The following is a 57,671-nucleotide window of genomic DNA, read 5'->3' as shown; positions in this document are numbered from 1 at the left end:
TCTCAATCCCGAAGAGGAAGTCTTCAAGGGCGTACCAAACCTGGTTGAGCGCTCTTTCCAGACCACACGCCGCAGCGATGCCCTGAAGGTGCTGATGACGACGCGGTCACTCGGAAGGAGCGGGCTTTCCACACTGCTTGAGCAGACGCTCGCCAACACTCAGGCGATCGCAGAAGAGATCTCCCGGCACGACGACTGGATCCTCAGCAGGATGTCCAGTCTTTCGACGGTTCTCTTCCGGCCGAAACTCGACTGCGACGGCGAACGACAGGATCGCCTGGTCATGCTGGCCCGTGCCGAGCTTATGCATCGGGGCATTGCCGCTGTGGCAACAACTGTTCTCGATGGCCGGGTCCACTTCAAGCTGACCCTGCTCAATCCCGCATCCACCCTTGATGCCGTCCGGCCTGTGCTGGATGCGCTGTCTGTCATCCTGAAGGAACTGGAGGCTCAATATGCACAAGCATGATGCTGCAATCCTCGCCCTGCGGTCGCTGATCAATTGCATTGCTCGCGAATACGCCGATTTGACTGATTGGTCGTTCAACGAAACGACGACATTCTCCGTCCGCTTTCCCGACAGGGGTGGGCGCATCACTTTGCCGGTCCTGCATCATTCCGCCACGGGCCATCACGTGTTCGGGGAGCCGCTCCTGCTGGAGGACCTGACGGGCTCTCGTCTCATCACGGTCGTCGAAGCCTTGCCAATCATCATCACCCGGCTTGCACCGGAAGACAGCCAGCGCGAGGGGCGGGAAGAAATTCTGGAGCGCGCCCTCTCGAGCCGCGCGTTGATTGCAGAGGCACTCGATGCGCGTGCTGATGATCTCGACGGCTTGAGAGCGGAAATGCTGAGCTTTATCGAGGCGGAGCAAGGGCTGCTTGCAGGGCACGGCATCCACCCGTGCCCGAAGAGCCGCTCCGGCATGACGGCTGACCAACTTGCGCGCTTTTCTCCGGAATTCGGGGCGGGCTTCCCGCTGCACTGGTTTGCCATTGCGCCTGAGCTTTACCGGACAGGACATTCCGAAGGTATTCCCGCGGCACAGGCCTGGATTGGGGAAGCACTCGGGCCGGAGCTTGCGGATCTGAAGGCTCGACTGCCGTCGGATGACTTCGCGCTTGTCCCCGTCCATCCCTGGCAGGCAGCGCATCTTCTCGAATCCGGTCGCATTGATCCCCTCCTGTCATATGGAGGCGTCATTGATCTCGGCGAGGCCGGGAAAGAATGGTTTGCAACGTCTTCTGTGCGCACGCTCTACCGGCCCGACATGCCATTCATGCTCAAATTGTCGCTCGGCATTGGAATTACCAATTCGGTCCGCATCAATCTGCCTAAGGAACTTTTGCGCGGAGACGACATGGCGCGGTTCCGCACACATCCAGCGTGGTCGAGATTTTCCGAAAACTTCCCTGGTCTGACCTTCATCCCTGATCCTGCCTGGATGGCGGTCGCGGACACAAACGGAGAGCTAGTCGACGACCTCTCAGTGTCGGTACGCGAGAATCCCTTCGTCGGGCCGGGTGCAGAGCGGAACGTATCGGCACTCGCCAGCCTGTGTGAATATCTTCCGGGTCGTGGAAGCCGCGTTGGTGCGCTGATCCGCAATCGTGCGGCAGCAGAACACCGCAGTGTGGACCTCGTCGCACTAGACTGGTTCCATGCGTTCCTTGGCGTCTTCACCCGTCCGGTGGTGGCGCTCTATCTGACCCATGGCATAGCGCTTGAAGCCCATCAGCAAAATGTTCTTCTGGAAATCCGCAACGGATATCCGGTGGGCAGTTTCTATCGCGATAATCAGGGCTTCTTCCACCATAGCCGAAGCCATGATGCGTTGACTGCGATCCTGCCGGGCCTCGGTGAAGCCAGCCAATCGGTCTATGACGAGCTGCCGGTCGACGAGCGTGTTATCTATTACAGCTACATCAACTCTATGCTCGGTATGGTCGGAGCAATTGGTCGCGAAGGGCTGATTTCCGAGGAGCGATTGCTGGCGGCGTTGCGTGACGAGCTGCTCTCTCTGGAGCGTAAAATCGGCGGCCAGTCCCGTTTCGTGCGCAAGGCCCTTCATCCCATCCTCAGTTGCAAGGCCAATCTGCGAACCCGGCTGGCAAGAATGGACGAGCTTGTCGGTCCGGTCGAGACCCAGTCCGTCTACCTCGACATCGTCAATCCGATCACTCTCGCCGATGTGGAGCGCGCCCATGCTTGACCGGATCGGAGACAAAGCGGATTTCGCCTACTGCCGTTTCGATCCGGAAATCGGGGCGACTGTGGCATTTAGGCTGCTGGACAAGGAGAGCGATACGGAACTGCTCTGGCGGTGGATGAACCAGCCGCACGTCGTGCCGCAGTGGAAGATGGCCAAGCCGATCGAGCTGATTGCGGACTATATCGAGCGCAATCTCGAAGATCCGCATCAGGATCCGTATATCGGTTTCATCGATGGCGTTCCAATGAGCTATTGGGAGGCTTACTGGGCGAAAGAGGATATTCTCGGCCAGCATTATCCGGCCCTCGAAAAGGATCGTGGCTGGCACATGCTTGTCGGTGACCCCTCCTTTTTCGGTCGCGGCTTTGCTCCGGCGGTCATCCGAGCCTTCACGCGGTTCCTGTTTCTGGATGATCCGCAAACCGCAAAGGTTGTCGGTGAGCCGGCCGTCTCGGCCCGACGTCTCCTGCGCTACGCGCCAGAGTGCGCATTCGAGGAACAGGGTGAGATCGAACTCCCCGACAAACGGGCAAAACTGATGTTCTGCCACCGCGAAACCTTTCTTCAACGATTTGGGATCTGATCCATGCAAACCCTTGATCTCGCCGGTATAGGCATCGGCCCCTTCAATCTGGGGCTGGCTGCACTTGCCTCTTCCCACGCCACAATCGATTGCCGCTTCTTCGAAAAAAAGAGCAGTTTTCGCTGGCATGAGGGCATGATTCTGCCTGGCACGACCCTGCAGGTGCCCTTCCTTGCCGACCTTGTCACCATGGTCGATCCCGCGCATCCACTTGGCTTCCTAAGTTATCTTCGGGACCAGAAGCGGCTCTACAAATTCTACTTCTACGAAAACTTTTTTATTCCGCGCGAGGAGTACGACCACTATTGCCGGTGGGCCTCGGAACGGCTCGCAAGTTGCGTCTTCGATGAAGAGGTGACCGGTCTTAGCTTTGATCGGGATGCTCATCACTTCGTCATCGCCAGCCACCGGGGGGCGCAGGCCCATCAGGCTACGGCCCGCAATATCGCCGTGGGTGTCGGCACAGTCCCAGTGCTCCCGCAATGGGCACGTGCTCGGCCGGGGTCTCGGCTGATACATTCGAGTTCGTTTGGCTTACGGCGCGATGAACTCGGCAAATGCCGCACGATCACCGTTGTCGGCTCGGGGCAGAGTGCGGCCGAATGCGTTCTTTCGCTCTATGCCGATCTCACGCCGGAGAAGATTGCAGCGGGGTATTCCCTGCGCTGGATCACCCGATCGGCTGGCTTCTTCCCGATGGAATATTCCAAACTTGGACTGGAATACTTTACGCCGGATTACATGCGCCAGTTCCACCGCTTGGCTGTCGATAAACGCCGTGAGGTCGTCGCAGGGCAGGGGCTTCTCTACAAGGGCATCAGCTTTGCTACGATCGCTGAGATCTTTGATCTTCTCTACGAACGCAGCGTCGGAGGGCAGGATCCAGGGCTTTCGCTCTATTCCAACTGCGAGGTTACCTCCCTTGAGGCAGCGGCGCCAGGAACTGCGGGCGGCTTCGTTCTCGATATCCGCCATCTGCATCTCGACGAGCAAACGACAGTCGAGGCCGACGCGGTGATTGCTGCAACCGGTTATCGTCATGTCTGGCCGAGTTGGCTTGAAAGCCTGAAGGGAGAAGTACTCGCGGTGGATGACAACGGCGATTTCATCGTTGACGAAACTTTCCGGGCGACCACGGTTGCTACGCATCCTGCCGCCAACAGGGTCTTCGTGCAGAATGCCGAAACGCATCAGCATGGTGTCGGCTCCCCGGATCTCGGGCTCGGCGCATATCGCAACGCCATCATTCTCAACCAGCTTCTCGGGCATACCCATTACCAGGTGGACCATCCGTCCGCATTCCAGAGCTTCGGCCTCCCGGGTAACCCCAAACGCTCCACTCACGAAGGAGAACGCTATGCAGGTGTTTAACGAAACCAATGTGCCGCAGGCCTTCAACAAGGCCATCTGGCACGAAGCGTCACGCCGCCTTCTGGCCAAGGTGATCGAAGAGTTCGCTTATGAACGGGTGTTCGAGGTGATCAGCGAACAGCCGGGGTCCTATGCCGTAGAGGTCGGCCCCTTCCGATATCGCTTTCGTGCAAAGCGGTACGTCTTTGACAACCTCGTGGTGGAGCCTGATAGTGTTGTGAGGACTGCCAATGGTGTCGACGGGCCAATCCACGATGCGATGGCATTCGTGGCGGAGGTACTTCCCCATCTCGGCGTCAAGCCAATGACCACGGCCCATTTCCTTCGTGAACTCGGCAATACCCTGACCGCCGATGCCCATAGTCTTGCGACCGCGACCAAGACTGGCGCTGAGCTGGCCCTTCTCGATGATGTCCGGATGGACGGTGAGCTTACTGGCCATCCCTGGGTTACTGTCAGCAAGGGCCGTATCGGCCTTGGTTACCGCGACTACGCGCATTACACACCGGAAAACCGGACCCCCTTCCGGGTGGCATGGCTTGCCGTCAGCCGGGTCCGCGCGCGGTTCGTTGGCGAGGAGGGGCTGTCCAATGAAGGACTGGTGCGGGAGGCCGTGGGTGAGGAGAGGTTCGCAGCTTTTCTCGCAACACTGCACAATCGGGGCGGTTCTCTCGAAAGCCATCTTCTGATGCCGGTTCATCCCTGGCAGTGGGATCAGGCGATCATCCCGAACTTTGCCGGTGATATTGCAGAGGGCCATATCGTCTATCTCGGCGAAGGTGAGGATCTCTACCTAGCCCAGCAATCGGTGCGCACCGTTTCAAATGTCAGCGATCCAGCGAAATCCACGCTGAAGCTTTGCATGAATATCCTCAACACCGCTGTTTATCGTGGCATCCCGGGCAAGCGTGCCCTGACGGCTGCGCCTCTGACGACATTCCTCGACCAGCTTGTGCAGCGGGATGCCTTCCTGTCGGCAACGTGCAAGTTGGCACTGCTTGGGGAGCGTGCTGGCATGCATTATGTCCATCCTCTCTATTCGACAGTGCCTGGCGCGCCTTACCAGTTCAACGAGATGCTCGGCTGCTTGTGGCGCGATAGCCTGTCGGATCACCTCGCAGCAGGTGAGACCGGGATGCCGCTCGCAGCCTTTGCGCATGCCGGATCCGACGGCCAGCCTGTTGCGGTCGCACTTGCGAAGACGGCGGGCGTGCCGCTCTCGGTCTGGATGGAACGGTTCTTTGATGTTGTCCTAGTCCCTGTCTATCATCTGCTCGTTAAGCACGGTCTCTATTTCTCCGCGCACGGGCAGAACGCCACGGTGATTCTGAAAAATGGCATGCCGGAGCGGCTGGCGCTGCGGGATTTCATCGACGATGTCATGGTCTGCGACCGCGCGTTTCCCGAGAGCGCGGGCATCCCGGAGGGGCCTGCCGAAGTCCTGCTTCATCTACCACCCGAAGTTCTGATCCACGGGATCCAGACCACGCTTTTCGTCTGCGTTTTCCGCTACATGTCGGTGTTGCTCGACCAGCGTGCAGGATTTGGAGAGGCGGCGTTCTGGGCGGCCGCCAACAACAGCGTCCTGCGTTATCAAAGAGCCTTTCCGGATCTTGCCGAGCGCTTTGCGATCTTCGACCTCTTCGTAGACGAATATCCGCGCCTGTGCCTGAACCGTGTGCGGCTGTTCACCCATGGCTATGCCGACGACGATGAACGTCCCGTTCCGGATTTTCAGGGCATGGTCGCCAATCCGCTCACTGCGCTGAACCTGCGGGACCATGCGGCCTGATGGTTTCTGGCCTTCGCAGCCCGCCGGGCCAGGCGGGGGCAATTTGAACACATGACTTCACGCGGCCGGCGAGGTGCCGAATTGGCGCACCTCTGTCGGCCGCGTACCGTAGCGCCGTCGGAAAGTCCGGTTGAAATAGGACAGGTCATTAAAGCCGACGCCGTAGGCGATGTCGCTGATGCGTGCGTCAGGCGGAGACGAGAGCAGTTGTGCCATGGCAAGCGCCAGCCTCTGCTCGAGGAGATATTTCGAAAAGGTCGTTCCCTCGCGGTGGAACAGCTTTTGCACAGCGCGTGGCGTCACACCCTCATAGGCCGCGATGCTGCCAACCGTGAGCATGCTGTCCGAAAGGCGACGGTCGATTTCCGCTTTCACGCCATCGATGCGAAGATGCGGTCGATTGGTCGGGGCGGCCTTGCCAAGGTTCTGGGCCAGAACGGGGATCAGCGCATAGAAATGGCCAATCATCATCTGGGCTTCCATATCCGTTTGATATTCGTGACGGAGCAGATAACCAGCATAGCTGCACAGGAGCTGCAATGGCAGGCATTCGGCAGATACAGTCCTGCCGATCAGCACGGCGAGATGATCACGCTGACGCGCCAGAGCGTGCGCCGGCAAATGGGCGAAGTCCAGACGACCGCCAGCTTCCAGCTGGAATTGTACGTCTTGGCCGGCGCTGATAAAGGCGACATCTCCGGGCCGCACCGTGAAGTTGCCGGTGCCACAGGCGACCTCCAGCGGGCTTTCCACCGGTCGCACGATGACGACATCATCCAGTGCACCATTGGTCGCCTCCAAGATCAATGGTACCGCCGGAAAATACAGGGTCGCAAGGGAAAGGTGCTGATAATTCCAGTAGAGGCCAGTTAGGCCGGACAAGTCGCTCATGCCAAGCGAGATTTCAAGGTCGCCGAGCATATCCTTTAGGATGCCCTGGCACATCAGGCGCGCTTGCTGGTCCGGTTGGGTCGCACTTCCCAACTTCATCACTCTAACGATTTCCAAGGCAATGGTCCCTTTCGGACTGAAGTTCGCTTTCGGACTAATGACGTTCGCTGGAATCCAAGATGTCGGACTGGCGCCGCTTTAAACATGATAAAATTAGTTATGTTTAAGCCGACTTGCATGGAAATGCAACTATACGTCGGTGTGGCGTGGGGACATGATGCAGAAGAGTTTGAAGGAAACCAAAGCGTTGGCGTTTGCCAGCACGGCTATTGTGATGGCGTTTTCCGGCCAGGTTTGGGGACAGGACGGGCAATCGCCGCCAACTGCGGCGAGCGGTGAAGGCACGGTGCTGCAGGAGATTGTTGTAACTGGCAGCCGTAAGCCGCAGCAGGTGTCACAGACCGCACACACAATACGGGTCGTTGAGGGCGACGTGATTGCCCGCCAGGCCCGCATGGGGCTATCCCTGCAAGAAATTCTCGGTGAGGAGATCCCGAGCTTTGATCCCGGGAGCCAAGGCGCGCGGACCAGCTATAGTCAGAACCTTCGCGGGCGGACCGCGCTCGTCCTGATTGACGGGGTCTCCATGAATTCCGCGCGGGGTCTCAGCCGGCAATTCGACTCGATCGATCCATTCAACATCGCACGCGTGGAGGTTTTGTCCGGCGCGACCTCGATTCACGGCGGCAATGCGACCGGTGGTGTGATCAACATCATCACCAAGAAGGGCAGCGATGCGGAGGATGGCCTGCATGGCGAAGTGCAGGGCGGAGTCGCAAGCGGATTTGCCGGAAGCTCCGATTTTGATCGCAACGCTGCCGGGGCCGTGACCTACAAGGCGGAAAACTTCGACGCTCGCCTGTCCGTATCCGGTACGCGCAATGGTGCCTTCTACGACGGTTCCGGTACGATGGTGATCCCGGACATCACCCAGACGTCGATGGCGTTCAATGAGCGAATCGACATCATGGGGTCTGTCGGCATCCAGATCGACGATACCCGCCGACTGGAGATCGGCACGCAGTATTTCGACAGTCAGCAGCAGTCGGATTATGGGCTGTTTTACGGTGTCAACTTCGCGGCGCTTTTCGACCCGAGCCAGTTCGAGACCCGTGACGGTTATTCTTCCGATGTTGATCCTAGAACAACGCGGCGAATGATCAATTTGACCTATACCGATGATGACTTTCTGGAGCAAGAATTGCTGCTACAGGCTGCCTATCGGAGTGAGGCCATCACATTCAATCCCTTCCCGGGGACCAGCCCCAGTCTGTATTTTGGTGCCAGTCAGCAGGACACCGATTACTTCGCCGTCAAGGCAGCCATGATCGCGGAGCCGCTGGATGGGCTGACGGTGACCTATGGGGTCGATGCAGACCACGATTCCTTCTCGGCAACGCAGTCGATTTTCGATCTTGCCACCGCTGCTGCGACCGGAGGCATGACGTTCGACGTGATCGGCGAAACGGGTCTCTATCCGGACATCGATGTAAGCACTGTCGCTGGCTTCGCCCAAGTAAGCTATGAGGCAACCGATCGGCTAACCCTGAGTGGCGGTACACGTTACCAGTTCGTCCAAACTGAGGTCTCCGATTTCATTGGAGCGGCGCAGCAGATTGCAATTCTTAACGGGACAGCGACGGGTGCCGATACAATTCCCGGCGGTGAAGTTGATTATGCGGCGTTTCTGTTCAATGCCGGAGCGTCCTATGAGTTAAATGAGACAAGCCAGATTTACGGCAATTTCAGCCAAGGTTTCGATCTCCCTGACCCCGGAAAATATTATGGCGTTGGCAATTATAGCCTCGCCAGTGGATACTATTCCCTTCTTTCGAGCGTAAATGTCGAAGACTCTCCGCTGCAGGAGATCAAGACGGACTCATTCGAGTTGGGCTATCGCCTGGATGACGGCACCTACAATTTTGACATCGCCGGCTTCTATTCACGGTCTGACAAATCGATCACCCTGAACCGTACCGCCATGACAATCAGCCTGACCGACGCGCCACGTCAGGTGTATGGGGTTGAAGCTTCAGCAGGAGTGAAATTCGACAACGGTTTCGATGTCGGCGCCAATGGCCAATGGATTCGTTCCGAGGTCAAGGATGGCAATGACTGGGTCAACGAAACCGTTGGAACGGCGAGTGTCTCGTCGCTTGGAGGCCATGTCGGCTGGACGAATGATGTCTGGCGCTTGAAGTTTGCCGGACAGCACGTCTTCAGCCTCGAAGACAACGATGGCCACGAAATTGAAGGCTACACACTTTTCAACTTCGGCGGCAGCTACACATTTGCCGATCAGGCGACGACCGTTAATTTCGGTATCCAGAACGTCTTCGACACCCAATATACGACGATCTGGGGTTCCCGCGCCAAGGCTCTCTACGGCGCGCTCGCGGATGAAGCGGTCTTTGATTATCAGGGTCGCGGTCGCACGCTGGCACTGTCCATCACAAAGACATTCTGAACAGGCGACGTCCGGGCAGGTTTGCCCGGACGTCCGCACGTCTTGGAGGATTACCGGCGAACACCGGTTAGCCGCCGATGCACCAACTTCCTGTTTTAACGCATTTTCCGGACGTGAAATCGGATCTGGAATTCAGTGGAAATGCTTAAGATCTGACCGGACAGCCTGGAGGACTACCAAAATGGGGAGATTGGCCGAGGCCTCGGCATCCATTGCTTTCATCAACAAACATTTTCGGTGTTTTGCTGTGTCGTCTTCCGGCCCGGTGACGGTTCGGCGGATATCGGAGCAGCTTCTCGTCGTCGCGGCCGATAGTCATGCGGCTACGATGGACGTTGGCGAAGGGCCGATACACTCGCTAACTGCACGTCGGCCATTGCCGGATGGCAGACCCGGCTTGCAAATGGCGCTTGCGGTTTTCGAGACCTTATTGTCTACCCTGCCACCGACAAGCCGCCTTGTCCTTCATGGCGATGGCTGGACCTCGCAGATGGCGGCGCTGGTTGACCTTGGCGTCGTCGCTCACGCGTCTGAACCGGTGATCTCTTCCGAGGGGCTGTTCCAGCGCTCCGAGCTTTGGATGGGGCCGCAGTCTGTTTACCCCATACGCATGACGTCGACCGACGGGGTCAGCCATCCGGTCCGCCCGCCGAAACCTCAGGCGCGGATCTATTCCCGGTTCATCCCATGGCTCGGCGGCTGTCTTACGTTCGACGTGGCAACCACGCGCGATACCCAGACCTTGCATCGTTGGATGAATGATCCTAGAGTCGCTGAGTTTTGGAAGGAAGACGGTAGGTTCGAGCACCAGTTCGCCTATCTTCGGCGCGTGATTGCCGATCCGCACATGATCCCGCTAATTTGCCGCTTCGAAGGGGTGGCTTTCGGCTATTTCGAGATCTATTGGGCCAAAGAAGATCTGATCGGGCGCTACTATGCCGCGGATGATTACGACCGTGGATTCCATGTGTTGATTGGTGAGGACGCCTATCGCGGCAAAGCGTGGCTCACGGCATGGATGACATCCATCCTGCATCTGATGTTTCTTTCCGACCCGCGCACCAATCGTCTTGTTGGCGAACCTCAGGCGGACCATCACCAGCAACTCCGCAATCTCCTTCGTTCAGGATTCACTCATGCCTCGACCGTGAATTTTCCAGGCAAGCAAGCGGCGATCGTCCATTTGGACCGCCAACACTATTTCGCCAACCGCCTCTGGCAGCCTCGGGAAGAGGACGGCAAACGTGGAAACCTCTGAGCATTTTCCATGGCGTGCCTCCGCCTCGGTGCCGCTACAGGAAGCCGTGTTCGTATTCGAAGCGCTTGCAGAGCATCTCGACGAGCACCTGGAGTTGACGAGAAAGGATGGGACCATCCGTGCGCTGACACCTGAGGGAGAACTCGTCCTAAACCTCCGCCCATCCACAATCGATGTATCGATCAGGGCGATCGACACGCTGACCGTGGGCCGTGCCATGGAATTGGTCGCCACGCATATGCAGGAATTTTCGCAGGAGCAATTGGCGGAAATTTCCTGGCGGGGGAATGCCGTGGCTGCAAAGCACGCGCGTTGCTTTCGCATGGTCACGGTGACTGGAGTAGTCGATCTTTCGTCGAACATTCGCCGCCTTACCTTTCGGGGGGAGGAACTGCAGCCCTTTGCGCAGGGATTGCATGTACAGCTGTTCCTTCCGAGAGTGTCGAACGCACTCCTCCCGGACCCGGACACGGTTGTGCAGGGGAAGCCCATCTGGAGAGATTTGCAGGAAGCGCCCTTTGTTCGAACTTACACAATTCGTCGTCTGGATGTCGCAGCAGGCACCCTTGATATCGATTTCGTGCTTCACCACTGTCGAAGCCCGTATACCGATGCCCCCGGTGCGGGGTTTGCAGCGATCGCGGAGGTCGGAATGCGGGTTGGAATGTTCGGGCCGGGCGGGCGTTCGCTTCCGCCAGCTCGCCACTATGTTCTGGCTGGAGACGAAACGGCACTACCGATGATCGCACGTCTGCTGGAAACCATGCCGGCGGAATCACGTGCCGACTGTATCATCGAAATCCAAGGCATGGCGGACAGGCAATGGCTGCCAAGTCGAGCGGACTGTCGAATTCGCTGGCTAGAACGAGACGAGACTGGTGATGATCCATCGGATCTTTTGCTCAGCCAAGTCCTCGCGCTCAACATCGGTCCAGACGATCCTGAGCGCTTTATCCTGTTCGCCGCGAAAGCTGAGGCAAGCCGACAATTTCGCCAATACTTGCGCGACGTTTTGCACCACTCTTCGCGACGTTATCTCTGCGCAGGTTTCTGGTGAAAATCTGACCTGATGGGGTTGTCTAGTCGCGGCATTGTAAAGTTAACGCAACGGCGTGCAAGATATGCGATGTAGGGGCATGAAACCACAGAGTGGGGTCGTCGGCGTGTATTGCTCATGCCCGAGCGATCGTCGCCCACAGGTTCATCGCCGTTGCGCGCAGTTCGCGATGATGGTCGGAGGGGATGTCGTGGCGGAGGATGTGGAACAGGTTGACAATCGGATCATGGATCGAAACGAAGCGTTGGCCTGCTGCCGGTTTGGCATTAGGGACGGCGGCATTGGAAACGGTTACCAGAAGCGCGGCCGTCGGACAGATTTCATGGACGATCCGGAAGTCATCGCCAAAAGGAAGGAAGCTTTGGCGCGCAAGGAGGCCGCAGAATGACGTTTGCCAGTTTAAAAGCCAAAGCCGAAGCGGTGCGTCCCTCCCGCCCCGATCTGATCTTGAAAGAGGGCCTGTCGCATGGATCGGGGCTGACCGGCAGCCCCGGTGTCGCGTTTCTAACTGGTTAGCAAGTGCGCGCCTCTATCCAGCTTTGACAAAGGGCTAGATTTTAGCGCCCTCGACGCGGGCTTTATGCAAGTCTCCGCGTAATCAGGCCGCCGCAACCAAATCAAACCATAAATACGCAAAACCGCCTCCATCCAATGGGGGCGGTTTTTGCGTTCTGGGGGGCTGATTAGAGCGTCTCCTCCTCTTGATGGATCGTAGCCGCTTGGTATTGGGAAGTTTTTGGCCTCTTGAGGTTCTATGCGGTCGCCAAATTCTCCGACCCTGTCCCAAAGGCCGGTCACGGTGCGTTCTGCCGCCTTTTGCAGAAGCGTTTTCAGTTCTGAAAATGCCTTCTTGGCGCTGAATGCGAAAAATTAGTGCTCGGACCTAATACATGCATCGAATTGTCAAGTTTATATTGCGCGTCCTTGTCGATCGTAATATTGGGCGATCATTGGATGACAAAACCAGTTTGGTTCAGAAGTCCCGTCCAGATCATTGGCCACGAGCCAGAGGCGGGCATTCGTTCCGGGCGGAGATCTTGGCCAGGCAGGCGAAACAGGGCAGTTGGGGCGTGGTAGAGCGGTCGGGGAGTGGCGCAAAGTTTCCAGTTGATGCTCTGTCGACCTGCGGGAGGCATTCGACTTGCCTGCCATTCTGAACGCAATTTTTGCAACTCACCGACGTTCCCTGTTGTGGACCGTCATGCGCATCGTCCGCGATCCCCAGACGGCGGAAGACCTTGCGCAAGAGACCTATCTGCGGGCTCGTAAGGCCGTCGAGAGCGGACGGGTCGAGCATCTCGAGGGCTTTCTGCATCAGACGGCGCGCAATCTCGCGCTCGACCATCTGCGGCGCCGCAAGACGCGGGCAGGGGCGGAGGTCGAGGGACTGGATGACGGTTTGCTTGCGGGCATCTCGGCTGACATTCCCTCGATCGAGCAGGCCTTGATTGAAAAACAAAGCTTTGGCGCGTTTCAGAACGCGCTTTCCACCCTGCCGAAACGCGCACAGGATGTGCTGGTCCTTAGCCGTATCGAGGAATGGTCGAATGTGCGCATTGCCGAACATCTGGGCATTTCGGAGCGTACCGTGTTCAACGATCTGAAGCTCGCCATGGCCCATTGCCGGGATACCCTGGCGCGTCTGGACGGAAAGTGAGAAACACAATGGCGCTTTCATCGACCATCCGGGCGGGTACCGTCGCCGTCGCGGCGACCGCCGCCTTGTGTCCCACGGCCGATTTTGCCGGGTTTGACATCGCCAAACGTCAAGCTATCAGGACCCCGCAAACACGTTTCGATCGGATCGGCTGAGTGGGACATCAGGACGCGCATGAAACCGGGCAGACCGACAGCGAATTGACCCATGCCGATCCGGTGGGGGATCAGGCGCTGGACTGGTTTGTCCGTCTTCGAGGGGCTGAACCGGACGGCGTGACGGAGGCCGCTTTCAAGGCATGGCTGGGTGAAGACCCGCGCCATGAGGCGGCATTCCGTGCGCTGGAAACCCTGTGGAATTCGAAGCCTTTTCTTGATGCGGTCAAGGCATTGCCCGTCGATAAGTCTGCCCTGATCAGGCCGAAGCGCCGGTTTCCGATGCGAGCGGCCGCGATGGCCGCCTCAGTTCTGCTTGCTGCCGGCGTCTGGCAGTATCCGGCACTCATCATTGCCTTCCAGGCGGATTACCTGACCGCGACCGGCAGCCAGACGACCGTTTCCTTGCCGGATGGTTCGACCATGATGCTCAACACCGGCACGGCGGTGGCGCTGGATTTTGATGCCGGCAAGCGTCACATCCGGCTGCTGCGCGGCGAAGCCTTCTTCGATGTGGTTCATGATGCCGCCCATCCCTTCACTGTCAGCGGCCAATACGGTGCGGTGGAAGTTCTAGGCACGGCCTTTTCCGTGAAAACCGGCGATGACGAGGATGAGGTCGTTCTGGAGCGGGGCCGTGTTCAGGTTCTCTGTCTGTGCGAGAACCAAGGGAAGGCGGAGCTTGCGCCTGGCGAGGCCGTCAGCGTCACTGCATCCGCCGTTTCGCCTGTGCATGCGGCAGACCCGTCCACGGCACTTGCCTGGCGGGATGGGCGCATCATCTTCGAAAACGCCCGGCTCGGCACAGTTCTGCAAGAACTGCGGCGATATCACCGGGGGCCGATCATGGTCGCGGATGAGCGGGTGAACCTAATGGTGGTCACCGGCAATTATCGTCTCGATGATGTCGAGGGCGCGCTGAAGACCCTGGCCGATGCCGCGGGCGTTGGATTCTACCGCATTCCCGGCGGACTGATAATCCTTCGATAGAACCTCAACTTTTTTTTGCCGGTTTGAAAACCCTGCTGCGTCCTTGCTGACAGAAGGGCTGGATGTGCATGACGCGCAACCGGCCGGGCGTCTGTAAAGAGGGTTTGGACGAGCATGGTTTCGGGGAAACATTCACGCGTAGACATGACGGCTGGAGAGCGCCGCCGCTGGAGAACGAACCTTCTTCTGGCGTCCAGCATGCTGGCCTGCATGGCGGGCTTTGCGCCAAATGCCGCGCATGCGCAGGCGCGCGCTGTTGCCGGCGCCACGGAAACCGTCAGCTTCCAGATCCCCGCCCAGCCGCTGTCTGCCGCCATCAACGCCTTCATCCGCCAGAGCGGCTGGCAGATCAGCTATTCCTCGGCTCTTGCGGCGGGCAAAACGTCGACCGCCGTCTCCGGCAGCCTGACGCCATCTGCTGCTTTGCAGCTTATGGTGCAGGGCACGGGCGTCACGGTGCGGATCAGCGGGCCGGGCTCGGCCGCTCTCGTCAATCCGCATGCGGCGGATGCAGGTGGAGCTGCGGCGGACGGTTCGACCGTGCTCGAGACGATTACGGTTCAGGGGCAGGGTGGTGGCACCACGGAAGGATCCGGGTCGTACACCACGGGTCAGATGAACACGGCGACGGGGCTTCCGCTTTCCATCCGGGAGACGCCGCAGTCCGTCACGGTGGTCACCCGCCAGCGCATGGAGGATCAGGCGAGCAGCTCGCTGCAGGATGTTCTGGAAACTTCAAGTGGCATATCCATCCAGAAGTACGACAGCGATCGGACCGAATATCTCGCACGCGGTTTTACCGTGGGCGAGTTCCAGTATGACGGTGTCGTGATCCAGAATGAGGGCGTCTACGACTACGGTCTGACCAATCCTGATACGGCGATCTATGACCGGGTCGAAATCGTGAAGGGGGCAAATGGCCTTTTGCAGGGATCAGGCAGTCCCGGTGCTGCCGTCAATCTTGTCCGCAAGCGGCCGACCGACACGTTCCAGGCTTCCATCACCGGAACTGCCGGTTCCGGGAATGCCTACCGGACGGAGGCAGATGTCTCGGGGCCTCTCAATCCCGATGGCTCGTTGCGCGGTCGCCTTGTGGGCTCGTTCGAGGATGCGGAATCCTACCTCGATCATTACGAGAAGAAGTCCTTCAATCTCTATGGCATTCTGGAGGCTGATATCACCGACAACACAACCTTGTCGCTGGGTGCAGACTATCAGCAGAACAGGCCGCGCGGCTCGAGTTGGACGGGGCTTCCCATGTTCTACAGCGACGGGACCCGCACCGACTTCGATGTGTCGACCAATCCGGCGACGGACTGGAGCCGCCGCGACACGTTCACAAACAACTTCTTCGTTACGCTCGATCATGAATTCGACAATGGCTGGAAGACCGACCTTACCTACAATCATCGCCGCAACGGGCATGACAGTGTGCTGGGATCCGCAGGGAGCGGCTATCCTGATCCGGTGACTGGCGCAGGGGTCTACCAGTATGTCGGCAAATACACCGGTCGGCTGGTCCAGGACACTCTTGATGCCAAGCTTTCCGGTCCCATCGAGCTATTCGGCCGTGAGCACGACCTGATGTTCGGCGCAACAGCGTCGCACAAGACAACCAAAGGCCCGCTCTATGGCTATGGCGGCGTCAACTACGATCCAGCGGTGCCGGACTTTTTTTCCTGGGACGGCAATACCGACGAGTCCGATTTCGACCTGACAGGCCGATATGAGAACAGCCTTACTCAGTATGGTGCCTATGCCGCGACCCGACTTCGGCCGACGGATGATTTGTCTTTCATCCTGGGCAGCCGTTTCAGCTGGTATGACTACGATGACCAAGGCAGTTACGACAATGCGACAGCCACCTGGAGCGGTGCCAGCCAAATTTCGGCGAATGGCAAAGTGACCCCTTATCTCGGTGTGGTTTACGACGTGAACCAGGACTGGTCAGTCTATGCGAGCTATACCGGCATTTTCAAACCGCAAGGAATTCAGGACGTAAACGGCGCCTATCTCGATCCTGAAGAAGGCCATAGCTATGAAGCTGGCGTGAAGGCCGAACTGTTTGGCGGCAGGTTAAATACAAGTGCTGCTGTCTTCATGATCAAGCAGGATAACGTTGCGGAGCGTGCCGGAACTGATCCCAATACGGGGGAAGACTACTATACGGCGGCCGATGGCGTCACGACGAAGGGTTTCGAACTTGAAGCATCCGGCGAGATCAGGTCGGACTGGAATGTCTATGCGAGCTACACCTATTCTCACGCTCGGAAGGCTGACGGAGAAAGGGTCTATTCCTTTATCCAGACAACGGCTCCAGAGAATGTTGTCAAGCTCTACACGACCTACACGCTTCCCGGTGAATGGGACAAGCTGACCATCGGTGGCGGTGTACGTTGGCAGGACAAGATCTACGGCTATGTCTACAGCCCGGCCAATGTCTATGAAGACATCACGCAAAAGAACGTGTTCCTCGTTGACCTGATGGCGAAGTACAAACTGAACGACAAGGTGGACATCACGTTCAACGTCAAGAACCTGTTGAACGAGAAGTACTATGCCGGGCTCGGCAACTTCGACACCGGCTATTACGGCGAGCCGCGCAGTTTCAGCGTTTCAACAAAATTCAAGTTCTGATCGTGGGCCTCCTGACCCGACGTGCCCTGACCAGAAGTATGGCGGCAATGCTTTTGCCGCCTCCTTTGGCGTGGGCGCACGTCGGAGCCTATCCACGAGTGGTCGATCATGCCTTCGGGCGGACCGAGTTGCGCTCGCAACCGCAGCGGCTCGTCACGATCGGGTACGGCGACGAGGCGCCGTTTCTCGCACTCGGGTGTAAACCCATTGCCATCGCCTATTCCGGCATGTTTGCGAGCGGCATGACGCCTTGGTGCGAGCCACAATACGGAGCGCAAAAGCCTGAGCTTCTCGATGGCAGCATGATCGATTTCGAGCAGATAGCGCGCCTGAAACCGGACCTCATTGTCGGCGTCTTTTCGCAAATCGATGCCGTCTCCTACAACAGGCTGAGCCGGATCGCGCCGACGATTGCTTATCGCAGCGGGCCATGGCGGGCTGGGTGGCGTGAGCAGACCGAAATCGCCGGCGCTGTCCTCGGGCTCGATGAGCGAGCAAAACAGCTCATCGCCGAGACCGAACGGCTTTTGGGCAGTTACGGCGACGTCTATTCTGATCTCAAGGGAAAGAGCTTCACCTTCGGCTCATATTTTGCAGGCAGCAGCCGGATCGTCGTTTACCTGCCGGGTGAGACCCGGGTCGATTGGATGATCGAGATCGGTATGCGACCATCCCCGGGCGTTCAGCTGCTTGCCAAGGCCGCCGATGGACATGTTGCCGCCGATGCCAGCCTCGAAGACCTGGAAAGTGTTGCCGCCGATCTCCTGGTCATGTGGTACGAGCCCGGTGCCCGCGCAGCGCTGGAAAGTCAGCGCCTGTTTCAGAGGTTCTCGTCCGTTCGCGAAGGTCGATATGTTGCGCTGGAGGATCCGACAGAGATCTGGGCGGCCTCCTGGCCGAGCGTTCTGGCCATTCCCTATGCATTTCCCGAATTCCTTCCACGGATGGAAACGGCCGTCACACAGAAGGTACGTTGACATGCATGCAAACGCACACGCTCTTTCAGGCGCCGAGGATCACGATCACGAAGCCTATGTGGAGGACAACTTCCTGGCCTCGGTGGTGGAGATCGGGCATCTGACGCCGTCGATGATCCGGGTGGTGCTAAAGCTGGATGGCGGAGAGCGGTTGTTGCCGAGCGGGCATCCGGATGAGTGGGTGCGCCTTGCGGTGCCCGCAGATGACGCAACACCGGTGGTGCTGCCGGTGCTCCGCGAGAACGGGCGGTGGGAGATGCCGGAGGGGACGGATTATGCGCCGAACCGGCCGTACACGGTGCGCCGCTGGAAGGCAAAGACCTGCGAGATGGTGCTCGACATGGCTGTGCATGAGGGCGGTGTTGCGGCCAGCTGGGCGATGAATGCGAGGGTGGGCGACATTGTCGGCATCTGCAACCCGGAAGGCCGGTTCTGGTTGCCGAAGGGCAGCCGGTGGCTGTTGATGTTGACGGATATTACCGGCCTTCCTGCCGTGGGGCGGGTGCTGGAGGAACTGCCTGAAGGGTTTACAGCAGTGGTGCATGTCGAGATCCCGTCCGATGCCGATCGTCAGGAGATCGGGCAGCTGATCGAGACGGGGGCCAATGCTGATGTCACCTGGCATGCCTGTCACGGGCTGCGGCCGGAGCGACCCGGCTATACGGAACTGCCGCGCATTGCGCGTGAGATCACCGCGCTGCCGGAAGGGCCGGGCTATATCTATATCGCCGGCGAGGCCAAGGCCGCCGCCGAGTGCCGCAAGCATTTCCGCGATCAACTCGGTTTCGACAAACACCGCATCGATGCTGTCGGCTACTGGATCGAAGGGCAGGCCCGGGTGTGAGGGGTGCGAGCACGGCCCTGTCGATCGAAGCCGGTGATCGAGCCGCCAGCGTCCGTCTTGGGCGCGGCCTCGTCATGGCATTGGTCGGCGTCAGTCTCCTGGCATGCCTGTCGCTGGCGAGTCTTGTGCTCGGGGTCAGGCCCATCGCGGTATCGACGGTGGTTGACACTCTTCTGGCCTATGACGACGGTTTGGTCGATCATATCGTCATCATCGACTATCGCCTGCCGCGCACCCTGCTGGCTCTGCTATGCGGGTCAGCCTTCGGCGTGTCGGGGGCGTTGATCCAGGCGGTCACGCGCAATCCGCTGGCCGATCCGGGGATCGTCGGCGTCAATGCGGGCGCGGCCTTCTCCGTGACCTTGGCAATCGGGCTCTTCGGCTTCCACTCGATCGATGCCTATCTGTGGTTTGCACTCATCGGCGCGGTGCTGGTGACGCTGGCCGTCTACGGGCTGGGCATGGCAGGACGAGGCGGTCCAGCGCCGGTTCGCCTGGTGTTGGCGGGTGTGGCACTGTCGGCGGTGCTCGGTGGCATTGGCTCCTCGATCACGCTGACCAACCCGCAGGCCTTCGATACGATGCGCCAGTGGTCGATAGGCTCGGTGGCCGGGCGCGATCTGGCGGTGGTAACGGCGACCGCACCATTCATCGGGATCGGCCTGCTGATTGCGCTCTTTAGCGCCCGCGCGCTAGATGCCGTGGCGCTTGGCGAGGATCTGGCCCGCTCGCTCGGGGCCAGTCTTGTTCGCGTCCGGATCCTTACGCTTGTCGCCGTCACGCTTCTCGCCGGGGCGGCCACGGCAGCATGCGGTCCGATCGGTTTCATCGGGTTGATGGTGCCGCATGTGGTGCGCTGGTTTACCGGGCCCGACCAGCGCCTGATCCTTCCCATGACCGCGATCTATGCGCCAGTGCTGCTGCTGGCGGCCGACATCGCCGGGCGGCTTGTGCTTTATCCGGGCGAGCTGGAGGCGGGCGTGGTGACCGCCTTTCTCGGGGCGCCCGTGCTGATCGTCCTGGCGCGGCGCAAACAGGCGGGGGGACTGTGACAATGCCACGGGGCTCCCACAGGCTGGATCACGGTCGCGCCATCCTGGCCATTCGCCTCGCGGGGGGCCGCCTGTCCTTTCTCCTCGAGGCGCGAGTTCTGGCCGTGCTTCTGGTCCTGCTGTCGCTGATCGCCACGCTCACCGCCCTGTCGCTGTTGAGCGGCAAATATCCAATCGCGCTGGCCGAGGTGCTCCGGGCTCTGGCCGGGCGAGGAGAGCCGATGGTTCGGATGATCGTGGTCGAATGGCGCCTGCCGCGCGTAGCACTCGCCGTTTTGCTCGGTGCGGCACTCGGCACGAGTGGAGCCATCTTTCAGAGCCTGACCCGCAACCCGCTCGGGAGCCCCGACATTATCGGCTTTTCCGCCGGGTCCTATACCGGTGCGCTGCTTGTGATCCTGCTCTTTTCCGGCGGTACCTCCGAGACGGCGCTCGGCGCGCTGGTGGGCGGAATCCTGACTGCGATCATGGTGTACCTCTTGGCCTATAAGCAGGGGGTAAAGGGCTTAAGGCTTATCATCGTCGGGATTGGCGTGGCTGCCATGTTGTCGGCCTTTAACGCCTGGATGATCCGCGAGGCGGAGCTTCAGGTGGCGATGTCAGCCGCCATCTGGGGGGCGGGCTCGCTGAACGGCCTTGGCATCGAGCAGCTTGTCCCAGTCGCACTGATGCTTGCCATCGTGCTGCCGCTGACGCTCCTGTTGTCGCGCCCGATGCGCCAGCTGGAACTGGGCGAGGATGTGGCCCGCGCCTCTGGTGTCGACGTGAACAGGATCCGTGGCCTGCTGATGCTTTCCGGCGTTGCGCTGACCGCGCTCGTTACCGCGACGGCTGGGCCGATTTCCTTCATCGCGCTCTGTGCGCCGCAGATCGCCAGGCGGATGACACGTTCGCCGAGTGTGGCACTTGTTCCCTCGGCGCTGACCGGGGCGCTCCTCTTTCTCATTGCTGATTGGACCGCCCAGCATGCATTCGGTCTCCAGCTTCCCGTCGGCGTCATGACAGTCAGCCTCGGTGGGATCTATTTTCTCTGGCTTCTGATACAGGAGGGTCGCAAATGACCGAGAGCCCTTGCCACCCGATGCACCAACGCGCAGCCGACAGACTGTACGCCGACAGTGTGACCCTGCGTTACGATGCGCGCACGATCTCGCAGAACCTCAGCGTGTCCATTCCCGATGGTGGCTTCACGGTGATCGTCGGTCCCAATGCCTGCGGCAAGTCCACGCTGCTGCGCGCCCTGTCGCGCCTGCTTGCACCGTCGGCGGGCCAGATCGTCCTCGATGGACGCTGCCTGCGCGATATGCCGTCAAGCCAGGTTGCTCGCCTCCTCGGCCTCCTGCCACAGTCCTCCACCGCCCCTGAAGGTATCACGGTGGCGGATCTCGTGGCACGGGGGCGCTATCCGCATCAATCCTTCCTGCGCCAGTGGTCTAGGATGGATGAGGAGGCGGTTATGGCTGCGATGGAGGCAACCTGTGTGACGGAACTGTCCGGGCGGCCGGTCGACGAGCTTTCCGGTGGCCAGCGGCAGAGGGTTTGGATTTCCATGGTGCTCGCACAGCAGACGCCGATTCTGCTGCTGGACGAGCCGACAACCTTCCTCGATATCGCCCACCAGATCGAGCTCATGGACCTGCTCGCCGAACTCAACGCTGAAGGCCGCACCGTGGTTGCCGTTCTCCACGATCTGAACCAGGCCTGCCGTTATGGCACCCATCTGATCGCCATCAAGAATGGCGCAATCGCAGCCGAAGGCCGACCATCGGCCATTGTTACCGAAGATCTGGTGGAGGAGGTCTTCGGCCTGCCCTCTATCATCATCCCGGATCCCGTCACCGGCACACCGCTGATCGTGCCGAAGGGGCGTTTGCCGGTGGCAGACACCCAACGGGGCCCGTCTTTCCTCAAGAAAGGGCTGGCCCAGTGACAGATCTGCCGAAGCGTTTTGCTGCATATTACCGGCCGCATCGCGGCTTGTTCGCGCTCGATTTCTCCTCCGCCGTTGCCGCCGGCCTGCTGGAACTCGCATTTCCCGTCGCCGTGACGCTGTTCATCGACAGACTGCTGCCGACCAACCAATTGGGTCTGATCGTTCTGGCATCTCTTGGTCTGCTTCTCATCTACATCGTTAATGCCGGTCTGCAGGTTATCGTCATGTATTGGGGCCATATGCTGGGTCTGAGGATCGAGACCGAGATGCGCCGCAAAGCCTTCGATCATCTGCAAAAGCTCTCCTTTGGCTTCTTCGACAACCAGAAGACCGGTCATCTGGTAGCGCGCTTGACCAAGGACCTGGAGGAGATCGGCGAGGTGGCCCATCACGGACCGGAGGATCTGTTCATCGCCATCATGACACTGATCGGCGCGCTGGTTCTGATGTTGTGGGTGCATGTGCCGTTGGCACTGATGACCGCCATCATCGTCCCCGTCACCGCGATCCTCACGGCCGTCTACGGCAAGCGGATGACCGCGACCTGGCACGCGCTTTATGGCCGGGTGGCGGAGTTCAACGCGCGTATCGAGGAGAATATCGGCGGAATCCGCGTCGTGCAGGCTTTTGCCAACGAGGATCACGAGCGCGCACTTTTTGCCGAGAACAATGGCAATTACCTTGCCACGAAGCTTGAGGCCTACAAGGTGATGGCGGCGTCGATGTCGCTCTCCTACCTCTCCATGCGTTTCGTGCAGGTGGTGGTGATGCTGGCAGGTGCCTGGTTTGTGGTTCGGGGCGAGATGACCGCGGGCGGCTTCGTCGGCTTCCTGTTGCTGGTCAACGTCTTCTTCCGCCCGATCGACAAGATCAATTCGATCATCGAGACCTATCCCAAAAGTCTTGCCGGATTTCAGCGCTATTGCCAGTTCCTCGATACGCGGCCGGATATCGCCGACCGTGATGATGCAAAACCCGTCGAGCGGCTGAAGGGGGCGATCGATTATCGCGATGTTAGTTTCGGCTATGGTGCCGAAAAGACCGTGCTTTCGGAGCTGAACCTGGCGATCAAACCGGGCGAGACGATCGCCTTCGTCGGGTCCTCGGGTGCCGGCAAGACCACAATCTGCTCGCTCCTGCCGCGCTTCTACGACGTGACGGGAGGTGCGATCCTCATCGACGGCATCGATATCAGGGACATGACGCTGAAGTCGCTGCGTTCCAATATCGGAATCGTGCAGCAGGACGTCTTCCTGTTTGCGGGAACGATCAGGGAAAACATCGCCTATGGTCGTCTCGATGCGACCGAGGCGGAGATCGTGGAGGCGGCCCGAGGCGCACGGCTCGAAGATGTGATTGCAGCACTTCCCGCAGGGCTGGACACGATCGTCGGCGAACGCGGTGTCAAACTGTCCGGTGGTCAGAAACAGCGGCTAGCCATTGCCCGCATCTTGCTCAAGAACCCGCCTATGCTCATCCTGGACGAAGCCACCTCGGCGCTGGACCCCGAGACGGAGCGCGCCATTCAGCAGTCCCTGGCGGAGTTGGCAAAAGGCCGCACGACGCTGATCGTCGCGCACCGACTTGCTACCATTGCTCATGCCGACCGGATTGTTGTGATCGAGGAGGGGAGGATCGCAGAGCAGGGACACCATGCTGATCTCATGAGCCGCAAAAACGGACGTTATCGCGACCTGCACAATATGCGGGACGCGTATGGTCTTGGTGCCCTGAGTTGAGGCGAAGTTCTGAGCCGCGCCGGCGGTCGCCAAACAAGCCGGATGAAGCATACGCTTGTGCTGTCATATAGCGAAGCGGTGTTGCTCGACCAAACCAGCTTCGCCTTCGTGTTGCGGGTGAACAGGAGACGCAATCTCAGGATTGCAGCCGCACCTGCCTGACCCCGGCGGCGGAATTACAAGTCTCCGCGCAATCAGGCCCCCGCAACCAAATCAAACATAAATACGCAAAACCGCCTCCATCCAATGGGGGCGGATTTTGCGTTTGCGACAGGTCGAAAACACGAAACAAGCGAAGTGAACTGCGAAACGGGGAATCTATACCGCCAATGGCTCGCGCTCCCCGCTATCGAGAAACACAAACGACCAGAGTTACAAATAACCTGCCATCATCCCCGTCCGTTAACACACATACTAGCTCCGCTCACATATGCAGCTTTTAACGGCAGGGGGCACAGTATCGAACGACCGACGGAATAAAGCGTTTGCAGGTGACCCAAAGCTAACACAGGGATGTTGAAGTTGCAGTACCTGGCTGCGTGAGCAAGCTGTTTCGTTGGGGCACGACCCTCTGCCGGATCGGGGCGCCGTCGATGCTGGTATCGAGCGCATTGGTGCCCGTGGTTGGTTCGGAGTGCGGTCCCTCAAAGAACCCTCCTGCTTCGATCCTTTCTCTTTTCGATTCAGAGACGTTCCGTGGCCTTAAGCCTTGAGAGTTGTGGCGGGGGGTATCAAGCGAAGGGGGACGTGTGGGTCTCCATATTCTTGCATGCATTTTGATCGAATTGTCAGATTTTGATGATTCTTTGAGCAACGGAGGCAGATTGTAATTGGCTCTTTTTTGGAAAACCCTAGGGGAAAATTGCAGATGTCCTGCCGGCTTTGAATTGGCACGGTGCTTGCTTCCCTAATCTCAGAGTTTGGACGCTAGGGTTCCGATACACTTGAAGTGTGTGACTGGTCCGAGAGCAGCCACTGGGCGGAGGAGAAATTCTGTCCAGATGCACGGCGGGAAAAAAGCCCGGGAGACCTCGTTAGCCAAGGGATTGGCGGCGCTGGTCTTCGCCATTCCCTTTTTGAAAAGCGCAAAAGGGGAATGCTCATGATGAACTTCAAAAAAACTATCTCTGCAATTGCGGCAGCGACGCTGGTCGTTGCGGGGATCTGCTCATCTGCGGAAGCTGCACAAAAGAAAGACTTCAAAGTTGCCTGGTCGATCTATGTCGGCTGGATGCCCTGGGGCTATGCCAATGACACCGGCATCGTGAAGAAATGGGCTGATAAATACGGCATCAACATCGAAGTCACGCAGTTCAACGACTACGTAGAGTCGATGAACCAGTACACCGCTGGTGCCTTCGATGCGGTGACGCTGACCAACATGGACGGCCTGTCGATCCCCGCCGCCGGTGGCGTCGACACGACTGCCGTCATCGTCGGCGATTTTTCGAACGGCAACGACGCCCTCATCCTGAAGGAAAAGGACAAGCTCGAGGATGTGAAGGGCCAGAACGTCAATCTCGTCGAGTTCTCGGTCTCCCATTATCTGCTGGCCCGTGCGCTCGAAAGCATCGGCTCGTCCGAGCGGGACGTAAAGGTGGTCAACACCTCTGACGCCGACATGGTCGCTGCCTATCAGACCCCCGATGTGAACGCCGTCGTGACCTGGAACCCGCTTGTCTCTTCCATCCTGGAGGACGCCTCGGCCAAGAAGGTTTTCGACAGCTCGCAGATCCCGGGAGAGATCATCGACCTGATGGTCGCCAACACCGATGTGCTCAGGGACAATCCGGACTTTGGAAAGGCGCTGGCCGGCATCTGGTACGAGACCATGGCGGTCATGACTGCGCGGACGGACGAGGGTAAGGCAGCGCGTACAGCGATGGGCACTGCCTCCGGCACCGATTTGGCAGGCTTTGAAGCGCAGATGGCGGCGACAAAGCTGTTCGACAAGCCGGCTGATGCAGTTGCCTTTACGGCTTCTCCGAACCTGTCCAAGACCATGGACCTCGTCCGCAACTTCCTGTTTGAAAAGGGCCTGCTTGGAAGCGGTGCGCCCTCCGCCGATGTCATCGGGATTGAACTGGCAGACGGCTCGGTGCTTGGCGACAAGGAAAACGTCAAATTCCGCTTCACCACGACCTACATGGACGCTGCCGCCAAGGGTGCGCTCTGAGCGTTGATTACCGCCCGGAGGATAATGTCTTCCGGGCGGTTGCTGCCTCCCTGAAACCCTGGAGTGGTCGATGCGCTGGATCAATGCTCATCCCGGAAATGGCGCGCGCCTGACGCTGGTGCTTCTGCCTTTCGTGCTGGTGCTTGGCGCCTACATGATCGGTTCGGCCGAGCGGCTCGCGGAAAACCCGAATGACAAGTTGTTGCCCGGTTTTGCCGCCCTGTGGGAAGGCATAAGCCGCATGGCCTTTACGGCTGACGTCAGAACTGGCGAATACCTGCTCTGGTCGGATACCTGGGCGAGCCTGGGGCGCCTCTTTGCCGGGCTTGGCATCGCCACCGCGATCGCGCTGCTTCTCGGCCTTGTCATCGGTATCCTGCCCTATGCACGGGCAACTCTGTCTCCCTTCGTCGGTGCCATTTCCATGGTTCCACCGCTGGCGCTGCTGCCGATCCTCTTCATCGTCATGGGGCTAGGCGAGGCGTCGAAAATTGCGCTGATCGTCATCGGTGTCGCCCCGATCATGATACGTGATCTGGCGCTGACTGCGATATCGCTTCCGCGCGAGATGATTGTCAAAGCGGAGACCCTGTCGGCCTCGTCCTGGCAGATCGCTTTGCGTGTGGTGCTGCCACAGATCTTGCCGCGCCTGATCACCACGCTCCGCCTGCAGCTTGGCCCCGCCTGGCTCTTCCTCATTGCCGCTGAAGCGATCTCCTCCGACAGCGGCCTCGGCTACCGGATCTTCCTGGTCCGTCGCTATCTCTCGATGGATGTCATCTTCCCCTATGTTCTCTGGATCACGCTGCTCGCGATCCTCACCGACATCCTGCTCGATCGCCTGCGCATCGCGGTCTTCCCCTGGTCCGAACTGGAGAAGGGCAAATGAGCGCGCTTTCCATCAAGAACCTCTGGAAGGAATATGGCGACCAGATCGTGCTCGAAAACGTTTCGATCGAGATCGAATCGAGAGCCTTCGTCGCGCTGGTCGGCCCTTCCGGTTGCGGCAAGTCCACCTTCCTGCGCCTGCTGCTCGGCCAGGAGCGTCAGACCAAGGGTGAGATCGTGCTCGATGGTCTGGCCTTGCCGAAGGAGCCAGGGCCCGATCGCGGCGTCGTCTTCCAGCGCTACTCCGTGTTTCCGCATCTGACCGTGCTCGGCAATGTCATGCTCGGCAAGGAGTTGAAAGCCTCCCGCTTCGCCGCCCGGCTGTTCGGTGCCGCGAAACGCGCGGTTGAGGACGAGGCCCGCGCTATGATCGCGGCGGTCGGGCTTGCCGGCTCCGAGGACAAGTATCCGGCCCAGCTCTCCGGCGGCATGCAGCAGCGACTGGCGCTCGCCCAGGCGCTGCTCATGCGGCCCAAGGTTCTGCTGCTCGACGAACCCTTCGGCGCGTTGGATCCGGGGATCCGCGCGGAGATCCACACGTTGATGAAGACGCTCTGGCACGAGGCGCCGATGACCGTGGTCATGGTCACCCATGACATGCGCGAGGCCTTCACGCTGGCTACCCGCGTCGTTGCCTTCGAGCGTCCCCGCGACCGCCCGGAGGAAAAGTTGCGCTACGGTGCAACGATCACCCGCGACATCGCCATATGGCCGCCCCGCAAGGCGGGCGAGGCCTCCTTCTTTCGCCCCGACCGGGACGGCCCGGTCTCTTCAAAGGGTCAATAGCCGGGACGACCCGGCCAACGAAACCACTGGAGATGACAATGCATATCCGACGTTCCCCCGAAGAGATCGCTGCCAACCGGGCGCGCTACGAGGAGCATCAGAAGAAGGGGCTGGAATTCGCTCCGAAGGCGTTACCGGCCAAGAGCGTAAAACCTGCACCCGCAATCGCTGCCGACACGATCGTCCACCAGGAAAAGCTGCCCGGCGGCTGGTATTGGTGGACCCGCGTCAAGGCCAGCGAGACGCTGCGCATCGCGCTCGATGAAGGTTTGTCGACCGTCTCCGTCGTCGCCTGGAATGCCGAGGACCCGACCGAGCGCATGAACCTGCCCGATACTGTCAAGGTGCAGTGGACCACAGGGCTTGGAAAGGGACGTGTCATCTTCTCCGACATGGGCAAGGTCATGTTCTCGATCACCGAGGATAGCTCCGGCGCTCATGACGTGTTGATGGGCGGCTCGACCGCCTCCTCCAACGCGAAGAAATATGCCGGCCAGAACGGTCCTGATCTGCGCAACACCCGCGACAACTTCGTGCTGATCGCCACCAAATCAGGCCTCGACAAGCGCGACATTCCGGCAGCACTTGCCCTTTTCGCACCCGTCCGTGTCGATGCGGATGGCAAATTCGAGTGGAAACCGGATCTCGTTTCCGAAGGCGACTATGTCGATCTGCGTGCTGAGATGGACATGATCGTCGGCTTCTCCAATTGCCCGCATCCGCTCGATCCAAACCCGGTCTACGCACCCAATTCCGTCAGCATCACCCGCATTGCTGCAATCGAGCCGGCGGCGGATGATCTGTGCCGGACCGCAACCGCCGAAGCCATCCGTGGCTTCGAAAACAACGCTTTTGCGGCACTTTGAGAGGAGAGGCGATCATGACCAGATTCATCCAGACCTCTCCCGCCCGCACGCTCGCCAACACCGCGCAGGATCATTACATCGCCGCCGAAGCGCCCTTCTCGACCTTCATCAAAAAGGGTCAGGTGGTGCGCATCGAGGACAGCTATGGCCAGCAGGCCGTCGATACGCTCTTCTACAACGCCCATGATTTCTCCGAGCGCTATTCCAGCCAGGACACCATGCGCGAGCAGGGTGCTGCCTACATCTCCACCGGCACCAAGGTGATCTCCAACGAAGGTCGGGTGATGCTGACGGTCACCGCCGACAGCTGCGGCCGGCACGATACCTCTGCCGGCGCCTGCTCCTGCGAGAGCAACACGGTCCGCTTCGGCCATTACACGAAATACCTGCATGCCTGCCGGGACAACTTCGTCATCGAGGTTTCCAAACATGGCATGAGCAAGCGCGACGTCGTGCCGAACATCAACTTCTTCATGAACGTGCCGATCGAACCCTCAGGCGAAATGACCATCGTCGACGGCATTTCCGCCCCCGGCGACTATGTCGAGCTGAAGGCGGAGATGGACGTGCTGCTCGTCATCTCCAATTGCCCGCAGATCAACAACCCCTGCAACGGCTTCGATCCCACGCCGATCCGGGTGCTCGTCTGGGACGACGAGGCGGCCTGATGTTCAACAAGGTTTTGATTGCCAATCGCGGCGAGATCGCCGTGCGCGTCATCAAGACGCTTCAGAAGATGGGGATCGCAAGCGTTGCGGTCTATTCCGATGCCGACCGCTTTTCGAAGGCCGTGCTCATGGCCGACGAGGCGGTGCGCCTCGGCCCCGCACCCGCCAGCGAAAGCTATCTCAACGTCGATGCCGTGATTGCCGCCTGCCGTCAGACGGGTGCGCAAGCCGTGCATCCCGGCTATGGCTTCCTCTCGGAGAACATCGGCTTTGCCGAACGGCTGAAGGTGGAAGGCATCACCTTCATCGGCCCGACGCCGGACAACATCTCCGCCTTCGGCCTGAAGCACACGGCCCGCGAACTGGCCAAGGCGAGTGGCGTGCCCTTATTGCCCGGCTCCGGCCTGCTCGACAGCCGGGAAGACGCGCTCTCCGCAGCGGAGCAGATTGGCTATCCGGTGATGCTGAAATCGACAGCTGGCGGCGGCGGTATCGGCATGCAGCTCTGCGACAATGCGGAGGCTCTTGCCGCTGCCTTCGACACAGTACAGCGCACGGCGAAATCCAGCTTCGGCGATGCCCGCGTCTATCTCGAACGCTTCGTCTCCAAGGCCCGCCATGTCGAGGTGCAAATCTTCGGCGATGGCAGGGGCAGGGTGATTGCGCTCGGCGAACGCGACTGCTCGCTCCAGCGCCGGAACCAGAAGGTGATCGAGGAAACACCGGCACCTGGTCTGTCCGATGCCGTGCGCCAGCGCCTGCACGCCGCCGCCGTGTCGCTCGGCCAGCAGGTCGCTTACGCCTCCGCCGGCACCGTTGAATTCATCTATGATCCCGCCCGCGAAGAATTCTACTTCCTCGAGGTGAACACCCGACTGCAGGTCGAACATCCGGTCACGGAAGCCGTCTTCGGTGTGGATCTGGTCGAATGGATGATCCGCCAAGCTGCCGGCGAAGATGTGCTGACGGGCAAGGAAAGCCTCGTGCCGAGTGGGGCCGCGATCGAAGCGCGCGTCTATGCCGAAATGCCCCATGCCGGCTTTCGCCCGAGTGCCGGTCTGCTGACCGAAGTTGCCTTCCCCGATGGCATCCGCGTTGACGGTTGGGTAGAGACGGGAACCGAGGTCACACCCTTCTACGATCCCATGCTCGCCAAGGTGATCGTCTCGGGCGCGGATCGGGATACGGCCATTGCGGCGCTCTCCTCCGCGCTGGAAGAAACCTCGCTTGCCGGCATCGAGACCAACCTCGAATACCTCAAGGCCATCGCCGTCTCCGACCTGTTCCGAAGCGGTGATGTCGCGACCACGGCCTTGAAGGATTTCGCCTTCGTGCCCGATGTCGTCGAGGTGATCGCCCCTGGCGCGCAGTCGAGCCTCCAGGAACTGCCGGGCCGTCTCGGTCTCTGGCATGTCGGCGTCCCGCCATCGGGCCCGATGGACGAACGCTCCTTCCGCCATGCCAATCGGCTGGTCGGCAACCACGATCATACGGCGGCCCTGGAACTGACCGTCTCCGGGCCGGTGCTAAAATTCTTCTCTGATACGGTGATCGCACTTGCGGGCGCCGTGATGCCGATGAAGCTCGACGGCGTCGAGGTGCCCCACAATCAAACGGTCCAGGTGAAAGCCGGCCAGACGCTGGCCATCGGCAGCATCGCCGGTGCCGGTCAGCGCGCCTATCTGGCGGTTTCCGGCGGCTTCGATGCCCCCGTGGTCATGGGCTCCCGCGCCACCTTCGGCCTCGGCCAGTTCGGCGGCAATGCCACCGGCACTTTGCGGGCGGGACACGTTCTGCGATTGGCGCGCCGTAACCAGACCGATGTCCTGCCGGCAACCGAGCCTGCAGAACTGACCCGCGAATGGTCCGTCGGCGTGCTCTATGGTCCGCATGGCGCGCCTGACTTCTTCCTCGAAGAGGATATCGAGACGTTGTTCTCGACGCCTTACGAGGTGCATTTCAACTCGGCGCGCACGGGTGTGCGGCTGATCGGTCCGGCCCCCAAATGGGCCCGCACCGATGGCGGCGAGGCGGGGCTTCACCCGTCGAACCTGCATGACAATGCCTATGCGATTGGCGCGATCGACTTTACCGGCGACATGCCGATCATTCTCGGCCCCGACGGCCCCAGCCTCGGCGGCTTCGTCTGCCCTGCGGTGATTGCCCGCGACGAGCAGTGGAAGATGGGCCAGTTCAAGCCGGGAGATAGAATCCGGTTTCATGCGGTGACGCGTGAGGAGGATGGTGTCCTTTCCGCAGGTTCCGTCCCCGGTTTACCCCCCTCTGTCCTGCCGGACATCTCCCCCACAAGGGGGGAGAGTGGTCCATCGCCGGCCTTGCCTGAGACTGCAAAAGAGCTCACGTCCAATTCAACCGATGCGGCAGGCGAGACGGCCGCCTCCCCGCTCTCCCCCCTTGTGGGGGAGATGCCCGGCAGGGCAGAGGGGGGTAAGGCTCGGCACACCGCCTTCGGCTCCCCCATCCTCGCCTCCCACGATACCGGGCCCATCCCCGTCGTCTACCGCCGACAGGGGGACGACAATCTGCTGGTCGAATACGGCCCGATGCAGCTCGATATCGGCATCCGCATGCGCGTCCATCTGCTGATGCAGGCAGTCAAGGAGGCGAAGCTTCAGGGCCTGATCGATCTGACACCCGGTATCCGATCGCTGCAGATCCACTATGACAGCACCACGCTGTCGCGCTTGAAACTTCTCGCCGCACTCGCCGAGATCGAGAAGAGCCTGCCTCCGGTCTCAGCCGTCAAGGTGCCGAGCCGGACCGTCTGGCTGCCGCTCTCCTGGAATGATCCGGATGCGGAACTGGCCATGCGCAAGTATCAGGAACTCGTCCGACCTAACGCGCCATGGTGCCCGTCGAACATCGAGTTCATCCGCCGCATCAACGGGCTCCCCGACGAGCAGGCGGTGAAGGACACGATCTTCAACGCCTCCTATCTCGTGATGGGCCTCGGCGATGTCTATCTCGGCGCGCCGGTTGCAACCCCCATCGATCCCCGCCACCGGCTGGTGACGACGAAGTACAATCCGGCCCGCACATGGACGCCTGAGAACGCCGTCGGCATTGGCGGGGCCTATATGTGCATCTACGGCATGGAAGGGCCGGGCGGCTATCAGCTCTTCGGCCGCACGATTCAGGTGTGGAATACCTGGCGGCAGACGGATGTCTTTGCCAAGGACAAGCCCTGGCTGCTCGATTTCTTCGACCAGATCCGCTTCTTCCCCGTGAGCCACGAAGAACTTACAGAGGCCCGCGCCGCATTCCCGCATGGCGGTTATCCGATCCGGATCGACGAGGGCACCTTCTCCTATGCCGACTACGAGGCGGAGATGGCCCGCAATGCAGAGAGCATCGGCGCCTTCAAGCAGGGACAGCAGGCGGCTTTCGAGGCGGAGCGCAAGCGCTGGAAGGACGAAGGGCTCGATAGTTTCCAGGTGGATGACGGCGCGGGCGCAAGCCTCGGCGGCGATATCCCCGAGGGCTGCTTCGGGGTGGAGACTGCCGTGCCCGGCAATGTCTGGAAATTGCTGGTCGAGGAAGGCCAGTCCGTGCAGGCAGGCGACACGCTTGCCATCATCGAGTCGATGAAAATGGAAATCACCGTCACTGCCCATGCCGCTGGCCGCGTCCGGGACCTGCGTGCCGGGCCGGGTCGCAACGTCAAGGCCGGCGATGTCCTGGTCATCTTGGAGGATCTGTAATGCTGCCGACTATTCTCGATCTCGCTTCGCTCAAGTCCGCCTATGCCAGCGGGCTCACCCCACTCGATCTCGTCGAGGAGGTGATCACCCGCCGCAAGGCTTCAGACGATCGGGCGGTCTTCATCACGCAGACGCCGGAGGATGACTTGCGGGCAGCCGCAAAGGCCCTGATGGAGCGCGCGCCGGAGCCGAACAGTTTGCCGCTCTGGGGCGTGCCCTTCGCGGTCAAGGACAATATCGACGTCTCCGGCCTGCCGACCACCGCAGCCTGCCCCGCCTTCGCCTACCAGCCTGAGAAGGACGCAACGGTCGTCGCGAGACTGAAGGCTGCGGGGGCCATCGTCATCGGCAAGACCAATCTCGACCAGTTTGCGACGGGCCTGAACGGCACACGGTCTCCTTATGGTGCTCCGCGCTCCGTCTTCGACAAGGACTATGTCTCTGGCGGCTCCTCGTCCGGCTCGGCCGTCACGGTTGCGGCCGGCCTCGCAAGCTTTGCGCTCGGCACCGATACCGCCGGTTCCGGCCGCGTGCCCGCCGCCTTCAACAACCTTGTCGGCATCAAGCCAACGCCCGGCCTCGTGCCGAATGTCGGCGTCGTGCCGGCCTGCCGCAGTGTCGACGTCGTCACGGTCTTTTCCGCGACCGTCGGCGATGGTGTCGCGATCCGCAAGGTCATGGATGGCTATGACGCCGGTGATCCCTATTCCCGCAGGGCGTCGCCAGTGGCCCTGCCGGGTTCAGGCCTGCGCATCGGTGTGCTCGAAGGAGCCGAGCGCGAGTTCTTCGGGAACAAGGCCGTTGAAGCCCTCTACGATCAGGCGATCGAGCGGGCGAAATCACTCGGGGCCACCATCGTTCCTTTCGACTACGCGCCGTTCCGGCAGGCCGCCGAACTGCTTTACAACGGCCCCTGGGTGGCCGAGCGTCTCGCAGCGGTAAAGGAGTTCATCGGCACCAATGCCGCTGATTTCGATCCGACGGTGCGCACCATCATCGAAGGTGCCAGGGGTTATGATGCCGTCGCGGCTTTCGAAGGCCAGTACAAGCTCGGCCATCTCCGCCAGAAGGCACTTGTCGAATGGGAGAAGCTCGACGTCCTGATGCTGCCGACCTCGCCCACGACCTATACGGTCGAGGCGATGCTGGCAGACCCGATCGTCAAGAACAGTCATTTCGGCCGCTACACAAACTTCGCCAATCTTTTCGGCTATGCGGCCATCGCCGTGCCCGGCGGCTTCGGCTCCGACGGTCTGCCCAGCGGCGTCACCTTCTTCGGCCCCTCCTTCTCCGACGATGCGCTGGCGCCCTTTGCCGATGCCATGCACCGCGCCGCTCAGTCCGGTATGGGCAAGGACAAGACTGTAGCCCTGCCGGAAGCCTCGAAGGTTGCCGAGCCCGACGATGGCCTCGTCACCATCATGGTTGTCGGCGCGCATCTGACCGGCATGCCGCTCAACCACGAACTGACGGGTCCCGGCGGCAAGCTGGTGAAGACCTGCCGCACCGCCGGCGACTACCGCCTCTTCGTCCTGCCCAACACCACGCCACCCAAGCCGGGCCTGATCCGTGAGCCGGGTTTTGAAGGCAAGGGGCTTGAAGTGGAAGTCTGGAAGGTCACGCCCGCTGCCTTCGGCCGCTTCGTCCAGAACATCCCCGCACCGCTCGGCATCGGCAAGGTCACGCTCGATGACGGCGCCCAAGTCTCGGGCTTCCTCTGCGAGCCCTATGCCATCCAAGGCGCGCGGGAAGTCACGGATCTCGGCGGCTGGCGCGCCTATGTATCGGCGGAAAGGAGCAAAAAATGAAAAAGAGAGTTTTCCAAACTCTACAGAATTTTTTGCAGCTATTCGTTGAATGCCTAGAGGCGCGCAGTGCAATTCGTGGATTTGGGCGGGAAAAATTCTTCAGAAGGCATCGTTGAGTGCTCATCGCAATTTTTCTGCGATCGCTTCAATATTCCTTCGCCTTGAATGTTCTCAAGACAAATCGTCTCTGACGCCGTCCAAATATCGCGATGACGCCTCGTTCTCTTCTCAGGGAACGTGGCTGTCTCTACGCGGAGAGACTTGCCGCAATTGCGAGCATTTGCCTGTCGGCCCAGGGGGCGGGAAAGCAGTGGCGTTCAAACGTTTGAAGCGGGACAAGCCCGATAGCTTGACTGTGCCGGATGCGCCGAACCTGGTTTGGTCCAAGGCCTTCATGACAGATCGTTCGGAAGACGGCATGCAATACCGGCTACTGAATGGTCAGGACAACATCCTCACCCCGGTCAGTGAAGCGTGCGTTGGCAGCCCCGCAATAACAGGATCAAGAATGCCATCCCGATTCTGTTTCGTGCCGTGCCGGGCTATATGGCCTTCTCTTGAGAAGACTGCTCTTGAAGTCCTCTCAGTAGGATTTGCCGCGCATGCGCAACTCGAGGATGGCGCAGAATCGTTGGAAGCCAGACCAGCCAGTAGGTATTTGTTGTTGCGCGTCGGGGAGGCGGAATGACGTGAAGCCTTCCTTCCGCGATGGCGTCCTGACACAGATACTTCGGCAAAATCGACCATCCCATTCCGCCGAGCAGCAAGTTGCGCAGAACACGCAAATCGGGGCTTGTAACGGATGGAGACGCTTGAACGTCCTCAAGACCATTGCCTGCAAGCCAGACATCGATCAATGGCAGGTCCAGGCTGTAGGATAGCAATGCCTCGCTCCGTATCCCCTCCGACAGGCTTGGGTTGGCCTTTATCCGCTCCGCTACGGCTGGAGCGGCCACGGCGACCACGGGTTCCTCCCGGATCAATTCCGTGCGCAGGCGCGTGTCGGTTATGGGATAGGCGGAAATTCCAAGGTCGAAGTGACCCTCGATCAACATCTGCTGCAGCATGTCGCGATGAGCGGGCTGCAAGCGGATGCGAATTCCGGCATCCACCAGTTTTGGAAGGTGCAAGGTCAGCACTTCCGCCATGAAATCAGCATGACCGATGATGCGGATTGCTCCGACGAGTTCCGTGGATCGCGCTCGTGCTTTCGCCAGCGCCTGTTCCGACAGGTCCAGATGATCCGCAAGGTCGGCTGCGAGTTCTTCTGCAGTGATTGTCGGGATGACCCCCCGCGCGCCGCGCTCGAACAACTTGCGACCCAGTGCCACTTCCAGTCCCGCAATATGCTGGGAGACGTTCGATTGCGTCAGGTTGAGGCTGCGCGCTGCAGCGGAGAGCGATCGCAGGCGATACACTTCGACAAAGCTTCTAAGACGGATGAGCGACATCACGTAGCCATCATATTTTTGATGGCAGAAAGCAAGCGTCTTGTGAGCCCGGGCGAACGGAAGAGTGTAGACAAAAGTTCAGACGGTTGATGCTTCGAAGGAGTTTTCACGATGCTGACAAAAACGCTCTACACCACCTCCGCCACAGCGACCGGTGGTCGTGACGGTCGAGCCCGCACGGCGGACGGTTCGCTGAATGTGTGGCTAGACATGCCTGTCGAACTGGGCGGCAAGGGGCATGGCAACAATCCCGAGCAACTCTTCGCCGCGGGCTATTCGGCCTGCTTCCTGTCCGCAATGAAAAACGTGGCCGCTTCGCAGAAGATCACTCTTGCTGCCGAAACGGCGGTTACGGCTGTTGTTGGCATCGGCCCGCGGGCGGCAGGCGGTTTCGGTATTTCGGCTGCCCTCACCATCGACATTCCCGGCATGGACCGGGAGGCCGCACAGTCGCTTGTCGAAGCTGCCCACTCGGTCTGCCCCTATTCCAATGCGTTGCGTGGCAATGTCGATGTCGCATTGAACCTGGCTTGAGGAGTTGTGAACAATGTCTGATATCAAAACAGAGCTGTCGGGTATCCTGCAATCCATGAAGCGGGCGCACCTCGCCCAAGGTCCGGCCAGTCCAGAGACGCGGCGTGACCGTCTGGAACGTGCGGCTCGACTCCTGATCGACAATCGCGAGGCGCTGGCCCGTGCCATCAGCGCCGACTTCGGAAATCGCGCGATCTATCACACCCTCGCCGCCGATATCGCCACCACCGCAGCCGGTCTGCGCTATAGCGCCGGAGGCCTTGAAAAATGGATGGCTCGTGAGGTCGTCACTCGTCCTGAGGACGATGTGCAGGCCTGGATCGAGCCGCAGCCGCTTGGCGTGGTCGGCATTGTTTCGCCGTGGAATTTCCCGCTCAACCTTGCCTTCGCGCCCTTGGCTGGCGTCTTTGCAGCCGGAAACACGGCATTGATCAAACCGTCGGAGTTTACGCCGCGCACCGCTGATCTGCTCGCAGAACTCGTCGGCGCTAGCTTTGACGCCGATGAACTTGGTGTGGTCATCGGTGGGCCGGACGTGGCGAGTGCCTTCACTTCGCTGCCTTTTGATCACCTTGTATTCACAGGCAGCACCCAGGTCGGCAAGATCGTGATGCGCGCGGCAGCCGAGAACCTTACTCCTGTAACCCTGGAGTTGGGTGGCAAGTGCCCCGTGGTCATCGAGCATGGCTTTGATATCGCGACGGCGGCTGAACGCACGCTGACGGTTAAGACCTTCAATGCCGGACAGATCTGTTTAGCGCCGGATTATGTGATGCTGTCTGCCGCTGACCTGGATGCATTCGTTGCCAGCGCCCGCGCTTTCGTGGCACGCGCTTTCCCGACCATCCAGGCCAATCCCGATTACACTTCGGTAATTGCTCCACGTCACTACGACAGACTGATGACGCTGATTGCGGATGCTGAAGTAAAAGGCGCGACCGCCATTCCGCTTGCTGCAGAAGGTGAGCCATTCCATTGCGCCGACGGCCGTAAAATTGCGCCCGTCTTGCTGGTGGGGGTGAATGAAACGATGCGCGTGATGCAGGAGGAGATATTTGGCCCGCTTCTGCCAATCATGACAGTCGCCTCGCTTGATGCGGCCATCGACCGCATCAATGCGCATGACCGACCGCTCGCCGCTTATCTGTTCAGCGACGATCAACAGTTTCGCGACCGATTTGCCCAGAGCGTCACGTCCGGTGCGCTGGTGATCAACGACATCATGCTGCATGCCAGCATTGATACCTTGCCATTCGGCGGCGTGGGGGCCTCGGGAACTGGCGCCTATCATGGTGTACATGGCTTCCGACGCTTCAGCCATTTTCGTCCAGTCGTGGTGCAGGGGGCAAGCGGCGCAAGCGGCGCTCGGCTGCGCGCGCCTTATGCCGAAAAGCAAACGGCACTGGAAAAAGCTCTGGCCGGCCAAGCCTGACACCGAGCACCTATGAAATCAACGATCTCAAATCTAGATGGAGTAAATAGCATGAAAGTACTGATGGTTCTGACCAGCCATGACACGCTCGGCAACACTGGAAAGAAGACCGGGTTCTGGCTGGAAGAGTTCGCCGCACCTTACTACACCTTCCTGGATGCGGGTGCCGACATCACCGTCGCATCCCCGGCGGGCGGGCAGCCGCCGCTCGATCCAAAGAGCGATCTGCCTGATTTCCAGACCGAATTGACGCATCGCTTCAAGGCAGATGCAGCCGCACAGGCCGTTCTTGCCAATACCGTGAAGCTTGATGGCCTGCGTCAGGACGATTTCGATACCGTCTTCTATCCTGGCGGCCATGGCCCATTGTGGGATCTGGCGGAAAGCCAGGCATCGATCAACCTCATTGAGAGCTTCGAGCGGGCTGGCAAACCCATCGGCTTTGTCTGTCACGCGCCAGGTGTACTCAAGAATGTCAAAGCGGCCAACGGCGATCCGATCGTCAAGGGACGTACCGTAACCGGCTTTACGAATGGCGAGGAAGCCGCCGTCGAACTGACCGATGTCGTGCCGTTTCTGATCGAGGACACCTTCATCGCCCAGGGCGCCGATTATCGCAAGGGTCCCGACTGGGCGCCGTTCGTGCTCGAAGACGGCAAACTCGTAACCGGGCAGAACCCGGCGAGCAGTGAAGGTGTCGCCAAGGCGCTGATTGCTCAGCTGCGTTAACCGTTCTGAGTGCGCGGTGGAAACACCGCGTACCTCTTGCTGCCAATGGGAAACTCCCATGGCCAAATTCGTGACACCGGCCTGCAGAACACATTGAATGATGTGATCGAGCCGTCGTGGGTGGCCCTTGTCTAGCAGTCACATCACAACCCGCCAGCGGCTTGGGTGTGGGAGGCTGGCGGCATCCATGCATGAGCATATTGCCGAAAAGCCTGAACCCATTGCGGCACTGCAGAGGCTGTTGCTCGATCTCAACGGTGCACTGAACCTCCACCGACGCCGACATCTGCCATCGAACACCGAAAATCTTGACAATCGTAAATACGAATATTAGTATATATGATGAAAATTAGATTTGGAGGAGGATCGAGATGGTTACGGTTGTCGTGTTGGGGGCAGGGCTAGGTGGGACGATCATGGCATACGAGCTTCGAGATCGTGTACCGGCGGAGACCGAGGTCGTACTGGTCAACAAAGGCTCAATCTATTCATTCGTGCCGTCCAATCCCTGGGTCGCAGTTGGCTGGCGGGAGCGAGAGGATGTTGAAGTCGATCTGCATTCCGCCTGCGCACGGCGCAAGATCACGCTGATGCCGCAGGGAGCAGAGCGTGTCCATCCGAACGAGAACCGGATCAGCCTGCTCGATGGCAGTTCGATTGCCTATGACTATCTGGTCATTGCGACAGGGCCCGATCTGGCTTTCGACGAGATCCCGGGCTTCGGCCCTGATGGCCACACCCACTCCGTCTGCCATATCGATCATGCTCTGATGACCCGTGAGGCGTTTCGCAGGCTGGTTGACAACCCGGGACCTGTCGTCATCGGTGCCGTGCAAGGCGCCTCGTGTTTCGGTCCGGCCTATGAGTTTGCCTTTATCCTCGACAAGGCGTTGCGAGATGCAAAGGTGCGGGACAAGGTGCCCATGACCTTTGTCACCTCCGAACCCTATATCGGGCATCTGGGGCTCGATGGTGTCGGCGACACGAAGGGACTTCTGGAAAGCGCGCTGCGCAACCGCCACATCAAGTGGATCACCAGCGCCCGCGTTTCGCAATTCACTGATGAAGGCGTCACGGCCGAGGAGATCAGCGAAGACGGCAGCGTCAAGGTAAGACATCAGGTGCCGTCGACTTTCACGATGATGCTTCCGGCCTTTCGTGGCGTTGCAGCTGTGCGCGACATCGAGGGTCTAACAAATCCCAGAGGCTTCATCCTTGCCGACAAGCATCAGCAGAATCCGAGGTTCTCGAATGTCTTTTCGGTCGGTGTTGGTGTTGCGATACCCCCGATGGGCAAGACGCCGGTGCCTGTCGGCGTGCCAAAGACGGGCTTCATGATCGAATCCATGGTGACGGCGACCGCCCACAATATTGCGCACCTGATGGAGGGCAAGGCGCCCAATGCGCAAGGCACCTGGAACGCCGTATGCCTGGCTGATTTCGGCGACGGGGGAATTGCATTCGTGGCCCAGCCGCAGATCCCGCCGCGCAATGTGAACTGGTCCTCGTCCGGCAAATGGGTTCATGCCGCCAAGATCGGCTTCGAGAAGTACTTCCTCTACAAGGTCAAACTCGGCAAGTCGGAGCCATTCTACGAAAAGCTCGCGCTTCAGGCGCTCGGGATCGACAAGCTGAAATCCATCTCGCTTGATGCAGGCTGAAGTAACCGAATGGGTCGGCCTTGCCGCGGCAAGGCCGTTTCCTGCCGTTTTGCAGTGACGCGGAGCGGTCACTCGGTGTTAGCTTCCCATCAAAGGGAGCCTGACCATGACGCTTGAACAGATCAGCCCAATGCCAACGGAGCCGGGCATTCTCGCATTTCACCAGCGCTGCGAGAGTTTCTATCCGCCCGATGCCGTGGATGCCTCGATTGCTCAGCAGCGGCAGTGGTATGATGCGCTCTGTGCCGAATTCTCACCGCCTCTGCCAGAAGGCCTCGTCCGCCAGGATGCGCTGGTGGCGGGCCGCATCCCGGTCCGGCATTATCGGCCAAGCGTGGTCGAGACACCCGTCCGCATCCTCTATATCCATGGCGGTGGCTTCATTGTCGGTTCCCTCGACAGCCATGACGCCATCTGCGCGGAGCTGGCTGATGGTGCCAAGGCGGAGCTGGTTGCGGTTGATTACCGGCTGGCACCGGAGCATGTCTGGCCGGCAGCCTTTGAGGATTGCCGGGATGTTCTTTCAGCGCTTCTCGCGGACGGGCGCGAGGTGGTGGTGGCCGGCGATAGCGCTGGCGGGAACCTCGCCGCCGGTATCACGCTTGAGGCATCTTTGGCGGCGCGGCGCGGCATTGTCGGCCAGGCGCTGATCTACCCGGCCCTTGGCGGCGATCTCATCAGTGGCTCCTATCTGGAGATGGCCAACGCGCCCGGGCTTTCCACCACCGATGTTGCCTATTATCGAGATGTACTCCAGGCACCTGATGACGATCCGGTTGCCTATCCATTGTCGGCGCCGGATCTGTCCGGCTTGCCACCAACCTATATCTCGGCGGCCTTCTTCGACCCGTTGCGAGACGATTCCAGACATTATGCCGCGCGCCTGGCGTTGGCCGGCGTGGATGTCATCTTCCGCGAAGAAGGCCAGATGATCCATGCTTGGCTTCGGGCGCGGCATATGAGCCCGGGCGCTGCAGAGGGGTTCCGCCATCTCGTCCAAGCTTTGTCAAAGCTCGTTGGCACCGTCTGACCGTCGAGGAGGCCGGCGGGTGGCTCAATCCCGCCGGATGGTGTGTAGCGACATCGCGTTTGACGGCATGTTTACATCAGGTCGCGCGGGATCCGCTTGGCAAAACGCTTCTCGAATATCGTCTCGTCGCCTTCAAATGCCTGAACGCTTGCTTGCGTGATCCACGCATCAGCGGTGCACGACAGGCTCGCGGTGGAGACCGTCATCACCGAACGACCATGGCCTTGCGCCCTGCATGTCCATGTTGACGTTCCGGTCATGGACAATGGGTCATTCGCGGCGATCGACCAGACCTCGTCGCGGATGTCTTGCGTGACATTACCAGTCTCAGGATGTTCAATGAGCCCGGTGTCCTCGTAGATTCGATAGTGGGTCAGGCCATGGGTCATGTCGCGCTCGACGGTCCGGCGGGTGATAGACGGCGAGTGCTGGTCATAGTGTGGCAGGGGATCGGGATTTGCCGGTTCCGGCAGGTCGATCTCCTGATGGTCGCCGAGGCGTGGAAGGGCGAGCGTCAGCGATGCGGTATCGATGGTGAGGCCTGGATTTTCAGGCGATGGCAGCACCATTGGCCAGTAGGCCGTGGAAAGCGCAAGCCGGATGCGATGACCTTTGCCGAACCTGTAGCCGCAGGCATCGAGCCTGAGAGAGATCTCCGTCATGAGGCCTGGGACCATGGGAGAGGGCTCCGCATTGCCGTTCCGATGGCTGAGGTTCAGCACGCCGAAGGCAACGCGGGTGGCAGTTCCGTCCGGATGGATATCGACGATCCGGGCGATGAGATTGGCAGTCGGGGCGTCACAGGAGAGAGTGAGCCGCAGTTCGGGCTGGCCCAGATAATCTTCAGGTTCGGACAGGACAACACTGTCGAAGACCAGCGATCCGGCATCGTCGATGCGCTGGTCTCCGGCCATCTCGGCATCCGGTTTCAGGGTGAAGTATTCGCCGGATGCCGTGCCGGTATCGAGCGGCGAGCACAGATAGACCTCGCCGACGCCGACCGGATTGGTCGAGACGGGACCAAGCTGTCCGTTGCCGGATATGCGAAGCTCGTTCATCTCCGGCGTCGACCAAGTCTGCTTGGTAATCCACCGGCCTGGGTCGCGGTCGCGCCTCAGCGCCGGCTTCGGCCCATCGAGAATATAGGCGCGCATCTGGGGGAAGTGTTCGGCACCATTGTCTTCGTCACGCAGCCAGCGGTTCCACCAGGCAATTGCCTCGCCATGAAAGTCCGCCCGTGGTTTCGGCCAGGCGAAATGCGGGTATTTATGCACCCAGGGTCCGATCATCGCCTTGGCCTTTTGCCCGAGACCTTCGATCGCCTTGATCGGCGTGTTGCGATAGCCGTCTGCCCAGCCGGCAATGACGAGGGCGGGCACGGGAAAGCCGTCGAAATCCTCGCAGATCGATCCGTGCCGCCAGAAGTCGTCGCGGCGCTGATGTTCGAGCCAGTCTTCGAGGAAGAAGGGTTCGTTCTCCAGCCGCTTGAGCCACATGTCTTTCCAGTGGTCCCCGACCAGTTGCGGATCGGGCGAGCGCGACTGGTAGGCGAGCATGGTTGCGGCCCAGGACAATTGAGCCGACAGATGGCAGCCGTTCTTGTAGTGGATATCGTCATTATAGCGATCAACGGTCGAGGCAATCGAGATGACCGCCTTGAGCGCCGGTGGTTTCAAGGCCGCAATCTGCAGGCAATTGAAGCCGCCCCAGGAAATGCCCATCATGCCGACCCTGCCGTTTGACCAGGGGCGGCTTGCGATCCAGTCGATGATTTCCAAACCATCGGAGAGTTCGCGCGGCGTGTATTCGCCGTCGATGACGCCGTCGGATTCACCAGAGCCGCGAATATCGACGCGGACGCCGACAATGCCGGCTGCAGCGAAGATCGGATAGGTGGATTCGTCTCGGGGTGCGGTACCATCGCGCTTGCGATAGGGGAGATATTCAAGCACTGCCGGGCAAGGGGCCTGTTCGGCGCCGTCGGGCATCCAGATGCGGGCTGCCAGACGCGTGCCATCCTTCAGCGTGATCCACTCGTTTTCGATGACGGTGTGTGTGTGGTTCGAATGGCTCAATGACCTGCCCCTTCCATTCGGCGCGTGGCAAGCACGCTTTCCAGCCAGCCGATCTTCATTTCCGGCACGGACTTCAACAGGAGGTCGGTGTAGTCGTCGAAGGGGGGCGACAGGACTTGCGTCTTGGGGCCGAACCGGACAAGGCGACCCCGATTCATGACGGCGACGGAATCGGCAATTGCACGGACAATGGCAATGTCGTGGGTGATGAACATGTAGGAGACCTGTGTTTCGGCCTGCAGCTTCAAGAGCAGTTTCAGAATGCCCTCGGCCACCAGCGGATCGAGAGCGGAGGTTGGTTCGTCACAGAGGATGATGTCCGGCCGGGCGGCGAGAGCGCGTGCGATGGCAACACGCTGTTTCTGGCCTCCCGACAATTCTGCGGGATACCGATCGGCAAACCCGCTGCCCATTTCTATCTGCTCCAGAAGTTCGTTGACGCGCGCCGTCTTCTGTTTGCCGCGCAAGCCGTCATAAAAGGTGAGCGGGCGGCCGATGATGTCACGCACTGTCTGGCGCGGGTTCATCGCCGTGTCAGCCATCTGGTAGATCATCTGGATGCGACGCAACTGGTCCTTTGTGCGGTCTTTGAGTGCCCTGGGCAGAAGTTTTCCATCAAAGCCGATGTCACCTGTGAGCGGTGGCAGAAGACCGGTGATGACCCGTGCCAGGGTCGACTTGCCGGAACCGGATTCGCCAACCACCGCAAGCGTCTGTCCCTTGGGCAGGTGGAGCGTCACATCGCGCAGCACCTTGAAGCCGTTGGAATAGCCGGCCGTGACGTTCTTGACGGTAAGCAGCGTGTCCGATTGGTCGGCTGCTTCTTCCCGCTTGGTGCTGCGGACATTGACCAGCGCGCGCGTATAGTCTTCCCGAGGTGCCTCGATGATCTGCTGAGCCGGCCCGTATTCCACCATCTTGCCGTGTCGGAGAACCAGAATGTCATCGGTGATCTGTGCGACGACGGCAAGATCATGGGTGATGTAGAGCGCTGCCGTCTTGGTCTCTTCGATCGCATGCTTGATCGCCGCCAGCACATCAATCTGGGTCGTCACGTCAAGCGCCGTGGTTGGTTCGTCGAAGACGATCAGTTCCGGGTTTGGGCAGAGCGCCATCGCTGTCATCGCCCGCTGCAACTGGCCGCCTGAGACTTGGTGCGGATAGCGCTGCCCAAAATCTTCCGGGTCGGGCAGGCCGAGTACGGTGAACAGGTACTCGGCGCGCTTTTCAGCGTCTGCTCGCGACATCAGGCCGTGCTTCAGCGAGGCTTCGATCACTTGCTCGCCAAGCCGATGGGCGGGATTGAAGGCCGCTGCCGCAGATTGGGCGACATAGCAGACCTTGCAGCCGCGGATCTGGCGAATGCCGGAGGAGCTCAGCGTCAGCAGATCTTCGCCGTTCAGCCTGACTTCGCCACCGGTGATACGGACCCCGCCACGACCATAGGCAAGTGCCGTCAGGCCGATCGTCGATTTTCCGGCACCGGATTCGCCGATCAGCCCGAGGACCTTGCCCTTGGCAACGTCGAAGCTGACGCCTTCGACCAGCGTTACCGTTTTGGGTGGCTCGCCCGGTGGGTAGCTCGTCGCCTCGATCTTCAGGTTCCTGACGGACAGAAGTTCATGCATCGCCGCGTCCTCCCTTGAGGCTGGATGTTCGCTTCATCAACCAGTCGACCACCAGGTTGACGCAGACGGCGAGGGTTGCGATCGCCGTGCCCGGAATGAGAGCGGCCGATATGCCGAAGATGATGCCGTCTTTATTGTCTTTCACCATGCCGCCCCAGTCGGCGGCCGGCGGCTGGATGCCGAGGCCGAGGAAGGAAAGGGTGGAGAGAAACAGGATCGAGAAGGCAAAGCGCAGGCCGAATTCGGCAAGCAGCGGCGACAGCGTATTGGGCAGGATTTCCTTGAAGATGATCCAGAGCGGACCTTCGCCGCGCAGGCGCGCCGCCTCGACGAATTCCATCACCGCGACGTCGAGCGCCACGGCACGGCCGATGCGGAAGACGCGGGTGGAATCCAGCACGGCCATGACCAGGATCAGGATCCACAGTTGCTGCGGAAGAACGGCGAGCACGACCAGCGCAAAGATCAGTGTGGGGATGGCCATCATCAGATCGTTGAAGCGGGAAAAGATCTGATCGATCAGTCCCCCCCGAACCGCTGCCGTAAAGCTCAGCAGCATGCCGAGTGCAAACGAAATAACCGTTGCGGCGAGTGCGACGAAGATCGTCGTGCGCGCCCCGTAGATCAGGCGCGAGAGAAGGTCGCGCCCGAGATTGTCCGTGCCTAGCAGGAAGTCGCCGCCGGCCGGAAGCCAGATGTCACCGACAATCTCACGCTCGCCGAAGGGTGCGATCCATGGGGCGAAGAGGGCGCAGATGAGGGCAATGACGATGCCGGCGAGGCCGATCCAGGCGCTCAAGGGGATGGATTTCAGCGTCATCGCGGGTGCCTCAGTCTCGGATTGGCCAGAATGCCGATGATATCGGCGGCCATGTTGAGGAAGATGTAGAAAGCCGCGAAGATCAGACCGCAGGCTTGCACGACGGGCATGTCGCGCACCGTCACGGCGTCCACCATATACTGGCCCATGCCGGGATAGACGAAGACGACCTCGACCACGACGACACCGACGACGAGATAGGCAAGGTTGAGCGCCACGACATTGACCACGGGTGCGACGGCGTTGGGGGCCGCATGCCGAGCGATCACGCGGAAGGTGCCAAGACCCTTCAGCTCCGCCGTTTCGATATAGGCCGAGGACATCACGTTGAGGATGGCGGCCCGCGTCATGCGCATCATGTGGGCGAGCACCACAAGAACGAGGGTCGCAACGGGAAGCGCGATGGCGGACAGGCGCTCGGTCAGCGACATGCCGTCATAGACGGTGGACGGGAAGGTCGCGACACCGAGATCGATGGCGAAGACCATGATCAGCAGATAGCCGATGAAGAATTCCGGCAGGGAGATCGCGGCCAGCGAGATCACGTTGATGATCTTGTCTGGCAGCCGGTTGCGGAACTGCACCGCGACCATGCCGAGCGCGATTGCGAGCGGCACCGAGACAAGGGCCGCGAAGAAAGCGAGGAACAGGGAATTGCCGAGTCTGCGACCTATCTGTTCGCCGACCGATTGCTTGCTTGCCCAGGACGTGCCGAAGTCTCCCTGGACCGCGCCACTCAGCCAGCTGACGTAGCGTTCCGACCATGGGCGATCGAGGCCGAGATCCTTGCGAATGTTCTCGACAGCCTGCGGGGTAGCGGATTGCCCGAGATAGGTCGTGGCAAAGTCGCCGGGGAGTGCTTCGACGCCGCCGAAGATCATCAGCGAGACAGCAAACAACAGCCCGACGCTCAGGCCAAGGCGCTGCAGGATCAGCGCCAGGAGGGGGCGGCGAAAGGCGAAGTGTCGCCAGAAGGTGCCGCCGATTTCGCCTGCGTCTTCGAGGGGCCCAAGCGTTGCGGGCAATCCGGAAACGGCAGGGGTCCGCGCTTGCGGCGCGGCCCCATCCGTCGTGTCCGGACCTTGGTTCGGTCCGTGCTCCGTCATCAGGCTTCCAGCCAGACCCGGGTTGCGACATAGCCGTTCGACATGTCGTTGCCGATGTCGTGTACGTAGCCCTTCACCTGCTTGGAGGCCGCGTTCACGAAGTCGTTGAACATCGGCAGGATCAGCCCGCCTTCATCCCGCACCATCATGGCCATGGTACGATACATGTCCTTTCGCTTGGCTTCGTCGAGTTCAGAGCGGGCTTCCAGCAGGATCTTGTCGAAATCCGGACGCAGGAAGCGGGTATCGTTCCAGTCTGCACTCGAGAGATAGGCCGTCGAATACATCTGGTCCTGCGTCGGGCGGCCGCCCCAGTAGGAGGTGGAGAAAGGCTGGACGTTCCAGACATTCGACCAGTAGCCATCGCCCGGTTCGCGCTTGACCTCGATCTCGATGCCGGCCTTCTTGGCGCTTTCCTGATAGAGGACAGCGGCATCGACGGCGCCGGGGAATGCGACTTCCGAGGTGCGCAGCAACACCGAGCCAGAATGGCCTGATTTCTTGAAGTGGAAGGCTGCCTTGTCCGGATCATAGGCGCGCTGTTCGATGCCTTCGGGGAAGAGGGCATAGGTGTTGTTGATCGGGAAGTCGTTGCCCACCTTGCCGTAGCCGCCGAGCACGCGTTCGACCATGGTTTCCCGGTCCATCGCATATTTCAGCGCCAGACGCAGATCGGCATTGTCGAAGGGGCCCGTGTTGCAATGCATGATGAAGACATAGTGGCCGCGTCCGGAGGTGCTCAGGATCTCGACATTTGGCGAACGCTTCAGCATCGAGACCGTCTTCGGATCGATACGGTTGACATAGTGGACCTGACCCGAGGCGAGGGCTGCGATACGGGCCGTCGCGTCGTTCATGTTGATGATCTCGATGGAGTCAACATAACCACGGTCGGTGCGCCAGTCGTCTGCATTGCGCTCGAAGGTCGCGCGCACACCCGGCTCGAAGCTCATCATCTTGTAGGGGCCGGTGCCAATCGAGGCGAGCGGGTCGTCATAACCGCCGTTCGGCTGGATGACGAGGTGGTAGTCGGTGAGAAGCAGCGGCAGGTCGGCATTGCCCTCGGTCAGCACGAGGACGAGGTTGCCACCGTCGGCCTTGATTTCCTTGATCGACTTCATGACGCCGAGCGCGCCCGATTCCGACTTCTCGTCGGTATGGCGCTGAAGGGTCTTCACAACGTCCTCAACCGTCAGCTCCTTGCCGTCGTGGAACTTGACGCCCTTGCGGATCTTGAAGGTCCAGGTCGCGGCATCGGCCGAAGGCTCCCAGGATTCAGCCAGGGCTGGCACCGGCTGGCCGGTCAGCGGCTCGGATTCCACTAGCATGTCGCCCCAGCAGCGACCGATGCAGAACATCACTTGGGACAGAAACTTCGCCGGGTCCTTGCTATCGGTGGCCGAGCCACCTTCGAGGCCAAGCTTCAGATGGCCGCCGCGTTTCGGCTCCTGTGCCGCAACGGTGGTCGCAAACAAGGTGCCTGCGGTCGATGCCGCAAGACCAAGCGCTGCCGCGCGGCCGAGAAACTCGCGTCTGTTCATTGCGCCCAGCATGACCTGGCGTGCGAGATAGTCCTTGTAATCGCTCATTCCACTGTTCCCTTGTCTGCGCGGTCTTTGCCGCTTGTTGTGATTGGTCGAGCTGCTGCCGATTTCCGTTTGCCGAGGCGTCGGTTCGCCTGAAGTCAGTGTCTTTCGTCCTCCTGTTCGCCGCGGCCTGGCCATCAACCTGTGCCGTTCCGTGCCCTTCATTCGTTCTTGCGCCGTGCGCCTGGTCGGTTAGCCTATCACCGGCCCTTCCAAACTGGGTCACGCTTTTCAGCAAAGGCGCGGGCGCCTTCCAACTGGTCCTCGCTGGCGTAAAGTGTATCGACTGTCTGCAGCTGGCGTCGGGTGACCTTGTTCATCACCGTCTGGAAGTCGCGGCCTTCTGCCTCTCGCACCACTTCCTTGATCGCGGCATAGACGAGGGGTGGGCCGCTTTCGAGCAGACGTGCCAGATCCCAGGCGCGCGCCATCAGATTTCCGGCCGGCAGGATTTCGTTGATGAAGCCCCAGCGATGGGCCTCGGCCGCGTCCAGCCAACGACCTGTCAGCAGCATCTCCATGGCAATGTGATAGGGAATGCGCTTCGGCAGCTTGATCGAGGCAGCGTCGGCCACGGTCCCCGAGCGGATTTCCGGCAAGGCGAAGGTCGCGTGTTCGGCGGCGAGGATCAGGTCTGCCGATAGGGCGATTTCGAAACCGCCACCGCAGCAGATGCCGTTGACAGCTGCGATGATCGGCTTGTTCAGGTCGCGCAGTTCCTGCATGCCGCCGAAGCCGCCAACGCCATAGTCGCCGTCGACAGCATCACCGGCTGCGGCAGCCTTCAGGTCCCATCCGGCGCAGAAGAATTTCGGTCCGCTGCCGGTTACGATCGCGACACGCAGATCCGGATCATCGCGAAAGCCGCGGAAGATCTCGCCCATCAGCCTGCTCGTCGCAAGATCGATGGCGTTCGCCTTCGGTCGGTCAATCGTGACTTCGAGGATTGCGCCTTCGCGGCGGGTGAGGATCGGGCCGGACATGCAGTCACCCTCTCAGACGGATCAGGGCGTCGACAGCGAAGGCCCCCGAGCCCTCCTGCAACACCATGACGGGATTAACGTCGAGTTCCTCGACGATTGAAGCGTTTGAAACGACATAGGATGCGACCGATGCGACGGTGGACACAAGGGCGTCGAGGTCGCCTTTGGGATGGCCGCGATAGCCCTCAAGCAGTTTTGCGACCTTCAACCTGGCTATGGCCTCACGAATTGCACCGTCGTCTGTGGGGAGTGTCAGGATGGCGACATCCTCCAGTAATTCCACGAGAATTCCACCAGCGCCGATCGTGAGGACCAGTCCGGCGACAGGGTCACGCACTGCGCCGATGATGAATTCTGCAATAGGTTTGTCGATCGTTTCTTCGACAAGGAATCCGGCGGCGACACCTGCCATGGTGTCAGCGGCTGAGCGGACCGCGTCAGGCTCGGTCAGGCCAAGCACGACTGCGCCGGATTCTGTCTTATGTGCGACGCCGAGGGCCTTCAGAACCACGGGGAAGCCGAGACTTGCTGCGGCATTGGCTGCGCCCTCTGCCGTTTCGGCGCGCAGACCTTGCGGAACTTTGACGCCATGGACAGCGAGGGCGCTCTTGGCCTCCTGCTCGTTGAGCGTAATGACCTCGCGCCCGGTTGCCTGGACCTTGAGGAGAGGTGTCGCCTCGGGCGCATTCCAGCACGCGCCGATCATGGCGGCCGTTTCGGCCGCAGCCAGTGCGTCGTCGATCCCCAGTAATGGAACGACACCAGCCTTCATCAGCCTCACGGCTATCTCTTCCGGCATGTTTTCTGCCATGCTGGCGACGATAGCAGCCTTTGCCCCGGTCTCAACAGCGGCATCGATCACGGCGTCGGCGGTGGTCATCCAGTCGGCGGGATCGCAGCGGTCCAGTCGCGGGAAATCCAGGACCACGAGATTGAGCGCGTAGCCGCCCCGCATCATGGCGGCAAAAGCTTCGACCTGTCTTTGCCGGTTGCCCCAGACGAAGGTGTGGTAGTCGAGTGGATTGCCCAAAGTGACCATGGGGCCGAGGGCCTGGCGCAGCGGTGCGTATTGGGCAGATTGCAACTCGCGAAACCGGATGGTTCGCGCAGTTCCTGCATCGGCCATCAGCGAGGCCTCGCCGCCGGAGCAGCTCATCGAGGAGATGTCGAAGCTGGAGAGGGGCCCGTGCAGGTGCAAAAGCTTCAGCACTTCCAGGAATTCCGGCAGGCTGTTAGCGCGTCCGATGCCAAGCCGGTCGAACAGCGCAGCCATCACGGCATGATTGCCCGCAAGCGATGCGGTATGGGATACGGCAGCCTGGCAGGCGGCTTCCGACCTGCCAACCTTGAGAGCCACCAAAGGTTTTCTAAGCTGCCTTGCCTTCAAGGCCAGACGCTCAAGCAAGGCCGGGCTGTCGATGCCCTCGATATGCAGTCCGACGGCAGTCACGCGCGGATCGTCGAGAACGGCCATGGCGAGATCGGACAGGCCGCATTTCGCCTGGTTGCCCGCCGTCAGCACATAGGCAATGGGAAGCCCGCGTGTCTGCATGGAAATGTTCAAGGCGATGTTCGAGGATTGCGTCAGGATCGCAACGCCTCGATTGACCATCGACAGTCCCTGTTGGTCCGGCCAGAGCAAGACACGATCCAGCATGTTGATGAAGCCGTAGCAGTTAGGGCCGATGATCGGCATATCGGCTGCGGCTGCAACCAGCGTGTCCTGCAGGTCTGCCCCGTCGGGAAACTCGGCCACGGCTTCGCGAAAGCCCGAGGCATAACAGATCGCGCCGCCTGCCTTGCGCTCTGCCAGGTCACGGACGATGTCGATCGTGGCGGCCCGGTTTACACCGACAAAAGCTGCATCCGGTGGAGCCGGCAGGTCATTCACGGACCGATAGCAGCGCTGCCCGCCGATTTCGTCTTTGGTTGGATGTACGGGCCAGATGGGGCCATCAAAGCCGATCTTCCGACATTGCTCGACCACACGCGCCGCCTCCTTGCCGCCGAAGATGGCAATGGATTTCGGGCGAAGCAGGCGGTCGAAGGAGCGGGTCACCGTGTGCTATGCCCCCAGTGGTCGAAGGAGATCGCGGCTGATGATATGCCGCTGGATCTCGGAGGTGCCATCCCATATGCGCTCGACCCTTGCGTCGCGCCAGAAGCGCGCCAGCGGCAGGTCGTCCATCAACCCCATGCCGCCATAGATCTGGATGGCCTCATCGGTGACGCGCGCCAGCATCTCCGTTGCATAGAGCTTGGCGGAGGCAATCTCGCGATTGGAGGGCAGGCCCTGGTCGAGGCGGGATGCGGCGGACAAGGTTAGAAGGTCGGCGGCGTCGATCTCGGTGATCATGTCGGCAAGCTTGAAGGATACGCCCTGATTGACGCCGATTGGTTTGCCGAATTGCTTGCGCTCGGCGGCATAGGAGAGCGCGAGATCGAAGACCCGTCTTGCGCGGCCAACACAGCTCGCGGCAACCGTGAGGCGGGTCGAGTAAAGCCATTGATTGGCGATGTCGAAGCCCTTGTGCACCTCTCCGAGAACCTGGGCATCACTCAGGCGACAGTCATCGAAGTTCAGCACGCAGTTCTTGTAGCCGCGATGAGATACCGAGCTGTAGCCTTCACGGATCTCGAAGCCGGGCGTGCCCCGGTCCACAAGAAAGCAGGTGATACGCTTCTTGCGGCCATGCGGCGTGTCTTCTTCTCCTGTCGCTGCGAAGAGGATGACGAAGTCGGCGATATCGGCGTGGCTGATGAAATGTTTGGTGCCATTGACGATCCAGTCGTTGCCGTCCTTTTTGGCCATGCACTTCATGCCGCGCACATCCGAGCCGGCATCGGGTTCGGTCATGGCAAGAGCGTCGATCTGTTCGCCCCGGATGGCGGGCAAAAGGTAGCGCTCGCGCTGTTCGTCATTGCACGCCATCAGGATGCCGGAGGGGCGGCCGAAAAAGACGGTGAGCGCCATTGAGCCCCGACCAAGCTCACGCTCGACGAGCGTGAAGGTCGCGTGGTCGAGGCCGGCACCGCCGAGTTCCTCGGGAAAGTTACAGGCATAGAAGCCGAGTTCGCGACATTTGGTGGCGATCTGCCTGCCGAGTTCCGGCGGGACATGGCCGCTGCGCTCGACCTCGTTTTCGAAAGGGTAGATTTCGGCCTCGACGAAAGAGCGAACCGTCTCCACGATCATCTGCTGTTCGTCGGTCAGTGCGAAGTTCATGGGCTACCCTCCTTTCTATGAATGCTTCTCACTCGGCTGGCATGACCTTTTCCCCAGAGCCGGGAGAGTATTTGTGTTTCATTGTGCCTTCCTCTGTCCCACGCTGCGCCCCGCACCATCGGGCATTGGCAGATTGGCGTGAGCCTCTGCGATCACTGCCGTCTTCGCCTGTACGTCGGCCGGTGCATCGACGCTTTTGCCGGCTTTGGAATCGACATGGAGCATCAATTGTTCGGCCGTCGCGATCAGATCGCCGCTTGCCTGATCGTGAATACGAGTGAAGAAATGCAGCCGCTTCCGGTCCGAAGACAGGAGCTGCAGCGTCGTGTAGAGTCCCTGGCCGAGCTTCGCCTCGCCGAGATGGCGGATATGGGTTTCGACCGTGTAATAGCTGTGGCCCGCTTCCACATAGGCCATGTCGACGCCAACAAGGCGCAGCAGGGCATCGGCGGTATCGCCGAAGAGCTGCAGATAGCGGTGTTCGGTCATGTGGCCGTTATAGTCGACCCAGGCGGCGTTCACGCGGGTCTCAAGCAGCCGGAGGGGCTCGGTTGCCGAGACCGTGGTCTCGGTCTTTTCGGCACTTTGCCAAAGATGTTTTTCGAAATCCGCGAGGATCTTGCCGGTGCCCCAGCCGCGTCCGTCGTCTCCGGCTTTCAGCGCATGCATGATGCCGACGAGGTTCTGGTCGCGGATGCGCTCCAGCTCGCGGATGCCGCGGGCGCCCGATTGAGCGTCGGATTGGGCCGAGATCTTCTCGACCAGCGCGTCATCCAGGTCGACGACGTCGGTCAGCTTGCTCCAGGGCCAAGCGAGACAGGGACCGAACTGGGCGAGGAAATGCCGCATTCCTGCTTCGCCGCCGGCAATGCGGTAGGTCTCGAACAGACCCATCTGGGCCCAACGCATGCCGAAGGAATAGCGGATGACGTCATCCAGCGTTTCAGTGTCGCAGATGTCGTCCTTGATCAGCCACAGCGCCTCGCGCCAGACGGATTCCAGCAGGCGATCGCCAACAAAGGCCTCGATCTCCTTCTTGATGATCACGCCCTTCATGCCGATTGGTACGAGCTTGGCCTTGGCATCATCGAGCACGCTGCGGGCGGTCTTTTCGCCGCCGACGAGTTCGACAAGCGGCAGAAGGTAGACGGGGTTATAGGGATGGGCGACGAAAAGGCGCTCGGGGTGGCGCATATCCCGCTGCAATTCGGTTGGCATCAGGCCGGAGGTCGACGAACCGATCAATGCTGCCGGCTGGGCTGCGGCGTCGATCTGGGTCAGCACACCGCGCTTCAATTCCAGCCGTTCGGGCACGCTTTCCTGGATCCAATCGGCGTCGCGGACGGCGTCTTCCAGGCTGTCGCAGAAGGTGACATCGCCCTTTTTCGGAAGCGGTGCGGTTGTCAGCATGCCATAGGCGCGCTCGGCATTGGCCAGCACTTCACCGATGATGCGTTTCGCGTCCGGATGGGGATCGAAGACCTTGACGTCGATCCCGGCAAGCGCAAAGCGGGCGATCCAGGCGCCACCGATAACCCCACCGCCAATGCAGGCTGCTTTCTGTATACGGCTCATTTCGGCGCTCGCTTGGTCAGTTTCAGTTTCTCGCGCACTTCAGCCGGGCCAATGACCTTGGCACCCATGCCCTCGATGACGGAGACGGCCTTTTCGACCAGCTGACCATTGCTCGCGAGCTGGCCCTTACCGATGTAGAGATTGTCCTCGAGGCCCACGCGCACATTGCCGCCGGCAAGCACCGCGGCCGCTGGATAGGCGAGTGCATTGCGACCGATCGAGAAGGCCGAGAATGTCCAGGACGACGGCACGTTGTTGACCATGGCCATGAAGGTGTTCAGGTCGTCGGGAGCTCCCCACGGAATGCCCATGCACAGCTGGATCAGGACCGGATCCTCGATCAGGCCCTCTTCCGCGAGCTGCTTGGCAAACCAAAGATGACCAGTGTCGAAGGCCTCGATTTCGGGGCGGACGCCGAGATCGGTCATCATTTTTGCCATGGCACGCAGCATCGACGGCGTGTTGGTCATGACGTAATCGCCGAGATTGAAGTTCATCGTGCCGCAGTCAAGCGTGCAGATCTCCGGAAGGCATTCGGCCACATGGGCCATACGCTCCGTGGCGCCGGCCATATCCGTGCCAATGGGATTGACGGGCAGGGGGCTTTCAACATTGCCGAAGACAAGGTCTCCGCCCATGCCGGCTGTCAGGTTGAGAACAATGTCCACCTCGGCGGAGCGAATGCGGTCCGTCACCTCGCGATAGAGGTCGAGCCTGCGGGATGCAGCACCGGTCTCCGGGTCGCGAACATGGCAGTGCGCGACGGCAGCACCGGCCTTGGCCGCTTCGATCGCGGCTTCTGCGATCTGTTTCGGGGTGATGGGAACATCGGAGGATCTCGATACCGTATCACCGGAACCGGTGACGGCACATGTGATGAAAACCTCACGGTTCATACTGAGTGGCATAGTTGTCTCCGTCTTGCTGATCACATTACGCGGCAGGAGCGACAATTCTGCTTTGCATTATCGGAACCATTTCATACATTCTCGGAGGTATGCGGAATGAGGTTGGATGGCGATGGATGTTTCGGCGGCGCAGCATTTCGACCTCTTGATCTTGCCGCAGACCAACCTGATCCTGCTCGCCTCCGTCATCGAGCCCTTACGCGCCGCCAACCGGATTGCGGGGCGCACGCTTTACACGTGGCAGACCTACAGTCCGACTGGTGCTGCGATCGAGACCACCAGCGGTGTGCCGATTGCGGTCTCGGGCCCTTTCCGGCCGGGGCGCGAGACAGATCCGCTTTTTGTCGTGGCGAGCTACGAGTGGCGGCGGAGCCTGACCTCACAGCTTAAAATGCTGCTTTCTCAGACGGCACGTCACCGGGACTTCGTGGCTGGCATTGAATCCGGCTCCTGGCTGCTGGCGGAGGCAAGCTTGCTGGATCGCGTTCAGGCGACGGTTCACTGGGAGGATTTCGAGGATTTCGTCAGCGCCTATCCGCAGATCAAGCTGGTACGCGGCCGTTTCGTGATCGATGGAAAGCGCATCACGACAGGGGGATCACTGCCGACCATCGACCTGATGCTGGAGCTGATCCGGCGGGCGCATGGCTATTCCATGGCGCTCGAAGTGTCGCGTCTGTTCATCTACGAGCAGGAGCGGATGGAAGGAGATTTGCTGCAGGCGCCCGCCATCGGCAATCGGCGCATGCTGGATCATCGCCTGGAAGCGGCCGTCAAGCTGATGGAAGAGACGGTGGACACGCCGCTGACGTTGTCCCGTCTGGCGCGGCGGGTCGGTGTGAGCGCCCGGCATCTGCAGGACCTGTTCAGTCTGGCAATGGGCGTCGCGCCACACCAGCACTACTTGGCGCTTCGTCTCAATGCTGCCCGCCGCAAGGTGATCGAGACGAGGATGGAGTTCGCCGATATCGCAGCGATCACAGGCTTCAACTCATCCTCATCGTTTTCCCGCACCTATCGAGCCCACTACCGCGAAAGTCCGACGGAGACCCGACGACGCCTGAAGCCGCGTGACGGTTAGGCTGTGGTCATTCAGTGAACCGGAGCGGGTATCCTTAGGTTTCCACCCAGACACCGCTTTGGGCCGATCTGGCCATCGCGTGAACGATTGTTTCGATTTCAAGCCCGGTGTCGAAGTCGATGACATGGGCATCCCTGTCGCCACCGATATGGCGCAGGAGTTCACGGCATTCGATAACCTTCAGTTCGTTGAAGCCGAGACCATGCCCGGGGGCTGGGATAAATTGCTGATAGGGTGGATGCGAGGGTGCTGCGAGCAAGGTCCGGTAACCCTGGGCATCGCCGCGATCGGTTCTCGTAAAGACCTGCAACTCGTTCATCCGCTCCTGATCGAACAGGATCGAACCATTGGAGCCAAAGATCTGCAGGGCGATGCGTCCCTTCCGGCCCCAGGCAGATCGGTTGACCATCAATACACCGGAGGCACCTGCCTCAGTACGGAAGAGGGCCTGCGCAATGTCGTGGTTCTCGACCGGACGGCTGCCGCCACCGGCGACGGGTCGCTCGGCATAGGGCTTGGCCATGTCGGCGACGAGTGAAGTGATTTTCCCGTGGAGCACGGTGAGCAGGGAAAGCGGATGGACGGCAAAGTCGTCCAGAGCGCCATAGCCTGACGTCTCGGCGCTCTTCCAGTAGAATGGCTCGTCCGGATCGGCCATGTAATCCTCGTCCATCTCCAGGCGGATATGATTGACGTTGCCAATCGCGCCTTCGGCGATCAGCCGGCTGGCCTGACGGATCATCGGGTTCTGGATGTAGTTGTAGCCGAGGATGGCTGTCTTTCCGGAGACGCGGGCTGCATCCCGCATGCGCGTCGCGTCCGCAAGCGACGTCGCCATGGGTTTTTCGCACCAGACATGTTTGCCGGCCTCAAGGGCGGCGATGGCCATGTCGGCATGGAACTGGTTCGGGGCTGCGATTGAGATCACGTCGATTTCGGGATTATCGACAAGCTCCCGCCAATTGCCGGTTCCCTGCGCAAAACCGAAGGCCTTGGCATGACGGGTTGCAAGCTCGGCTGTCGCGTCGCCCAGTGCCACCAGTCTTGGCCGATCGACGTCGCCGAAGACGGTCGCCACAGAGTTCCATGCCATGGCATGGCATTTGCCCATGTAGCCCGAACCGATCAGTCCAATTCCCAATCCCATGTCTTCCTCCGCAGATCGCAGTCGATTTCGTGAATTCCGTTCAGAACCGCGGAGCGTCCTCGCCAGCGCGGCGATAGGCGGCAATGACGGTATTGGCCATCAGCATGGC

At 60.4% G+C, this 57,671-nt stretch carries 45 protein-coding genes, 4 pseudogenes and 1 riboswitch (1 of these 50 running past the window's edge); of the genes and pseudogenes, 34 read left to right on the top strand and 15 right to left on the bottom strand.

Going from position 1 to position 57,671, the window contains the following annotated elements; all coding sequences use genetic code 11:
* The 5 genes in view from IP76_RS17015 to IP76_RS16995 are tightly spaced (at most 3 nt apart) and all read left to right on the top strand, a layout consistent with a single transcriptional unit that may run on beyond the window.
* On the top strand, positions 1-469 hold the end of the coding sequence (locus IP76_RS17015; protein ID WP_054159433.1) for an aspartate aminotransferase family protein. The gene continues 1,022 nt to the left of window position 1, outside the view; 469 of the gene's 1,491 nt are visible here — the last part of the coding sequence; its start codon lies beyond the left edge, outside the window; the stop codon is at positions 467-469.
* Entirely contained in the window at positions 456-2,213 is a 1,758-nt protein-coding gene (locus tag IP76_RS17010) for an IucA/IucC family siderophore biosynthesis protein (RefSeq protein WP_054159432.1), read from the top strand. The genes IP76_RS17015 and IP76_RS17010 overlap by 14 nt, the downstream gene beginning before the upstream one ends.
* Positions 2,206-2,796, top strand: coding sequence for a GNAT family N-acetyltransferase (locus tag IP76_RS17005; RefSeq protein ID WP_054159431.1), 591 nt, complete (start codon positions 2,206-2,208; stop codon positions 2,794-2,796). The genes IP76_RS17010 and IP76_RS17005 overlap by 8 nt, the downstream gene beginning before the upstream one ends.
* A 3-nt stretch (positions 2,797-2,799) precedes the next feature.
* Entirely contained in the window at positions 2,800-4,167 is a 1,368-nt protein-coding gene (locus tag IP76_RS17000) for a SidA/IucD/PvdA family monooxygenase (protein WP_054159430.1), read from the top strand.
* Positions 4,154-5,959 (top strand): IucA/IucC family siderophore biosynthesis protein, encoded by a 1,806-nt coding sequence (locus IP76_RS16995; protein WP_054159429.1) that lies wholly within the window; start codon positions 4,154-4,156, stop codon positions 5,957-5,959. Before IP76_RS17000 ends, IP76_RS16995 begins: the two co-directional genes overlap by 14 nt.
* Positions 5,960-6,016: 57 nt before the next feature.
* Here the strand turns inward: IP76_RS16995 and IP76_RS16990 are convergent, their stop codons facing one another.
* Positions 6,017-6,949: an AraC family transcriptional regulator gene (locus IP76_RS16990; RefSeq protein ID WP_245281488.1), complete on the bottom strand. Its 933-nt coding sequence runs from the start codon at positions 6,947-6,949 to the stop codon at positions 6,017-6,019.
* A 235-nt stretch (positions 6,950-7,184) separates the two neighbouring features.
* Between IP76_RS16990 and IP76_RS16985 the strand changes: the two genes are divergently transcribed.
* The 3 genes from IP76_RS16985 to IP76_RS16975 all read left to right on the top strand — a co-directional run bounded on the left by IP76_RS16985 (position 7,185) and on the right by IP76_RS16975 (position 11,692).
* On the top strand, positions 7,185-9,377 hold the full coding sequence (locus IP76_RS16985) for a TonB-dependent receptor (protein ID WP_082352588.1): 2,193 nt from the start codon (positions 7,185-7,187) through the stop codon (positions 9,375-9,377).
* Positions 9,378-9,558: 181 nt separating this feature from the next.
* Complete coding sequence (locus IP76_RS22890; protein ID WP_197278372.1) at positions 9,559-10,635, top strand: GNAT family N-acetyltransferase; 1,077 nt, start codon at positions 9,559-9,561, stop codon at positions 10,633-10,635.
* Positions 10,622-11,692, top strand: coding sequence for a siderophore-interacting protein (locus tag IP76_RS16975; RefSeq protein WP_054159426.1), 1,071 nt, complete (start codon positions 10,622-10,624; stop codon positions 11,690-11,692). The genes IP76_RS22890 and IP76_RS16975 overlap by 14 nt, the downstream gene beginning before the upstream one ends.
* 115 nt (positions 11,693-11,807) lie before the next feature.
* On the opposite strand, the pseudogene IP76_RS23535 reads toward IP76_RS16975, so the two are convergent.
* A pseudogene (locus IP76_RS23535) lies at positions 11,808-11,939 on the bottom strand (IS6 family transposase); the annotation flags it as partial.
* On the opposite strand from IP76_RS23535, the gene IP76_RS23165 reads away from it, so the two are divergent.
* On the top strand, positions 11,883-12,080 hold the full coding sequence (locus tag IP76_RS23165) for a hypothetical protein (protein WP_156318617.1): 198 nt from the start codon (positions 11,883-11,885) through the stop codon (positions 12,078-12,080). The pseudogene IP76_RS23535 and the gene IP76_RS23165 overlap by 57 nt on opposite strands.
* Positions 12,077-12,208 carry a hypothetical protein gene (locus IP76_RS23645; protein ID WP_306765490.1) on the top strand — a complete coding sequence of 44 codons (132 nt, stop codon included), beginning with the start codon at positions 12,077-12,079 and terminating at the stop codon, positions 12,206-12,208. Before IP76_RS23165 ends, IP76_RS23645 begins: the two co-directional genes overlap by 4 nt.
* 186 nt (positions 12,209-12,394) lie before the next feature.
* Here the strand turns inward: IP76_RS23645 and IP76_RS23530 are convergent.
* Positions 12,395-12,544: pseudogene (locus IP76_RS23530) on the bottom strand (IS630 family transposase); the annotation flags it as partial.
* 289 nt (positions 12,545-12,833) lie between these two features.
* Here IP76_RS23530 and IP76_RS16965 point away from each other — a divergent pair.
* The 17 genes and pseudogenes from IP76_RS16965 to IP76_RS23345 form a co-directional block, all read left to right on the top strand.
* Positions 12,834-13,349 (top strand): RNA polymerase sigma factor, encoded by a 516-nt coding sequence (locus IP76_RS16965; protein ID WP_197278371.1) that lies wholly within the window; start codon positions 12,834-12,836, stop codon positions 13,347-13,349.
* 155 nt (positions 13,350-13,504) lie between these two features.
* Positions 13,505-14,494 (top strand): FecR family protein, encoded by a 990-nt coding sequence (locus IP76_RS16960; RefSeq protein WP_054159423.1) that lies wholly within the window; start codon positions 13,505-13,507, stop codon positions 14,492-14,494.
* Between the two features lie 114 nt (positions 14,495-14,608).
* On the top strand, positions 14,609-17,131 hold the full coding sequence (locus IP76_RS16955) for a TonB-dependent receptor (RefSeq protein WP_197278370.1): 2,523 nt from the start codon (positions 14,609-14,611) through the stop codon (positions 17,129-17,131).
* 98 nt (positions 17,132-17,229) lie between these two features.
* The gene (locus tag IP76_RS16950) at positions 17,230-18,108 is read left to right on the top strand and encodes an ABC transporter substrate-binding protein (protein ID WP_054159421.1); all 879 of its coding nucleotides are present in this window, start codon (positions 17,230-17,232) and stop codon (positions 18,106-18,108) included.
* 1 nt (position 18,109) lies between these two features.
* Positions 18,110-18,952, top strand: a complete 843-nt coding sequence (locus tag IP76_RS16945; protein WP_054159420.1) for a siderophore-interacting protein — start codon at positions 18,110-18,112, stop codon at positions 18,950-18,952.
* On the top strand, positions 18,949-20,004 hold the full coding sequence (locus tag IP76_RS16940) for an iron ABC transporter permease (protein ID WP_054159419.1): 1,056 nt from the start codon (positions 18,949-18,951) through the stop codon (positions 20,002-20,004). The genes IP76_RS16945 and IP76_RS16940 overlap by 4 nt, the downstream gene beginning before the upstream one ends.
* A gap of 2 nt (positions 20,005-20,006) precedes the next feature.
* Positions 20,007-21,065 (top strand): iron chelate uptake ABC transporter family permease subunit, encoded by a 1,059-nt coding sequence (locus IP76_RS16935; protein WP_054159418.1) that lies wholly within the window; start codon positions 20,007-20,009, stop codon positions 21,063-21,065.
* Entirely contained in the window at positions 21,062-21,934 is an 873-nt protein-coding gene (locus tag IP76_RS16930; RefSeq protein WP_082352580.1) for an ABC transporter ATP-binding protein, read from the top strand. Before IP76_RS16935 ends, IP76_RS16930 begins: the two co-directional genes overlap by 4 nt.
* Positions 21,931-23,676, top strand: coding sequence for an ABC transporter ATP-binding protein (locus IP76_RS16925; RefSeq protein ID WP_054159416.1), 1,746 nt, complete (start codon positions 21,931-21,933; stop codon positions 23,674-23,676). Before IP76_RS16930 ends, IP76_RS16925 begins: the two co-directional genes overlap by 4 nt.
* A 916-nt stretch (positions 23,677-24,592) precedes the next feature.
* A riboswitch (guanidine-I (ykkC/yxkD leader) is annotated at positions 24,593-24,706 on the top strand.
* A gap of 72 nt (positions 24,707-24,778) precedes the next feature.
* Complete coding sequence (locus tag IP76_RS16920) at positions 24,779-25,852, top strand: putative urea ABC transporter substrate-binding protein (RefSeq protein ID WP_054159436.1); 1,074 nt, start codon at positions 24,779-24,781, stop codon at positions 25,850-25,852.
* Positions 25,853-25,922: 70 nt separating this feature from the next.
* A complete protein-coding gene (locus tag IP76_RS16915; protein ID WP_054159415.1) occupies positions 25,923-26,741 on the top strand; it encodes an ABC transporter permease in 819 nt (272 codons plus the stop codon).
* Positions 26,738-27,560 (top strand): annotated as a pseudogene (locus IP76_RS16910) (ABC transporter ATP-binding protein); the annotation flags it as partial. The gene IP76_RS16915 and the pseudogene IP76_RS16910, both read left to right, overlap by 4 nt.
* Positions 27,561-27,564: 4 nt before the next feature.
* Complete coding sequence (locus tag IP76_RS16905) at positions 27,565-28,392, top strand: urea amidolyase associated protein UAAP1 (RefSeq protein WP_197278369.1); 828 nt, start codon at positions 27,565-27,567, stop codon at positions 28,390-28,392.
* Between the two features lie 14 nt (positions 28,393-28,406).
* Positions 28,407-29,060, top strand: coding sequence for an urea amidolyase associated protein UAAP2 (locus tag IP76_RS16900; protein WP_054159412.1), 654 nt, complete (start codon positions 28,407-28,409; stop codon positions 29,058-29,060).
* Positions 29,060-32,782, top strand: a complete 3,723-nt coding sequence (locus tag IP76_RS16895) for a 5-oxoprolinase/urea amidolyase family protein (protein WP_054159411.1) — start codon at positions 29,060-29,062, stop codon at positions 32,780-32,782. Before IP76_RS16900 ends, IP76_RS16895 begins: the two co-directional genes overlap by 1 nt.
* On the top strand, positions 32,782-34,590 hold the full coding sequence (atzF, locus tag IP76_RS16890) for an allophanate hydrolase (protein WP_054159410.1): 1,809 nt from the start codon (positions 32,782-32,784) through the stop codon (positions 34,588-34,590). The genes IP76_RS16895 and atzF overlap by 1 nt, the downstream gene beginning before the upstream one ends.
* A 319-nt stretch (positions 34,591-34,909) precedes the next feature.
* Positions 34,910-35,041, top strand: a pseudogene (locus IP76_RS23345) (IS3 family transposase); the annotation flags it as partial.
* Positions 35,042-35,132: 91 nt separating this feature from the next.
* On the opposite strand, the gene IP76_RS16885 reads toward IP76_RS23345, so the two are convergent.
* The gene (locus tag IP76_RS16885; protein ID WP_054159409.1) at positions 35,133-36,041 is read right to left on the bottom strand and encodes a LysR family transcriptional regulator; all 909 of its coding nucleotides are present in this window, start codon (positions 36,039-36,041) and stop codon (positions 35,133-35,135) included.
* Between the two features lie 111 nt (positions 36,042-36,152).
* Between IP76_RS16885 and IP76_RS16880 the strand changes: the two genes are divergently transcribed.
* The 6 genes from IP76_RS16880 to IP76_RS16860 all read left to right on the top strand — a co-directional run bounded on the left by IP76_RS16880 (position 36,153) and on the right by IP76_RS16860 (position 41,427).
* The gene (locus IP76_RS16880) at positions 36,153-36,575 is read left to right on the top strand and encodes an organic hydroperoxide resistance protein (protein ID WP_054159408.1); all 423 of its coding nucleotides are present in this window, start codon (positions 36,153-36,155) and stop codon (positions 36,573-36,575) included.
* A 13-nt stretch (positions 36,576-36,588) separates the two neighbouring features.
* A complete protein-coding gene (locus IP76_RS16875) occupies positions 36,589-38,007 on the top strand; it encodes a coniferyl aldehyde dehydrogenase (RefSeq protein WP_054159407.1) in 1,419 nt (472 codons plus the stop codon).
* Between the two features lie 51 nt (positions 38,008-38,058).
* Positions 38,059-38,736 (top strand): type 1 glutamine amidotransferase domain-containing protein, encoded by a 678-nt coding sequence (locus IP76_RS16870; protein ID WP_054159406.1) that lies wholly within the window; start codon positions 38,059-38,061, stop codon positions 38,734-38,736.
* A gap of 187 nt (positions 38,737-38,923) precedes the next feature.
* The gene (locus IP76_RS23340) at positions 38,924-39,070 is read left to right on the top strand and encodes a hypothetical protein (RefSeq protein WP_197278368.1); all 147 of its coding nucleotides are present in this window, start codon (positions 38,924-38,926) and stop codon (positions 39,068-39,070) included.
* A gap of 37 nt (positions 39,071-39,107) precedes the next feature.
* Positions 39,108-40,397, top strand: coding sequence for an NAD(P)/FAD-dependent oxidoreductase (locus tag IP76_RS16865; protein WP_054159405.1), 1,290 nt, complete (start codon positions 39,108-39,110; stop codon positions 40,395-40,397).
* Between the two features lie 106 nt (positions 40,398-40,503).
* The gene (locus tag IP76_RS16860; RefSeq protein WP_054159404.1) at positions 40,504-41,427 is read left to right on the top strand and encodes an alpha/beta hydrolase; all 924 of its coding nucleotides are present in this window, start codon (positions 40,504-40,506) and stop codon (positions 41,425-41,427) included.
* 71 nt (positions 41,428-41,498) lie between these two features.
* On the opposite strand, the gene IP76_RS16855 is transcribed toward IP76_RS16860, so the two are convergent.
* The 10 genes from IP76_RS16855 to IP76_RS16810 all read right to left on the bottom strand — a co-directional run bounded on the left by IP76_RS16855 (position 41,499) and on the right by IP76_RS16810 (position 55,334).
* Entirely contained in the window at positions 41,499-43,502 is a 2,004-nt protein-coding gene (locus IP76_RS16855; RefSeq protein ID WP_054159403.1) for a CocE/NonD family hydrolase, read from the bottom strand.
* Positions 43,499-45,130, bottom strand: coding sequence for an ABC transporter ATP-binding protein (locus tag IP76_RS16850; RefSeq protein ID WP_054159402.1), 1,632 nt, complete (start codon positions 45,128-45,130; stop codon positions 43,499-43,501). The genes IP76_RS16855 and IP76_RS16850 overlap by 4 nt, the downstream gene beginning before the upstream one ends.
* A complete protein-coding gene (locus IP76_RS16845) occupies positions 45,123-45,950 on the bottom strand; it encodes an ABC transporter permease (protein WP_054159401.1) in 828 nt (275 codons plus the stop codon). The genes IP76_RS16850 and IP76_RS16845 overlap by 8 nt, the downstream gene beginning before the upstream one ends.
* Positions 45,947-47,056 (bottom strand): ABC transporter permease, encoded by a 1,110-nt coding sequence (locus tag IP76_RS16840; protein ID WP_054159400.1) that lies wholly within the window; start codon positions 47,054-47,056, stop codon positions 45,947-45,949. The genes IP76_RS16845 and IP76_RS16840 overlap by 4 nt, the downstream gene beginning before the upstream one ends.
* Positions 47,056-48,645, bottom strand: a complete 1,590-nt coding sequence (locus IP76_RS16835; protein ID WP_054159399.1) for an ABC transporter substrate-binding protein — start codon at positions 48,643-48,645, stop codon at positions 47,056-47,058. Before IP76_RS16835 ends, IP76_RS16840 begins: the two co-directional genes overlap by 1 nt.
* Positions 48,646-48,842: 197 nt before the next feature.
* On the bottom strand, positions 48,843-49,625 hold the full coding sequence (locus tag IP76_RS16830) for a carnitinyl-CoA dehydratase (protein WP_054159398.1): 783 nt from the start codon (positions 49,623-49,625) through the stop codon (positions 48,843-48,845).
* 4 nt (positions 49,626-49,629) lie between these two features.
* Complete coding sequence (locus IP76_RS16825) at positions 49,630-51,684, bottom strand: acetate--CoA ligase family protein (protein ID WP_054159397.1); 2,055 nt, start codon at positions 51,682-51,684, stop codon at positions 49,630-49,632.
* A gap of 6 nt (positions 51,685-51,690) precedes the next feature.
* The gene (locus tag IP76_RS16820) at positions 51,691-52,851 is read right to left on the bottom strand and encodes an acyl-CoA dehydrogenase family protein (protein ID WP_054159396.1); all 1,161 of its coding nucleotides are present in this window, start codon (positions 52,849-52,851) and stop codon (positions 51,691-51,693) included.
* 78 nt (positions 52,852-52,929) lie between these two features.
* A complete protein-coding gene (locus IP76_RS16815; protein WP_054159395.1) occupies positions 52,930-54,426 on the bottom strand; it encodes a carnitine 3-dehydrogenase in 1,497 nt (498 codons plus the stop codon).
* Positions 54,423-55,334, bottom strand: a complete 912-nt coding sequence (locus IP76_RS16810; RefSeq protein ID WP_054159394.1) for a 3-keto-5-aminohexanoate cleavage protein — start codon at positions 55,332-55,334, stop codon at positions 54,423-54,425. Before IP76_RS16810 ends, IP76_RS16815 begins: the two co-directional genes overlap by 4 nt.
* 106 nt (positions 55,335-55,440) lie before the next feature.
* Here IP76_RS16810 and IP76_RS16805 point away from each other — a divergent pair, with 106 nt between their 5' ends.
* Complete coding sequence (locus tag IP76_RS16805) at positions 55,441-56,415, top strand: GlxA family transcriptional regulator (RefSeq protein WP_054159393.1); 975 nt, start codon at positions 55,441-55,443, stop codon at positions 56,413-56,415.
* Positions 56,416-56,449: 34 nt separating this feature from the next.
* Here the strand turns inward: IP76_RS16805 and IP76_RS16800 are convergent, their stop codons facing one another.
* Positions 56,450-57,562 (bottom strand): Gfo/Idh/MocA family protein, encoded by a 1,113-nt coding sequence (locus tag IP76_RS16800; RefSeq protein WP_054159392.1) that lies wholly within the window; start codon positions 57,560-57,562, stop codon positions 56,450-56,452.
* Positions 57,563-57,671: the final 109 nt, after the last annotated feature.

The sequence above is a fragment of the Rhizobium sp. AAP43 genome (genome assembly GCF_001296045.1).
Classification (GTDB): Bacteria; Pseudomonadota; Alphaproteobacteria; order Rhizobiales; family Rhizobiaceae; genus Allorhizobium.
Note: the sequence above shows the minus strand (reverse complement) of the source record. Positions and strands in the feature narration are given on the sequence as shown.

What these genes read in the sequence shown, in the direction of transcription:
- IP76_RS17010 (WP_054159432.1), top strand. Translation starts at nt 456, where the DNA reads ATGCACAAGCATGATGCTGCAATCCTCGCCCTGCGGTCGCTGATCAAT.
- IP76_RS17005 (WP_054159431.1), top strand. Translation starts at nt 2,206, where the DNA reads ATGCTTGACCGGATCGGAGACAAAGCGGATTTCGCCTACTGCCGTTTC.
- IP76_RS17000 (WP_054159430.1), top strand. Translation starts at nt 2,800, where the DNA reads ATGCAAACCCTTGATCTCGCCGGTATAGGCATCGGCCCCTTCAATCTG.
- IP76_RS16995 (WP_054159429.1), top strand. Translation starts at nt 4,154, where the DNA reads ATGCAGGTGTTTAACGAAACCAATGTGCCGCAGGCCTTCAACAAGGCC.
- IP76_RS16990 (WP_245281488.1), bottom strand. Translation starts at nt 6,949, where the DNA reads ATGAAGTTGGGAAGTGCGACCCAACCGGACCAGCAAGCGCGCCTGATG.
- IP76_RS16985 (WP_082352588.1), top strand. Translation starts at nt 7,185, where the DNA reads ATGGCGTTTTCCGGCCAGGTTTGGGGACAGGACGGGCAATCGCCGCCA.
- IP76_RS22890 (WP_197278372.1), top strand. Translation starts at nt 9,559, where the DNA reads ATGGGGAGATTGGCCGAGGCCTCGGCATCCATTGCTTTCATCAACAAA.
- IP76_RS23645 (WP_306765490.1), top strand. Translation starts at nt 12,077, where the DNA reads ATGACGTTTGCCAGTTTAAAAGCCAAAGCCGAAGCGGTGCGTCCCTCC.
- IP76_RS16955 (WP_197278370.1), top strand. Translation starts at nt 14,609, where the DNA reads ATGGTTTCGGGGAAACATTCACGCGTAGACATGACGGCTGGAGAGCGC.
- IP76_RS16945 (WP_054159420.1), top strand. Translation starts at nt 18,110, where the DNA reads ATGCATGCAAACGCACACGCTCTTTCAGGCGCCGAGGATCACGATCAC.
- IP76_RS16935 (WP_054159418.1), top strand. Translation starts at nt 20,007, where the DNA reads ATGCCACGGGGCTCCCACAGGCTGGATCACGGTCGCGCCATCCTGGCC.
- IP76_RS16930 (WP_082352580.1), top strand. Translation starts at nt 21,062, where the DNA reads ATGACCGAGAGCCCTTGCCACCCGATGCACCAACGCGCAGCCGACAGA.
- IP76_RS16920 (WP_054159436.1), top strand. Translation starts at nt 24,779, where the DNA reads ATGATGAACTTCAAAAAAACTATCTCTGCAATTGCGGCAGCGACGCTG.
- IP76_RS16915 (WP_054159415.1), top strand. Translation starts at nt 25,923, where the DNA reads ATGCGCTGGATCAATGCTCATCCCGGAAATGGCGCGCGCCTGACGCTG.
- IP76_RS16905 (WP_197278369.1), top strand. Translation starts at nt 27,565, where the DNA reads ATGCATATCCGACGTTCCCCCGAAGAGATCGCTGCCAACCGGGCGCGC.
- IP76_RS16900 (WP_054159412.1), top strand. Translation starts at nt 28,407, where the DNA reads ATGACCAGATTCATCCAGACCTCTCCCGCCCGCACGCTCGCCAACACC.
- IP76_RS16895 (WP_054159411.1), top strand. Translation starts at nt 29,060, where the DNA reads ATGTTCAACAAGGTTTTGATTGCCAATCGCGGCGAGATCGCCGTGCGC.
- atzF (WP_054159410.1), top strand. Translation starts at nt 32,782, where the DNA reads ATGCTGCCGACTATTCTCGATCTCGCTTCGCTCAAGTCCGCCTATGCC.
- IP76_RS16885 (WP_054159409.1), bottom strand. Translation starts at nt 36,041, where the DNA reads ATGTCGCTCATCCGTCTTAGAAGCTTTGTCGAAGTGTATCGCCTGCGA.
- IP76_RS16880 (WP_054159408.1), top strand. Translation starts at nt 36,153, where the DNA reads ATGCTGACAAAAACGCTCTACACCACCTCCGCCACAGCGACCGGTGGT.
- IP76_RS16875 (WP_054159407.1), top strand. Translation starts at nt 36,589, where the DNA reads ATGTCTGATATCAAAACAGAGCTGTCGGGTATCCTGCAATCCATGAAG.
- IP76_RS16870 (WP_054159406.1), top strand. Translation starts at nt 38,059, where the DNA reads ATGAAAGTACTGATGGTTCTGACCAGCCATGACACGCTCGGCAACACT.
- IP76_RS23340 (WP_197278368.1), top strand. Translation starts at nt 38,924, where the DNA reads ATGCATGAGCATATTGCCGAAAAGCCTGAACCCATTGCGGCACTGCAG.
- IP76_RS16865 (WP_054159405.1), top strand. Translation starts at nt 39,108, where the DNA reads ATGGTTACGGTTGTCGTGTTGGGGGCAGGGCTAGGTGGGACGATCATG.
- IP76_RS16860 (WP_054159404.1), top strand. Translation starts at nt 40,504, where the DNA reads ATGACGCTTGAACAGATCAGCCCAATGCCAACGGAGCCGGGCATTCTC.
- IP76_RS16850 (WP_054159402.1), bottom strand. Translation starts at nt 45,130, where the DNA reads ATGCATGAACTTCTGTCCGTCAGGAACCTGAAGATCGAGGCGACGAGC.
- IP76_RS16845 (WP_054159401.1), bottom strand. Translation starts at nt 45,950, where the DNA reads ATGACGCTGAAATCCATCCCCTTGAGCGCCTGGATCGGCCTCGCCGGC.
- IP76_RS16840 (WP_054159400.1), bottom strand. Translation starts at nt 47,056, where the DNA reads ATGACGGAGCACGGACCGAACCAAGGTCCGGACACGACGGATGGGGCC.
- IP76_RS16835 (WP_054159399.1), bottom strand. Translation starts at nt 48,645, where the DNA reads ATGAGCGATTACAAGGACTATCTCGCACGCCAGGTCATGCTGGGCGCA.
- IP76_RS16830 (WP_054159398.1), bottom strand. Translation starts at nt 49,625, where the DNA reads ATGTCCGGCCCGATCCTCACCCGCCGCGAAGGCGCAATCCTCGAAGTC.
- IP76_RS16820 (WP_054159396.1), bottom strand. Translation starts at nt 52,851, where the DNA reads ATGAACTTCGCACTGACCGACGAACAGCAGATGATCGTGGAGACGGTT.
- IP76_RS16815 (WP_054159395.1), bottom strand. Translation starts at nt 54,426, where the DNA reads ATGAGCCGTATACAGAAAGCAGCCTGCATTGGCGGTGGGGTTATCGGT.
- IP76_RS16810 (WP_054159394.1), bottom strand. Translation starts at nt 55,334, where the DNA reads ATGCCACTCAGTATGAACCGTGAGGTTTTCATCACATGTGCCGTCACC.
- IP76_RS16805 (WP_054159393.1), top strand. Translation starts at nt 55,441, where the DNA reads ATGGCGATGGATGTTTCGGCGGCGCAGCATTTCGACCTCTTGATCTTG.
- IP76_RS16800 (WP_054159392.1), bottom strand. Translation starts at nt 57,562, where the DNA reads ATGGGATTGGGAATTGGACTGATCGGTTCGGGCTACATGGGCAAATGC.